This is a genomic window from Phocaeicola coprocola DSM 17136, assembly GCF_000154845.1.
Lineage (GTDB): Bacteria > Bacteroidota > Bacteroidia > Bacteroidales > Bacteroidaceae > Phocaeicola > Phocaeicola coprocola.
In genome coordinates this window covers 10,516-54,474 of sequence record NZ_DS981452.1, presented here as the reverse complement: position 1 = coordinate 54,474, position 43,959 = coordinate 10,516, and the positions used below count along the sequence as shown (strand labels likewise).

The 43,959-nt window shown below is 41.6% G+C and carries 37 protein-coding genes and 2 pseudogenes; 17 read left to right on the top strand and 22 right to left on the bottom strand.

What is annotated here, in order from left to right:
- A partial coding sequence (locus BACCOP_RS03600; RefSeq protein ID WP_007566375.1) for a DUF4372 domain-containing protein occupies nucleotides 1-207 on the bottom strand: 207 nt, incomplete at its 3' end.
- 122 nt (nucleotides 208-329) lie between these two features.
- Here BACCOP_RS03600 and BACCOP_RS03595 point away from each other — a divergent pair.
- Nucleotides 330-773 (top strand): annotated as a pseudogene (locus tag BACCOP_RS03595) (transposase); the annotation flags it as partial.
- Nucleotides 774-825: 52 nt separating this feature from the next.
- Here BACCOP_RS03595 and BACCOP_RS03590 read toward each other — a convergent pair.
- On the bottom strand, nucleotides 826-2,142 hold the full coding sequence (locus BACCOP_RS03590; protein ID WP_007566371.1) for a sensor histidine kinase: 1,317 nt from the start codon (nucleotides 2,140-2,142) through the stop codon (nucleotides 826-828).
- Nucleotides 2,143-2,916: 774 nt separating this feature from the next.
- Between BACCOP_RS03590 and BACCOP_RS03585 the strand changes: the two genes are divergently transcribed.
- The 6 genes from BACCOP_RS03585 to BACCOP_RS20775 all read left to right on the top strand — a co-directional run bounded on the left by BACCOP_RS03585 (nucleotide 2,917) and on the right by BACCOP_RS20775 (nucleotide 7,407).
- Complete coding sequence (locus BACCOP_RS03585; protein WP_007566367.1) at nucleotides 2,917-3,453, top strand: DUF3267 domain-containing protein; 537 nt, start codon at nucleotides 2,917-2,919, stop codon at nucleotides 3,451-3,453.
- Between the two features lie 30 nt (nucleotides 3,454-3,483).
- On the top strand, nucleotides 3,484-4,098 hold the full coding sequence (locus BACCOP_RS03580) for a hypothetical protein (RefSeq protein WP_007566365.1): 615 nt from the start codon (nucleotides 3,484-3,486) through the stop codon (nucleotides 4,096-4,098).
- A gap of 11 nt (nucleotides 4,099-4,109) precedes the next feature.
- Nucleotides 4,110-5,051 carry a hypothetical protein gene (locus tag BACCOP_RS03575; protein WP_007566363.1) on the top strand — a complete coding sequence of 314 codons (942 nt, stop codon included), beginning with the start codon at nucleotides 4,110-4,112 and terminating at the stop codon, nucleotides 5,049-5,051.
- Entirely contained in the window at nucleotides 5,042-5,707 is a 666-nt protein-coding gene (locus BACCOP_RS03570) for an ATP-binding cassette domain-containing protein (RefSeq protein ID WP_007566360.1), read from the top strand. The genes BACCOP_RS03575 and BACCOP_RS03570 overlap by 10 nt, the downstream gene beginning before the upstream one ends.
- Nucleotides 5,708-5,718: 11 nt before the next feature.
- Nucleotides 5,719-7,116, top strand: coding sequence for a S41 family peptidase (locus tag BACCOP_RS03565; RefSeq protein WP_007566358.1), 1,398 nt, complete (start codon nucleotides 5,719-5,721; stop codon nucleotides 7,114-7,116).
- 93 nt (nucleotides 7,117-7,209) lie between these two features.
- On the top strand, nucleotides 7,210-7,407 hold the full coding sequence (locus BACCOP_RS20775; RefSeq protein ID WP_040311775.1) for a hypothetical protein: 198 nt from the start codon (nucleotides 7,210-7,212) through the stop codon (nucleotides 7,405-7,407).
- Nucleotides 7,408-7,801: 394 nt separating this feature from the next.
- Here BACCOP_RS20775 and BACCOP_RS03550 read toward each other — a convergent pair whose 3' ends face one another.
- Nucleotides 7,802-9,019 (bottom strand): transposase, encoded by a 1,218-nt coding sequence (locus BACCOP_RS03550; protein ID WP_007566352.1) that lies wholly within the window; start codon nucleotides 9,017-9,019, stop codon nucleotides 7,802-7,804.
- 242 nt (nucleotides 9,020-9,261) lie between these two features.
- Between BACCOP_RS03550 and BACCOP_RS03545 the strand changes: the two genes are divergently transcribed.
- Nucleotides 9,262-9,615, top strand: a complete 354-nt coding sequence (locus tag BACCOP_RS03545) for a hypothetical protein (RefSeq protein ID WP_148315642.1) — start codon at nucleotides 9,262-9,264, stop codon at nucleotides 9,613-9,615.
- Nucleotides 9,616-9,651: 36 nt separating this feature from the next.
- On the opposite strand, the gene BACCOP_RS03540 is transcribed toward BACCOP_RS03545, so the two are convergent.
- From BACCOP_RS03540 to BACCOP_RS03510, 7 genes are all read right to left on the bottom strand, one after another.
- Nucleotides 9,652-10,143: a sensor histidine kinase gene (locus BACCOP_RS03540; protein WP_227994735.1), complete on the bottom strand. Its 492-nt coding sequence runs from the start codon at nucleotides 10,141-10,143 to the stop codon at nucleotides 9,652-9,654.
- A 378-nt stretch (nucleotides 10,144-10,521) separates the two neighbouring features.
- Entirely contained in the window at nucleotides 10,522-11,043 is a 522-nt protein-coding gene (locus BACCOP_RS03535; RefSeq protein ID WP_007566347.1) for a GNAT family N-acetyltransferase, read from the bottom strand.
- Between the two features lie 25 nt (nucleotides 11,044-11,068).
- Nucleotides 11,069-11,650 carry a Maf-like protein gene (locus BACCOP_RS03530; RefSeq protein ID WP_007566344.1) on the bottom strand — a complete coding sequence of 194 codons (582 nt, stop codon included), beginning with the start codon at nucleotides 11,648-11,650 and terminating at the stop codon, nucleotides 11,069-11,071.
- Between the two features lie 17 nt (nucleotides 11,651-11,667).
- Nucleotides 11,668-12,186, bottom strand: coding sequence for a KdsC family phosphatase (locus BACCOP_RS03525; protein WP_007566342.1), 519 nt, complete (start codon nucleotides 12,184-12,186; stop codon nucleotides 11,668-11,670).
- Complete coding sequence (locus BACCOP_RS03520; protein WP_397434132.1) at nucleotides 12,183-12,992, bottom strand: Rossmann-like and DUF2520 domain-containing protein; 810 nt, start codon at nucleotides 12,990-12,992, stop codon at nucleotides 12,183-12,185. Before BACCOP_RS03520 ends, BACCOP_RS03525 begins: the two co-directional genes overlap by 4 nt.
- Nucleotides 12,993-13,013: 21 nt before the next feature.
- Nucleotides 13,014-13,283 (bottom strand): hypothetical protein, encoded by a 270-nt coding sequence (locus tag BACCOP_RS03515; protein WP_083779537.1) that lies wholly within the window; start codon nucleotides 13,281-13,283, stop codon nucleotides 13,014-13,016.
- Nucleotides 13,284-13,348: 65 nt separating this feature from the next.
- Entirely contained in the window at nucleotides 13,349-13,885 is a 537-nt protein-coding gene (locus BACCOP_RS03510) for a nitroreductase family protein (RefSeq protein WP_040311778.1), read from the bottom strand.
- A 77-nt stretch (nucleotides 13,886-13,962) separates the two neighbouring features.
- Between BACCOP_RS03510 and BACCOP_RS03505 the strand changes: the two genes are divergently transcribed.
- The 8 genes from BACCOP_RS03505 (at nucleotide 13,963) to BACCOP_RS03470 (ending at nucleotide 22,121) form a co-directional block, all read left to right on the top strand.
- Complete coding sequence (locus tag BACCOP_RS03505) at nucleotides 13,963-14,937, top strand: GNAT family N-acetyltransferase (protein ID WP_007566332.1); 975 nt, start codon at nucleotides 13,963-13,965, stop codon at nucleotides 14,935-14,937.
- An 18-nt stretch (nucleotides 14,938-14,955) separates the two neighbouring features.
- Entirely contained in the window at nucleotides 14,956-15,960 is a 1,005-nt protein-coding gene (locus BACCOP_RS03500) for an aldo/keto reductase (RefSeq protein WP_007566330.1), read from the top strand.
- A gap of 225 nt (nucleotides 15,961-16,185) precedes the next feature.
- On the top strand, nucleotides 16,186-16,590 hold the full coding sequence (gene mce, locus BACCOP_RS03495) for a methylmalonyl-CoA epimerase (protein WP_007566327.1): 405 nt from the start codon (nucleotides 16,186-16,188) through the stop codon (nucleotides 16,588-16,590).
- A 186-nt stretch (nucleotides 16,591-16,776) separates the two neighbouring features.
- Nucleotides 16,777-18,330, top strand: a complete 1,554-nt coding sequence (locus BACCOP_RS03490) for an acyl-CoA carboxylase subunit beta (RefSeq protein ID WP_007566325.1) — start codon at nucleotides 16,777-16,779, stop codon at nucleotides 18,328-18,330.
- A gap of 43 nt (nucleotides 18,331-18,373) precedes the next feature.
- Nucleotides 18,374-19,303 carry an OadG family transporter subunit gene (locus BACCOP_RS03485; protein ID WP_007566323.1) on the top strand — a complete coding sequence of 310 codons (930 nt, stop codon included), beginning with the start codon at nucleotides 18,374-18,376 and terminating at the stop codon, nucleotides 19,301-19,303.
- Between the two features lie 23 nt (nucleotides 19,304-19,326).
- Nucleotides 19,327-19,755, top strand: a complete 429-nt coding sequence (locus BACCOP_RS03480) for an acetyl-CoA carboxylase biotin carboxyl carrier protein (protein WP_007566322.1) — start codon at nucleotides 19,327-19,329, stop codon at nucleotides 19,753-19,755.
- A gap of 1 nt (nucleotide 19,756) precedes the next feature.
- Complete coding sequence (locus tag BACCOP_RS03475) at nucleotides 19,757-20,917, top strand: sodium ion-translocating decarboxylase subunit beta (RefSeq protein WP_007566320.1); 1,161 nt, start codon at nucleotides 19,757-19,759, stop codon at nucleotides 20,915-20,917.
- A 202-nt stretch (nucleotides 20,918-21,119) separates the two neighbouring features.
- Entirely contained in the window at nucleotides 21,120-22,121 is a 1,002-nt protein-coding gene (locus BACCOP_RS03470; RefSeq protein ID WP_007566318.1) for a cation diffusion facilitator family transporter, read from the top strand.
- 257 nt (nucleotides 22,122-22,378) lie between these two features.
- Here BACCOP_RS03470 and BACCOP_RS03465 read toward each other — a convergent pair whose 3' ends face one another.
- The 3 genes from BACCOP_RS03465 to BACCOP_RS03455 form a co-directional block, all read right to left on the bottom strand.
- Nucleotides 22,379-23,713 carry a RagB/SusD family nutrient uptake outer membrane protein gene (locus tag BACCOP_RS03465; RefSeq protein WP_007566316.1) on the bottom strand — a complete coding sequence of 445 codons (1,335 nt, stop codon included), beginning with the start codon at nucleotides 23,711-23,713 and terminating at the stop codon, nucleotides 22,379-22,381.
- A gap of 13 nt (nucleotides 23,714-23,726) precedes the next feature.
- Nucleotides 23,727-26,996, bottom strand: coding sequence for a SusC/RagA family TonB-linked outer membrane protein (locus BACCOP_RS03460; protein WP_007566314.1), 3,270 nt, complete (start codon nucleotides 26,994-26,996; stop codon nucleotides 23,727-23,729).
- A 72-nt stretch (nucleotides 26,997-27,068) separates the two neighbouring features.
- Nucleotides 27,069-29,717: a zinc-dependent metalloprotease gene (locus tag BACCOP_RS03455; protein WP_007566313.1), complete on the bottom strand. Its 2,649-nt coding sequence runs from the start codon at nucleotides 29,715-29,717 to the stop codon at nucleotides 27,069-27,071.
- A 576-nt stretch (nucleotides 29,718-30,293) separates the two neighbouring features.
- Here BACCOP_RS03455 and BACCOP_RS03450 point away from each other — a divergent pair.
- Nucleotides 30,294-31,412 (top strand): DUF4852 domain-containing protein, encoded by a 1,119-nt coding sequence (locus BACCOP_RS03450; RefSeq protein ID WP_040311773.1) that lies wholly within the window; start codon nucleotides 30,294-30,296, stop codon nucleotides 31,410-31,412.
- 63 nt (nucleotides 31,413-31,475) lie between these two features.
- Here the strand turns inward: BACCOP_RS03450 and BACCOP_RS03445 are convergent, their stop codons facing one another.
- From BACCOP_RS03445 to BACCOP_RS03400, 9 genes and pseudogenes are all read right to left on the bottom strand, one after another.
- The gene (locus BACCOP_RS03445; protein ID WP_007566309.1) at nucleotides 31,476-33,803 is read right to left on the bottom strand and encodes a glycoside hydrolase family 3 N-terminal domain-containing protein; all 2,328 of its coding nucleotides are present in this window, start codon (nucleotides 33,801-33,803) and stop codon (nucleotides 31,476-31,478) included.
- A gap of 25 nt (nucleotides 33,804-33,828) precedes the next feature.
- Complete coding sequence (locus tag BACCOP_RS03440; protein WP_007566308.1) at nucleotides 33,829-35,085, bottom strand: hypothetical protein; 1,257 nt, start codon at nucleotides 35,083-35,085, stop codon at nucleotides 33,829-33,831.
- Between the two features lie 26 nt (nucleotides 35,086-35,111).
- Nucleotides 35,112-36,794 (bottom strand): SusD/RagB family nutrient-binding outer membrane lipoprotein, encoded by a 1,683-nt coding sequence (locus BACCOP_RS03435; protein WP_007566306.1) that lies wholly within the window; start codon nucleotides 36,792-36,794, stop codon nucleotides 35,112-35,114.
- Between the two features lie 565 nt (nucleotides 36,795-37,359).
- Nucleotides 37,360-38,313, bottom strand: a complete 954-nt coding sequence (locus tag BACCOP_RS03425) for an IS110 family RNA-guided transposase (protein WP_007566304.1) — start codon at nucleotides 38,311-38,313, stop codon at nucleotides 37,360-37,362.
- A 121-nt stretch (nucleotides 38,314-38,434) separates the two neighbouring features.
- Nucleotides 38,435-39,376 carry a hypothetical protein gene (locus BACCOP_RS03420; RefSeq protein WP_227994668.1) on the bottom strand — a complete coding sequence of 314 codons (942 nt, stop codon included), beginning with the start codon at nucleotides 39,374-39,376 and terminating at the stop codon, nucleotides 38,435-38,437.
- 274 nt (nucleotides 39,377-39,650) lie between these two features.
- Complete coding sequence (locus BACCOP_RS03415) at nucleotides 39,651-40,667, bottom strand: hypothetical protein (protein WP_007566299.1); 1,017 nt, start codon at nucleotides 40,665-40,667, stop codon at nucleotides 39,651-39,653.
- Between the two features lie 42 nt (nucleotides 40,668-40,709).
- Nucleotides 40,710-41,681 (bottom strand): hypothetical protein, encoded by a 972-nt coding sequence (locus BACCOP_RS03410; protein WP_007566297.1) that lies wholly within the window; start codon nucleotides 41,679-41,681, stop codon nucleotides 40,710-40,712.
- A gap of 10 nt (nucleotides 41,682-41,691) precedes the next feature.
- On the bottom strand, nucleotides 41,692-42,528 hold the full coding sequence (locus BACCOP_RS03405; protein WP_148315641.1) for a DUF7738 domain-containing protein: 837 nt from the start codon (nucleotides 42,526-42,528) through the stop codon (nucleotides 41,692-41,694).
- A gap of 277 nt (nucleotides 42,529-42,805) precedes the next feature.
- Nucleotides 42,806-43,959: pseudogene (locus tag BACCOP_RS03400) on the bottom strand (IS1380 family transposase); the annotation flags it as partial.

The following is a 43,959-nucleotide window of genomic DNA, read 5'->3' as shown; positions in this document are numbered from 1 at the left end:
CTTGGCTTGATGTGCTTCCAATGCAACAATCAGGTCGCGTAGGCTCTCACGATTGCTTAGCTGTCCGAACATCATAGCAAGAAGCTGGTTCCAGCAAGTGAAATGTTTGACGTAACGATTTCCATCGTATTTGTCCACGATTCTTCTGAATTTATTGTTGTTCAAAAACTCTACCAATTGAGCGAAAACATATTTGTCTTGATTCATTTGAAGCCATTTGATTTGGTTTCAAAGGTACAATTTCAAATCGTCGCGCTTTACAAATAGAGTATAATAAGCTATATTTCAGTTATTTCAAAGAACTATTTATCCACTTTTACGGGACAGTAATGAGGGTTTATGCTAAAGCTTTCAAAAGGTATGTTTCCTTAGCCGTCTGGTATCCGATGGACGGAAGAACAGACAAGTGGCAGCTTTATTTCTCTACAGACGATTCCATGGATGGACGCGAGGTGCTGGATTATTACAGAACCAGGTTCCAGTTGGAATTTTGCTTTAGAGATGGCAAGCAGCATGCAGGAATCACCAGTTGCCAGTCTACCGACTTCAGGAAATTGGATTTTCACTTCAATGCATCGCTTGCTGCTGTCAACTTGGCCAAAGCGGCATGTAAGAGGCTCGGAATAGCCTATTCCATATCCTCCTGCAAGTCATTCATACACAATGCTTATATGCTTGAACGATTTATTTGCGTGTTTGGGATTAGCCCAGACCCGCAAGTTATTGACAAACTTTTCAAAGAACTCATTTTATTTACTGCCAGAGCCGCTTAGGCTTGGCGAATTTTTAACGAACTATTGTATTACAAATATATTCATGTTTTTATTAAGATTCAATAAGGGGCAGATAGATTGTGAATTCCGTGAACTCACCTTCTATGCTGGAGACAAATATTTTTCCGTGATGTGCTTCAACCACCTGATCAACGAAATTCAGTCCGAGTCCGAAACCGGAAGTACCATTCCGGCGGTTACGTTTAACGGCTGATGCACGTTCATACTTTCGGAAAATAAGATGAATATCTTTATCGGATATACCAAAACCATTGTCATGAACTTTAAGGACGGTATATCTGTCATCCCGTGCAATGCTTATTCTTATCTCCACGCTCTCACCCGAATATTTTATGGAATTGTCTATGAGGTTGCTTAGTACCTCTTCCAGATATTCAGCATCGGCATAGGCAGTTTCGGCTTTTATATCTGTAATGAAATTTACCGTCTTTTGCGATTTCGCCTTGAATTTTTCGGTCAGTTTCTCTATTATAGGAGTAAGCTCAACTTCTGTCTTGTTCATCTCCAGTTTATGGTTCTCCAGTTTGGATATGGTCAGCACTTTATTTGTAAGGGTAAGCAGATGGTCTGCCTCGTTTTCGGCAATGTCGAAATATTTGTTCTTCATTTCCTGCCTGTTGTCAAGCTTACCGCTCCTGAGGAACTTCAGTGCCATGATGATGGACGTGAGCGGTGTTTTCATGTCGTGTATCATGGCGTATGAGAAGTCTTCGCGAATCTGGAAAATCTTCTCGAAGCATGAAATGAATCTTACCTGATAGCTGATGCAGACGATTACGAGCAGCATGATGATGAATGTGCCGGCAAGCATCAGGCCCATACGCTCTAAGAAAGTTTTATTGGGATTGGTGATGATGAGCTGGACAACCTGGGTATAGTCTGAACGGATAGGAAAGTATTTGGGTTTGATTGCCATAAAGGACGGTTCTTTTTGGGTACCGATACCGTTTATCTTTTCTCCAGTTCTTAGATTTATAATGTCAATATAATATTGGTTTCCTAATCTGTTTTGGGTTAATAATTCGGCAGTAATGGAATCAAGATTGTGTAATGACATCGGATATCCCATGTCTGAAAGCTGTTCATAAAAATATGTCATTGGAGGAATGGTGTCGTTTGTTGGACCACTCTTTATTCTTGTACCTTTGGGAGTTTGCCCGAACCTCATATTCCCCTCTTCCTCCAAGGCTTTTTCAATGGTTGCATAACCTTCATTCTTAATGTCGTTTTTTATCAGTTCATACGAATTGTATATCCATATCATCTGCAGAGCCATAGCCCCGATAAGACCTACGACAGACAGTATGGTAATGAATAATATGTTTTTCTTACGTTTTGAAGTCTCCATGTATGATATTATATGACTTTTTAATGTTCTTTCAATGCAAATATAATAATTGGATTATGAACATAAATCGAAACACTGAAGTATTAACGTAAAGATAACATAAGGATAACTTAATGTTTGCCGATGCTTGGTTACCTTTGCAACAGAAACAAAGGAAGAGTTTTATAGCATTGATATAAATGGAAACTTTCCTTCAACACAGAAGTGGAAAGTTCATACAGATTTAAGTCGCTGATCATCATTAAAAAAAGTGTAATATGGATATAAGAAGAATAGTAAAAAGTAGGAACTTTATTAATGCGTTTCTTATAGGTGCATTGATTGGTCAAATAATCTATATATCAGCTTTTATATTGTAAGATAAGGATTGGATTTAGAAGAGAACTTGTTAATATCAAGCGAGTCTTTTTCTTGATATTTTGTATATTGTCTTAATTTATAATGAATTATGTTGTATGTTACTATTTCACTTTGCTTAATAGCAATAGCTTGTATGATAAAAAATAAGAAACTGAAATATACACTGTTTATATTGTCTATTCTTATTTCAATATTAAGTATGGTTTTACGAATAGGAATACATTAAAAAAGTGTAATATGAATATAAGAAGAATAGTAAAAAGCAGGCACTTTATTAATGCGTTTCTTATAGGCGCATTGATTGGTGGAATAATCTATATATCAGCTTTTATATTATAAGATAAGGATTGGGCATGTATCAGACTTGTCTGTTATTGATGAAAATTATCTTCTTATAGATAAAAAGAATGGCGTATGAAAGAAGTTGTAGTAAATATCAATAAGGTAAATTTATATTCTTTGCCATGTATAATAATTGGCACACCGCTTTTCATTATTGTTTACAAATATTTTCATGGTACAGGGTTAAGGGAGATTTTGGATAGTAATCCATATTTGTTAATGGTGTTAGTTCTCGTAATCTTTGGTATGGTTATTTTACATGAACTGATACACGGGGTATTTTTTTCTCTTTATGCAAAAAGAGGGACTAAAAGCATTAAGTTTGGAATCATGTGGAGCAAATTTGCACCATATTGCCATTGTGAGGATGCAATAACTGCTAAACAATATAGAATTGTATTGTTAATGCCTACCTTATTATTAGGGATATTACCAACATTGACTGGGATCGTAATAGGAAATTTTATAATATTTTTTTCTGGAGTTATGTTAATATGGGGAGGAATTGGTGATATAATAGCTTATAGATTAACGAGAAAGGTTCCCGACAGCGCATTGTTAGTAGACCATCCTAAAGAAGTCGGTTTTTATTACAATGATAAAATATAATATTTTCAAAAATACTAAAATATAAACAAGATGAAAGCATCAGATAAACACATTAATAAAAAATCAGTTCAGCGGAAGGCATTGATTTCATACGGAAGAGGGCCTGAAGGGGAGGAAATCTATATTGAAAAGAATGAGTTCAATAGAATAACTCCTATATTATGGGGCTTTATTTTTCCTGTAATAGCATTTGTCCTGTTCTATGCCATATATGATATGGATACCATAAAAACATCTTTGAAAGATAGGGAGTGTTTTATGAATCCTTTTTCAATCATTTTCGTAATGGGATTGGGAAGTATTCTGGCTATATTCGTCAATTGGTTTGTTCAACTTATAATGTTTCTTTTACTTAATTCATGGAATTATAAATACTTATGTATCAGATATAACAAAAAAAGTACATCAATTAGACTGGACTATAAGATACCTATGAAATTGTGGAAATTCAGAGCTGTATATATTACGGCACATATTCTATCAGCATATTTACCTTTGGTTATAGGTTTTATTATGAAGGATATGGCTATTTCTCTTGCTTCTGCTTTTGCAGCAGCTTTTTTCTTTGATGAAACTTATATATTATGGAGGTTGCGTCGTTACAGCAGAAAGGCTTTATGCAGTTATAAATCAGATGAAGAATAACTAAAGAGATTATGACTGAGACTTTATTACTCTATATGAATCTACGCTCAAAACAGATTGTGCGTGTACTTGCAGGTATCGGACCGTTCAGGAGTCTGTTTCTTATCGGTATTGTTATCATCCTGTTTTATGCTTTTACGGAAGTAACAAGTGTATGGGTATTGCCAGTGTGTTATCTGCTTGTACTCTGGCTGTATCATAACAGTAGAAAAGACAAGGAGTTTCTGTCCTTGCAGGTGCATGGAATCAAAAGATTGTTTACGGTAGAATATTTATTGCTCGGTTTACCGTTTATTATTTCGGGGATAATTGCTGCAAATTATATTTCTTTGCCAGTTATCATGCTGACTGCGGTAGTTATGCCGTGGATTTACCCTGTCAGGTTTCATTCTGTAGTTCTGCCTATACCTTTATTATACAGTGGGGGCTTGCTGTATAGAAGGATGTTCCGGAAACAAGTACCACTGTATGCGGTATTGCTCTTTCTGTCTTTCATGGGAGTATTGCATGACAATATCAATCTCTGTAAAGTATGCCTGATACTGTGGGGAGCTATTCAGGGAACTGCATATATGGTGACGCCACCGAAGCATGAACTCTCTGTCTATAATAGTTTCGGAATGTATCAGCTGATGTTAGTTAAATCAGGGCTAAGGAATATTTTTATAACCATGTTCCCGTTCATTGTACTTATGCTTGTGCTGAGACACGATACAGAAGCTATACTTTTTTGTCTTGTATTGTTTTATTCGACATTGTTATACCTGTGGAATATGGGGATGGCAAGATTCTCCTTCGAGACACAAACTGCACTGGGAATATATTGGCTGCTATTTCCGTTGCCGCTGTTTTTAGTTTCGATTATAACCCCTGTCGTATTGATTCCTTATTTGGCATTGAATATCGGTCTTACACTTTCAGTCAAGAAAAAATTTAAACATCTATGGAACTGATATATATAAAGAATTTGAGCAAGGCATACGGTAAGACGAGAGTGCTTGACAACCTCTCCGTTTCTTACGAATCCGGAAAAATTTACGGACTGGTGGGAGAAAACGGAGCCGGGAAAACTACACTCTTCAGTTGCATTATGGGAGTAACTGATTATGAAGGCGAGATAAGAAAGTCCTCCAAGATAAGCGTTGGCTATATGCCGGCTGAAAGCTTCTTCTACTCCCTTATCACAGGAAAGGAGTATCTTGAGTTCTGTATTAAGGCAAAAGGGAAAAAGATGGATGCTAAAGCCATAGATTCCTTGAACAAAATCTTTCAACTGCCAATGGAAAGATTTGCTTTGGACTATTCCACCGGGATGAAGAAAAAACTTGCACTGATGGCCTTACTGCTTCAGGAAAATGACCTGTACATCCTTGACGAACCTTTCAACGGGGTAGACCTTTATGGGTGTATCCAACTTAAAAGAATCATCCGCGAGCTGAAGGACAAAGGGAAGACTGTCATAATCTCATCGCATCTTATCAATACGTTACACGAACTGTGTGATGAGATTGATTTTCTGGATAATCATACCATTAGGAAAAGATATATTCAGGCATCAGTTGATGAGATAGAGCAGGATATATTAAATAGGAGAAACAGTAATATGTAAAAAATGATATTATGATTGACAATACTTTTCATAAAATACCGGTAACCTTCTTTGATGAAAGTTACAATAAATATCAGAATGAGGTAATGAACCTGTCGCGTTTTATCAGGGCATTCCATCCTGTCAGTATCGTTAATCCTGAGAGATTCAACAGATTTGAAAGACAGGCAGAGAAAGTTTGCCATGAAATGAAGGATGTGATGGATGTGCGGTACTTCCAGTTTGCCTTGAATTCTTTGTTGGTCCTGCTTGAAGATGCACATACTTATTTCATGCCTGAAGATGGATTAATTTATCCTTTTGAGATAAGATATTATGAAGGCTGTTTTTATCTGTATGCCATAGATTCAGAATATCCTGATTTCACGGGAAAAGAGATTGTTTCCATGAATGGCATATCCGTTAAAGATGTCAGGTTGGCTATGCGTAAAGCAATGCCCTCGGAGAATGAAGTAAAAGCAGGGCTATGGAGTTTTTATCTGAATCGTAAAGCATTATTGCATCAGATAGGACTAGATACAGCAAAGGGAGTTTGTCTTGGCTTTCATGATGGAAGTAGTCTGCTTTTTGAGTCGGAAATAGAGAATCGCTCCGGATGGTATCAAGTGAAATTTCCTTCCTATCCTGTTACTGTGAAGCGTGATGATTTGTTCTCCTATCAGATAATTGAAGATAAATGCTATCTGCAATTTAATGCGATGTATGATCTACAGTCGTATTTGCAATTATGTCAGATTACGGGTACCAAAGTTGAAGATAATTATCTGAACTTCCTGCCGTCATTTCTCGAATTTATAGATAAGATGGATGCCGATTTAAAGCAGCATCATATACGGAAACTGGTGGTGGATATGCGTTATAATGGTGGAGGAAACAGTATGCTTGGCGACCAGCTTCTTCAATATTTTGGAGTTGATACGGACAGTATATCAAAATATAAGACGTTTGTCAGAAAATCTGATTTTCTTTTCAAGTGCATGCCTGATTTCTATGATTGCAGCAAAGGTAAACCTGGAGAACTTATTCCGATGGAAGATTGTGAAAACTTGTCATTCCTTCCCAAAATTAAGAACCGTTTTGAAGGGAAGGTAATATTCATACAAGGCCAGAACACCTTCAGCAGTGCCAATTACTTGCTTACAACTATAAAGGATAATCATCTTTTCCCCATTATAGGGACTCCGACTTCGCAGAAGCCTACTTGCTTTGGCGATGTATTGCCTGTTGAACTGCCATTTACAGGTACAAAGGGCTATATAAGTCATTCTTACTTTGAAAGACCGGATGTGAGCCGTAATGAGGAGGATTGTTTATCTCCTGATATCCAAATATCTATGTCTGTGTATGAAAGATTGAAGGGTATTGATAAATGTTGGAAATGGGTTGAAATGAATTTGTCTGATGAGTGAAGCATTAACCTAAAGATAACATCGGGATAACATAAACTCTTGTTCTTTACGCATACTTTTGCAGTATAATAATAACTGTAAAAACTAAAGAGTATGAACAAAAAATATAGATACTATTTGATCAGTGGACCCATTTTAGCCTTAGGTCTTATGTTTGGTACAGCAATCGGAGCAAATGTTGGAAACATTAAAATAGGAATAGCCTTTGGAATACTTTTCGAACTCCCTTTATTTTGTTGTTTTTCGTACATTTGCCATTTCTTTCATCATAAAAAGGATAATGAAGCGTAATGTCTTTATTAATTATTCGTATAACTATCTTAAAATATTCAAGGACATAAAAAAGAATGAAATAACTATGAATATACAAAGTTTATTTTCAGAAATTCGTAAAATAATAATCAGAAACGAATTTACAAAGACCTTTATTATTATTGGAATCTTTGCATTTTTATTTTGTGTTTTATTTTATATTGGGAAAGAAGTTGGGGCGTTATTAGCTTTTATAATAAAATAATGTAATATTTTGTAACTTATGAAGAGGAATTCTTATAAATATGGTCGTATATTTTATTATGGATTATTGGTTGGTGCTTCAATTGGAATGCTTATAATGTCGTATTATCTTATATGTAATAATACACCACTATAAAGATTTCAATAGTTCGTTAAAAATTCGCCAAGCCTAAGCTGCTCTGGCAGTAAATAAAATGAGTTCTTTGAAAAGTTTGTCAATAACTTGCGGGTCTGGGCTAATCCCAAACACGCAAATAAATCGTTCAAGCATATAAGCATTGTGTATGAAAGACTTGCAGGAGGATATGGAATAGGTTATTCCGAGCCTCTTACATGCCGCTTTGGCCAAGTTGACAGCAGCAAGCGATGCATTGAAGTGAAAATCCAATTTCCTGAAGTCGGTAGACTGGCAGCTGGTGATTCCTGCATGCTGCTTGCCATCTCTAAAGCAAAATTCCAACTGGAACCTGGTTCTGTAATAATCCAGCACCTCGCGTCCATCCATGGAATCGTCTGTAGAGAAATAAAGTTGCCACTTGTCTGTTCTTCCGTCCATCGGATACCAGACGGCTAAGGAAACATACCTTTTGAAAGCTTTAGCATAAACCCTCAATCCGTATAGCTTTCCTTTGTTCACCTCGTATTCCTTGCACCGGGTCAAATCCAGATTGGCAAAGTCAATCCTGCCGTCAAACCACTTGGGATGACCACGTTTTCCTGTTTTCTTTTCCAATGTCGGATAGTACAGGACAACATCATTCCTAAAGCGGCTGATAACATGGAAACTGTTCTCACACATAGGCGTTACGAAAGTTTCCTTGGAAAAGAATGCGTCTGCAACCACCGTTTTGGATATGCTTTGCAGCTTGTCTTTTCTGCTGATAAGATAGCAGCTGTACCAGTCAACAAGGTTCTTGTCCATATTATCCAAGGTCTTACAATCCGGCGTCTGAATGGAACCTAAAGTCATGCATTCATGGTTGTCGATGTCAATGACACCGATGCCCATGATTTCCAGTCCACGCTTGTATTCTCCTGCACAACCGGACCAGAAGTAACCTATCCAAGGTGTCTTCTTGCCTGATTTGGGAATATAGGAAGGATCGATGGCGATGGCTTTTCTTTTGCCTGTGAGATACTTGCTGATGATAGAGCCGTTGAACGCAAACCAGTCGAAAGTTTCATGCTCAAAAAGGTTGCGATAAGTCTGTTCTGAGAAACAGCCATATCTGCCCAATTGAAGGAAATTTATACGATCCGGGATGGCCATGAATAATTTCATGGTGTCCATGAATGCTTTTTCAAAAGGTTTGTGTATATTCGCTACTGATTTGAGAGCCGACAGGCACTCGGATTGGTATTGCATAAGGAGTGTTTCTTTAGTCATAATCAGAAGAGTTCAGAGACTTCTAATTTACTAAGAAATAACGAATTATGCAATACTTTCCTCCTTTATTATCAGCAGGTTAACTCTCTTTTTTCAGCACATTTCTTCATGCTTAACCATTCGTTTTTGACAACATTTCAATGACCTCTTTAGTGTTTCCGAACCAGCTTTTGCCGGTTCTGTTGTTTAACTTTTAATCTTTCGGTAAAAATTTACCGAAGTATTGAAGATTTACGATGGTTATGAAAATGAAGTTTATATTATCAGGTATTCTGATTGCCGCTATCGGGCTGGTACTGTCGCACACGTATCGCCCGTATGTTTATGAGAACCATATCAATGACTTTCATCTGGCAGATGTTATAGGCAGTGTCGTTTGCGTACCTGCTGCGGTACTATGCGCCTATGGCATTGAAAAAAGATATTCGATAAAGCAATACACAATAGGGGCTGCAATAGTCTATATTGCATACGAGTTTCTCGGACTTCTTCATATACATGGTACCTTCGATGTATATGATATCATAGCCATAATAATAAGCAGCCTTGTGTTTTACCGATTGTCTCTGTTGTTTGGAGTTTCAAGCGGCAGATAGATGGTAAAATTCTCCTTCTGTACTGTTGACGAATATTCATCCCTCATGCGCCTTTATCACTTGGTCAACAAAGTTCAGGCCCAGTCCAAAGCCTGAAGCTCCGTTCTTGCAGCTGCGCTTTGCCGCCGTTGCACGTTCATACTTTTGGAGAATGACTTTCTGGTCGGCTTCGGATATGCCCAGCCCATTGTCGCATACTTTCAGGATGGTGTAGCATTCGCTTTCTTCAGACGTGATGTTAATTTCCACACTCTCCTTAGAGTATTTGATGGCATTGTCAATCAGATTGCTTATTACTTTACCCAGATAATCGTTGTCGGCATAAGCTGTTTTGGTCTGTAAGCTGATGATAAAGTTTACAGGTTTCTGTACATTGGATTTGAATTTCTCTGTCAGTTTCTCTATTATTGGAGTAGGCTCAACTTCCGTTCTGTTCATCTCCAGTTTATAGTTCTCCAGCTTTGAGATGGTGACTATCTTGTTGATGAGAGTAAACAGATGTTCTGTTGCGCGTTTTGCTATACTCATGTATTTATTCTTTATCTCCGGTCTGGTATCAAGTCTTCCGCTTTTAAACATATCTTGTACCATCATAATAGTGCTGAGAGGTTGCACCATGGCGTATGAGAAGTCTTCACAGATAGGGGAGATTTTGTTCAATTTGAAGGTAAATTTAAGTTGGTAGAGTTAAGTAGTCATTATGATTGTTTTTATAAATATAATGCTCTAAAGAATGGTTTGTGGTGCTTTTCCCTGTGATTGAGCAGGCGGTGATATATATCGTCAGGGGTAAGTCAGTGGCCTACAACAAGAATATACTACAGTTGATAGATTTGAGCGAATAATTCTATTTCTTTTCTATATTCATTTCTTTTATTATTATAGCTTACCCTGAAAAAAGTATAGTTATCTCCTTTTCTTCAGATAAATACATCTCGGTAGTCCACCATATTTCAAGGCTTGTTTTATATACGTATATCCTAATTTTTCCATGTTACTGCGTGAAAAAGAATTTTCCGGATGGACCGTACATAACAAATAACGGTATTGGGTTTTGCTCAGGGCTTCTTCTGCCTGACTTATAAGTAAACGTTGTAGTCCGTAACCTCGGAAGTTGGGATGCACTGCTACCGTATCCATGTGTGCTACACTGCACAACTCTGCTTCAGATAATCCGATGTCGTAACCTAGGTTCTCGGAATTTTTTCCGGGAAAGACGACAATGAATAATCCGGCAGTCTGTCCTGATACACTTTCAATGGCTTTCCATATAATGCCTGTGTGAGTAGACAATAGCGACTTTATATAATCTTTGTCTTCTTCTGGAGCAAACCATTCCCGGTGTTCCATGTTTTTCCAGATACTTGTTATAAATGATGTCAGTTCGTCTGCATCTGCTATGGTTGCTTGGGTTATGCTGAACTTCATTGGCTACGGACGTGGAATCGATGGTTTATAATTTCCTTAACTCCTGATACAATCGTTGTACCGGAAGCCCCATTACATTGAAGTAGGAACCTTTCAGGCCGGTTACTCCGATGAAGCCGATCCATTCTTGTACACCATATGAGCCTGCTTTGTCCATCGGTCTGTAATGTTCTACATAGAAACGGATATCTTCTTCACTCAACTGGTCGAAGGTTACTTCTGTAACCGAGGCAAAGGATTTTTGGAATTCGGTAGTCGTAAGGCATACTCCGGTTATGACCTGGTGAGAGCGTCCCGACAGTTTGCGCAGCATTTGGCAAGCTTCTTCTTCATCTTTAGGCTTTCCTAAGACTTCTCCGTCTATGTAGACTATGGTATCGGCAGTGATAATAAGTTCGTCTGCCTGCATGGACGGACGATAGGCGTCTGCCTTTTCGCGGGCAATGTAGATGGGAATTTCTTCACCTTTCAGTGTGTCGGGGTAGGTTTCGTCAATACCGGGCAGAAGCTTTACTTCATAATCTATTCCCAGTCCGGATAACAGTTCCCGGCGACGTGGGGAGTTGGAAGCTAGCTTTATCTTATATTTTTTCAGGTTTTCGAGCATAATTGTTTGTTTTTATATTACCAGCCAAAGGCTTCTTCGTGTGACATCCATTTGCCTTGTGCACGCAAAACTTGTTCTACTACATCACGTCCGCATCCGTAGCCTCCGTTGCGGTGTGAGATATATGTGCAGATGGCTTTTATCTCGGGGGCTGCATCGGCGGGGCAGCAGGGGAGTCCTACAAGACTTAAAACTTCGTAGTCGGGGATATCATCGCCCATATAGAGCACTTCCTCTGGCTTCAGATTGTATTTCTCCATTAATTCGGCATATTCTTTGGTCTTTACGGCTGCTCCCATGTAGATGTCTTTTATGCCAAGACCCTCGTAACGTTTACGTACAGCTTCTGTCTTTCCTCCGGTGATGATTGCAACATGTAGTCCGCATTTTACGGCGAGTTGCAGGGCATAACCGTCTTTAATGTTGACCGAGCGCATCGGTTCTCCGTTAGGATGCAGGGTAATGGTTTCGGCACTTAACACGCCGTCTACGTCGAATATAAGTGCACGTATTTTAGTAAGATCGTAGTTTATCATAAGGTTTCTTTTTTATTGCTAGCGTACTCGTGAATGTTTTTACTGATCAGTTCGTATATCTCTGCCAAGCGTGGTTCGCTTTTCAGCATTTCCAGATGGCGGTTGATGACATTTTCATCGTATCGCTGTGCCGGTCCGGTCTGTGCTTCGACGGGAGGCAGTTCGTGTACTTTCCGGGCTGTTTCGTCGATCAGCGGAAGCATGGCTTCGAAGGGAAGACCGTTTGCTGAAAGCAGATGACTGGCAACGGCATACATGTGATTGGCAAAGTTGCAGGCAAATACTGCTGCGATGTGCAGGTATCGCCGTTGCTCGGATGATGCTTCATATACTTTGCTTCCCAGATGGAGGGCGATTTCGTTCAGAAGCTTCAGGTCGGCAGCTGTATGTGCTTCGGTAAAAAATGTAACTTCACGGAAATCTACCTGACGCAGTTTGCTGAATGTCTGCATGGGGTAGAGTACACCATAACGTTCTGCCAGTCCTTGCCATACGTTCATGGGAACACTGCCCGCTGTATGTACAAACAGGGCTTGGGGAGCACGTTGTACTAACTTGGGAAGTATGTCGTTCAGTGCTGAGTCTTTCACGGAAACGATATATAAATCTCCCTCATGGGTGATTTGGCTTAAATCTGTAGTATAGGGACATTTCAGTTTGGCGGCAAGTTCGGAAGCGGAAGCTTCTGTACGGCTGAATACCTGACGGATATTATATCCGGCTTGTGATAAAGCTACGGAAAGGTGAGTCGCTACGTTGCCGGCCCCTATCATGATAATGTTTTTTATATTCATGGTGAAAATGATTTTTTTCGTTTGCGGGACTTTTTATCGTGATGACAACCAGTAGAGCAGTATTCCTATCAGCAGTAGGGAAGCGGGAAGCAGGTAGCCTGACATTTGTCCCAGCAGCGTAGTTACCAGACCGATGTTTTGGATGAGCCAGATTCCGGCAAGAATGATGCCTACCGACTTGTCTGCCTTGAACCATAAGAAAGCGACGGCTGCATAAAGTAGCATGGTGTCTTTTTGCATAACCCAGGACAGACCGTGGGAAGAAAAACCTATCAGCCGGTCGGCAAGATAGAGTATTCCCATCAATGCAAGAAAAACTGCGGTAGCACGGTATGTATCTTTATGGTTTGATGCTTTTGCTGCCACGTTTACTCTCCTCCGTATTTATTGATATGTACTTTTTCCCATTGCAGGTGTGACTCGTCGAAAGGTTTACGCTCCATACCTTTGTGGCCGATGGCTACGATGGACAAAACCTGTAACTGAAGAGGTATGCCGAGAATGCCGTGCACATACTCGTCCGAAGACATGCCGGTAGCGGTGTATCGTTCGCGTACTTGTATCCAGCAGCTTCCCAGTCCCAGATCTTCGGCTTGTAGCTGAATCATCAGAGAGGCTATAGACGCATCTTCTATCCATACGTCGCTTGCCAGCGGATCCGCCAGTACGACGATGGCAAGAGAGGCTTCTTTCAGGAAAGATGATCCCATTTCCTTGCAACGTGAAAGCTTGTCTAGTGTTTCTTTATCGTCTACTGCTATAAACTGCCAGCAGTTGCTTCGTTTGGAAGACGGCGACATGAGGGCTGCCTTCAGCAGGGTTACCACTTCTTCTTGTGTCAGTTCTTCATCGGTGAACTTACGCATACTGCGCCGTTGTTTTATCAATTCGCTGAAACTCTTCATAAAATCTTCGTTTTTAACACGACAAATATAACCTTTAAACTCGTAATGCTCAAAAAAAATCATAAATTTGCGATACAATGGCTATCAGGTTGACTACATATGAGCATGCAAAGGACATTCCTGAACTTCCGGGAACCAATGTCTTTCATTCTACTGATTTGTTCCGGATATTGGAACAAACCCCGGGGTATCGTCCTGTGCTCTTGGTTGCTTTCGAAGGGGATAAACCGATAGGTAAACTGCTGTGTATTACCCGGCGGAATTTTCGTCTGCTGGGGTTTACTGAAAAAACATACGTTTACGGTGTGGGAGAGTATTTTAATACGGAACGGAAACGGGAAGAGATTTTCAATGAATTATTGACGTATTTTACTACTCTGTATAAGGAGGGATCTTTTCTGTTGGAGTTTCGAAACTTAGAAGAACCGTTGTTCGGCTACCGTTATTTCAGGCAGAACGGGTATTTTCCGGTCCGGTGGCTGCGTGTTCGCAATTCGATACACCACGAACAGCTTGATAAATGGATGAGTGCTTCCCGTAAACGCCAGATTGCCAGGGGACTTAAAAATGGGGCTTCTATTGAAATTGCCTCCAGCCTGGAAGATATAAGGGCTTTCTTCATGATGCTGAAAAAATATTATTCTCCCAAAGTTCATCGTTATTTACCTGATTTTCATCTTTTTGCTTTTTTCTCTGAAGAATCTTTTCCGGCTGGAATGGGTAAAATCTTTATAGTACGTTATAAAGAAAAGATTATTGGTGGTTCGGTTTGTTTGTTTTCTGATGATACTGCTTACCTGATGTTTTCTGCTGGGATGCGCAAGAGTTATCCGTTGCTTTATCCGGGAGTGCTTGCTGTATGGGAGGCAATGACTTATGCCAGAGAGCATGGATATAGTCATTTTGAATTTATAGAAGCAGGACTTCCTTTCAAGAAATTCAGTTATCGGGATTTTATTTTACGTTTCGGAGGTAAACTGTTGAGTACACGTCGTTGGTTTAAGGTACGGTGGAACTGGCTGAATCGCTTGCTTATTCGTATTTATGTGTAATTTATATAGATATATGTTATGATTGATCCTGTTTATAGTGCGGCTCCCGACCGTTATCACGGTGGAATGAAATATCGCAGGGCTGGTAAGAGTGGCATCCTGCTTCCTGAAATTTCTCTTGGACTTTGGCATAACTTCGGAGATGTGGATACGCTGTCAGGCAGTAAAGAGAAAATTCATCATGCTTTTGACAAGGGAATTACTTATATCGATCTTGCTAATAATTATGGACCTTCTTATGGGTCGGCTGAGGAAACGTTCGGGCAAATCATGAAGAAATCTCTTGCTCCTTATCGTGATGAACTTTTTATTTCTACGAAGGCTGGACATGATATGTGGGAGGGGCCTTATGGGATATGGAATTCACGGAAGCATCTTATGGCTAGTATTGACCAGAGTTTGAAACGGATGAATCTGGAGTATGTAGATATTTTTTATAGTCATCGCTATGATCCGGAAACTCCACTTGAAGAAACCTTGCAGGCACTTGTCGATATCGTACGTCAGGGCAAGGCTCTTTATGTAGGCATATCGAAGTATCCTAAAGAGGCGGCGGAAATAGCTTATCGTTATCTTGCCGACAATCATGTGCCTTGTCTGCTTTATCAAGGGCGTTATAATTTGTTCAATCGTGAGCCGGAAGAGGAGGGCATCTTGGATCAGGCTAGTAAACATGGCAGTGGGTTTGTTGCTTTTTCACCTTTGGCGCAGGGATTATTGACTGGGCGTTATCTGGATGGTATTCCTGATGATTCACGTATTGCCCGGGGAGGTCATCTTAAGAAAGAAGCTCTGACGGAGGATGTTCTTCGTAAAATCAGGGACTTGAACGAAATAGCCGCACGGCGTGGGCAGACTTTGGCCGAAATGTCATTGGCATGGTTGCTGAAAGATGAGAAGGTTACTTCTGTCATAATTGGTGCCAGTTCGGTAAAACAGATTGACGATAATTTGAAGTCTTTAGATAATAGGTCGTTCTGTGATGAGGAAATATATCTGATAAATAATGTTCTAAGTCGTTGATATCCAGTTTGGAGAATGGAGCGATTCATGCATCAGCCAATATTTTTATCGTGAAAAAATATTTCTGACAACTACGCTTTGTATAAAATAAAAATAAACTAAAAAAAGCGTTAGTTGATGAAAATAAAATAGGGAAATATTTCTTTATTCTGCACATTTTTGTTTTCTTTGTGCAGTTGATATAAACCAACTTTAGATTTTAATACCATTAAAAGCAACTTAATTATGAAAATTTCTCACATTGAACATTTGGGCATTGCGGTGAAAAGTATCGAAGAAGCCCTTCCTTATTATGAAAATGTACTCGGATTGAAATGTTATAATATAGAAACCGTAGAAGATCAGAAAGTAAAAACTGCTTTCCTGAAATGTGGTGAAACAAAAATTGAACTGCTGGAGCCTACGGGACCTGATAGCACAATTGCCAAATTTATTGAAAACAGAGGCATGGGAGTTCATCATGTGGCTTTTGCAATAGAAGACGGAGTAGCAAATGCGTTGGCTGAAGCTGATGCAAACGGCATTCGCCTGATCGACAAAGCGCCTCGAAAAGGTGCAGAAGGACTGAATATTGCTTTCCTTCATCCGAAATCAACTATGGGGGTATTAACCGAACTTTGCGAAAAATAATTAAGGGCAATGAATGAAATGGTGGAGACATTAGCTGTTTGTTGTCATTCAGAATAGAGAAGTGGCGGAGAATTTTGTAAACGTTCATCGGATGTATACGAAGTTCTTCGTCACTTTGTTGCTTTAAAACAATCGGTTGTTAACCATTTTATCTTGCCATTTACTAATACATAAATTTCTAGTACCATGAGTAACCAACTTGAAAAAGTAAAAGAGCTTATCGAACTGCGTGCCCAGGCGCGTCTTGGCGGTGGTGAGAAAGCTATCGAAAAGCAACATGCTAAAGGGAAATATACTGCACGTGAACGTATTGCTATGCTGCTTGATGAAGGAAGTTTCGAAGAAATGGATATGTTTGTAAAACATCGTTGTACAAACTTCGGAATGGATAAGAAGCATTATCTGGGCGATGGTGTAGTTACTGGATATGGAACAATAGAGGGAAGATTGGTTTATGTCTTTGCACAGGACTTTACCGTATCTGCCGGCTCTCTGTCAGAAACCATGTCACTGAAGATTTGTAAAGTAATGGATATGGCCATGAAGATGGGAGCTCCTTGTATCGGACTGAATGACTCGGGTGGTGCACGTATTCAGGAAGGTATCAATGCATTGGCTGGATATGCTGAAATTTTCCAGCGTAATATTTTGGCTTCTGGTGTGATCCCGCAGATTTCGGGTATCTTTGGTCCGTGTGCCGGAGGTGCTGTATATTCACCTGCACTGACAGACTTTACTTTGATGATGGAAGGTACTTCCTATATGTTCCTTACAGGTCCGAAAGTTGTAAAGACTGTTACCGGAGAGGATGTTTCTCAAGAAGATTTGGGAGGTGCAAGTGTGCACTCTACTCGTTCGGGGGTAACTCATTTTACTGCTTCTACAGAAGAAGAAGGCTTGGCACTGATTCGTAAGTTATTGAGCTATATCCCTCAGAACAATCTGGAAGAGCCGCCTTATGTAGACTGTACAGATCCGATTGATCGTCTGGAGGATTCTTTGAATGAAATTATTCCGGACAGCCCTAATAAGGCTTACGATATGTATGAGGTTATCGGAGCAATTGTCGATAATGGTGAGTTCCTCGAAGTTCAGCGTGACTTTGCAAAGAATATCATTGTCGGTTTTGCACGTTTCAACGGACAGTCTGTTGGTATTGTTGCCAACCAGCCTAAGTTCCTTGCCGGAGTATTGGACTGTAATGCTTCTCGTAAGGGAGCACGTTTCGTCCGTTTCTGTGATGCTTTCAATATTCCTATTGTTTCATTGGTAGATGTTCCGGGATTCCTTCCGGGTACAGGACAGGAATACAATGCTGTTATCTTGCACGGAGCTAAACTGCTTTATGCATATGGTGAAGCTACTGTTCCAAAAGTGACAGTTACATTGCGTAAGTCGTATGGTGGTTCACACATCGTAATGAGTTGTAAGCAGTTGCGTGGAGATATGAACTATGCATGGCCGACTGCTGAAATTGCCGTAATGGGTGGTGCTGGAGCTGTAGAGGTATTGTATGCAAAAGAAGCTAAAGAAGCTGCCGATCCGAAGGCATTTATGGCTGAAAAAGAAGCTGAATATACCAAGTTGTTTGCCAACCCGTATAATGCTGCAAAATATGGTTATATAGACGATGTGATTGAACCGCGTAATACTCGTTTCCGTATCATTCGTGCCTTGCAGCAGTTACAGACTAAGAAGCTGACAAATCCGGCTAAGAAACACGGAAATATTCCATTGTAATTCGTGGGTTATTCTGATTATTAACTTTCAACTTAAGAAATCTATGAGAAAAAACAGAATAGGAATATTTCTTTCCCTGCTGTTGCTGATCGGTTTTACTTCTTGTACAGAACAGAAATCGAACAGTAAGCTGGTCATCAATGAGGTGTTGGTGGACAATCAGACCAACTTTCAGGATGATTATGGCGTGCATAGCGGCTGGATTGAAATATTCAATAAGGCATATAGTACAGCCGATTTGGCCGGATGCCTGCTGAAAGTGAGCAGTCAGCCCGGAGATACTGTTACGTATTTTATTCCGAAAGGAGATGTGCTGACAAGCATTAAGCCACGCCAGCATACACTTTTCTGGGCGGACGGAAATCCTAGACGGGGTACTTTCCATACTAATTTTGTACTGAGTAAAACTAATGCCAACTGGATCGGATTATATGATTCTGGTAAAAAGCTGCTTGATCAGGTTGTTGTTCCGGCTGGTATATTGGCTGCAAATCAATCGTACGCTCGTGTAGGGGATGCATCTGCCGAATGGGAAGTGAAAGGTGCAAGTGCTGATAAATATGTCACTCCAAGTACGAACAACCAGACGATAGAAAGCAATCCGAAGATGGATAAGTTCGAACAGCATGACCCGGTAGGTATCGGTATGGCTATATCGGCTATGAGTGTTGTTTTCCTGGGACTAATATTGCTTTACATCTGCTTTAAGCTGAATGGTAAGGCGGCTATTAAGTTGCGTAAGCGCAATGCAATGATCGCACACAACATTACCGATAAGCAAGAAGCTAAGGAAAAGAAATTGGGCGAAGCACCGGGAGAAGTGATTGCTGCTATCTCTATGGCGCTGCATGAAGCACAGGGAGCCGATCATGATGTAGAAGAAACCATTCTGACTATCAGTCGTGTGAAACGTAGTTATTCTCCGTGGAGTTCGAAGATTTATACATTGCGTGAAACTCCACATAAGAAATAATCATCTTAAAATGATAAGAAACCATGAAAGAATACAGATATAAAATTAACGGAAACTTGTATAAAGTAACCGTGGGTGACATAGAAGACAATAATGTGCGTGTAGAAGTAAACGGCACGCCTTATACCGTAGAACTCGAAAAGCAGAACAAACCGAAAATTAAGCCGGTAGTACGTACTGCATCTACTACTCCTGCTGCTCCTCCTGCTGCTGTGACTCGTCCGGCAAGTGTAGGAAGCAAATCTGGTATCAAGTCACCGCTGCCGGGAGTTATTCTCGAAATCAAAGTAAAAGAAGGTGATACCGTGAAACGTGGACAGACCTTACTTGTATTGGAAGCCATGAAGATGGAGAACGATATCAAGGCAGACCGCGACGGTAAAGTTACTGCTATTAAAGTAAGTAAAGGAGAATCAATTCTTGAAGGTACAGACCTTATAATCATCGAATAATATGGGAGAATTTAGTAGTTTCTTACAGAATAACCTGGCAGACTTCTGGACATATACCGGTTTTTATAATGCCACAGCAGGACATCTCATCATGATCCTGATAGGTATTGTGTTCATTTATCTTGCCGTTGCTAAGGAATTCGAACCGATGTTGCTGATTCCTATCGGATTCGGTATACTTATCGGTAACATTCCGTTTAATATGGAAGCCGGACTGAAAGTAGGTATTTACGAGGAAGGCTCAGTACTTAACATTTTGTATCAGGGAGTGACTTCCGGATGGTATCCGCCGCTTATCTTTTTGGGCATTGGAGCCATGACGGACTTCTCGGCGTTGATCTCTAATCCGAAGTTGATGCTGATCGGTGCTGCGGCACAGTTTGGTATCTTTGGAGCATATATGATTGCGCTGGAAATAGGTTTCGATCCGATGCAGGCTGCTGCTATCGGTATCATTGGTGGAGCTGACGGACCGACCGCTATCTTCTTGTCATCGAAACTTGCACCTAATCTGATGGGAGCAATTGCCGTGTCTGCTTATTCGTATATGGCACTTGTCCCTGTTATACAACCTCCTGTAATGCGATTGCTTACAACAAAGAAGGAACGTCTTATCCGTATGAAAGCACCTCGTGCCGTATCACATACAGAAAAGGTTATGTTCCCGATTATAGGTTTGTTGCTTACTTGCTTCCTGGTTCCTTCCGGTCTGCCATTGCTGGGTATGTTGTTCTTCGGTAATCTGTTGAAGGAAAGTGGTGTAACCCGCCGTCTTGCCGAAACAGCTCGTGGTCCGCTGATTGATACAATTACTATTTTGTTGGGACTGACCGTAGGAGCATCTACTCAGGCATCTGAGTTCTTGACTTGGGATTCCATCAAGATCTTTATCTTGGGAGCGCTGTCATTCTTTATTGCTACAGCATCGGGAGTTATCTTTGTCAAGATCTTCAATTTGGTATTGAAGAAAGAAAATAAAATCAATCCGCTTATCGGTAATGCCGGAGTGTCGGCAGTACCCGACTCTGCACGTATTTCTCAGGTAGTAGGATTGGAATATGATCCGACTAACTATCTGCTGATGCATGCAATGGGACCGAATGTTGCAGGAGTGATCGGTTCGGCTGTAGCTGCCGGTATCTTACTGGGCTTCTTGGTTTAAACGGAGTTTGTTGATAATCTTTTGAATTCGTTAACCCTCTGTCGGGCTGTATAGATCAGTCAGGCAGAGGGTTAACTGTTTTCGTAGATGCTGATTTTTGGCATACTGAAATTTAGACTGACTTTAAGCTATCATGCTTTTGCTAGATTGAAAATAAGTTGTACTTTCGTCCACTCATTTTTTGACTTCAATTTTGGGGATTATGGAACTTACAGAGAATAAACTAAAGCAGAGAGTACAGCGTAATATACTGACTGTATCAGTATTGATTCTGGTAGGAAAGTTTATAGCATATTACCTCACAAATTCAGTTGGTGTTCTGACCGATGCCATGGAGAGTATTGTCAACGTTGTTGCTGGGGCAATAAGCTTGTTTAGTCTGTGTCTTTCGAAAAAGCCTAAAGACCAGAATCATCCTTTCGGACATGGAAAGATTGAACTTATATCGGCTTCTATCGAAGGTATATTGATTTCGATAGCAGGAGGAATGATTATTTATGAAGGTATTAAGCGTTTGCTGGTACCTACCGATATTCAGAAGATTGATGTAGGTATCTATATCATAGCTGTATCCGGGCTTCTTAATTACCTGATGGGATGGTATAGCATAGCTGTAGGAAAGAAATACGATTCGATTGCTCTCGTTGCTGGCGGAAAGCATTTACAGTCGGATACCTATTCTACTATTGGTCTAGTTGCCGGACTGGTATTGTTGTATTTCACCGGCATAGCTTGGATAGATAGTGCGATGGCCTTGATTTTCGGTTCGGTAATTATCATAACAGGAATTTCTATTCTGAGAAAAACTACCGATAATTTGCTTGATAAGGCAGACATTAATCTGCTTGCCGATCTTGCCGATACCTTGAATCGAAACAGAAAACCCGAGTGGATTGACATTCATAATGTAAAGGTTTTGAAGTCGGGCAATTCTTTGTATATGGACTGCGACTTGACTATTCCATGGTATTATAATATCGAACAAGGTCATAAAATAGGGGCACGTTTGCAGGAAGCTATGAAAGCTAAATATGCAGACCATGCTGTATTGAATATTCATCTTGATCCATGTAATATATTCGAAACACCTAAGTGTAATAAGTGTATGTGCACTGACTGCCCGTATCGCAAAGAGAAGTTTGTAGCCGTGGAAGAGATTAATGTTACGACTTTTATTCGTAATGAAGTTGAATTCAGCGAATAGTTGTAGATGATAGAAAAAGAGTTTTAAAATCTTAATCCAATAAAGATGAGGCTGCCTCAAACTAGAACAGCGAAAGTAAAAATCTTATAGATTAAAACTGATAAATAAAAATCTCCTGCTTTAGCCTTTGTTTATTATAATGATAGGACTAAAAGCAGGAGTTTTTTTATGTTGTAATTTTATATAGATGATAAGTAAGCCTATCTCTTTATTTTGAGACAGCTCCCCTTCTTCTTATAGCTGATAATTTTTTGCGATTAGTTGCTCAGGTTAGGATTAGCTGCTATTGCTTCTTTCGGAATCTGAAGCGTATAACGTGAATCATCCTGCTCCAATACATACTGTTGACCGTTTAATGTTTTTTCGATGCGCGGGCGAGTTGTACGGCGCAAATCGAACCAGCGGTGACCTTCGAAAGCAAGTTCTCTGGCACGTTCATTCAGTATTTCTTTTATCAGCTCTTCCTTACCTAGGCCTTCTACCGATGCTTTCTTTTTAGCATACGCTTCGGCCGTATAACGCTTCTCCATCAGTTGTAGCAGACGTTTGCGAGCTTCAGATAAGTTGTCCGACTGTGCTGCTGCCTCAGCACTGTTCAGGTATAACTCTCCTGTACGTATTGTACAACGGAATTCTGAACTTCCTCCTTTTTTCGATTTGCGGTTTCCGTCCTTGTCTGCCTGGGCAAAGTAAGCATCCTTGCGAAGGTCGCCTTCCTGATACATTACCAGAAACGAAGGAAGGACAGATACGGCATTCTGATAATTGTTGTTAATGGTATATTCCAAAGCATTAATAGCTTCTACCGACTGATATTGGTTAGGCAGCTTAAATCCGTCTGCCTTAAAATCTTCCAATACATTTTTAGTCTTAAGAGCCTCTTCCGCCTGTGCGTAAGCATTCTGCCAGTCGCCCATATAGAGGTAAACGCGTGAGCGGATAGCCGGAACGCATACTTTGGTAAAACGGTAGGAGAGAGCAATGTCATCCCATTTTTCCACATTCAGCAGCGCTTCGGCACTTTTCAAGTCGTCCAAAATCGAAGTATATACCTCGCTAACTGTATTGCGGAACAGCTGTTTTTCCAGATCTGTATCCAGTTTCAAAGGGATGGATTTTGTAGCCGGAGCTCCCGGTTTGGTATAAGGCTGTCCATGCAGATTTACCAATATGAAATGCATATATGCACGCATCAGATAAGTTTCTCCGGTAAGCTGTGCTATTTCGTTCTGACTTCCTTCGTTTATTTCATCGTGATGCTCGATAATGAAGTTAGCAAAAAACAAAACTTCATAATAATTGGCCCAGTCGAATGATACGGTCGTGGTAGAAGTTGTCGTACCCTCCCAACGTTCGATAGCTCCATATTTATCCTGGTCGTTTTTGTTGCTGACAAACATTTCGTCAGCACCCATACCCGCAAGTCCCCGGTCCGCGGGAACCGTTGTACAGGCGTTCAGCCATAAGGCACGATATTCAGCCAGCGTATGCGGAATAACACTTCCGGTAGGCTGGATATCCAGATATTTATCGCAGCCGGTCAGCAAGAAAGTCAGACAGGCAAAAAATAAACAGATATATTGTTTCTTCATTGTCGGTTACAAGTTAAAAGTTAAGATTCAGACTGAATGTAAATGACTTCGGAATAGGCTGTGCATACGGATTACCCATTGTTTCCGGATCCAGATAATTGCGATAGCTCGATCCGAAGACAAACAGATTACGTCCTTCCAGTGCTACTGTTGCCTGACTGATACCCAGTTTCTGTATCAGGCTGAATGGTAATTCATACCCCAGACGAATGCTTTGTATACGCATGTAGTTCTGTTTTTTTACCCACAGGCTGGAATACGCATACGGATTCACAGCTCCATCGAGGAAGAAATAGGCATCCATATCTGTATTAGAGTCTACCAGCGCCGGCATTGTACCATTCGGATTTTCCGGAGTCCAGCGGTTCAGAATATCACGGTTGGTGTTCTGTCCGCGGTCGAACGAGGTCAGTGAGTAGCTAGGCTGTACACGTACATATCCTCCCGCATTGAAAATACAGTTGATACCCAGTTCCCATGCCTTGTAGGTAAAAGTATTGTTGAATCCTCCGGTGTAAGGCGAATCGGTTGTTCCTATATACTCATACTTGTTTCGAAGTTCAGCATGACTCAGGTTGTATGTACCGAAACCGAATTCCTGCACCTTAAAAAATTCCTTCATCGATTCTACTTTTCCGGTTTCTTTGTTGTAGAATGTCATCTGTCCGTTTTCATCTATACCCGCATAAGGGAATGCAAAGATAGCTCCAGCCGGATAACCTTCACGGCTAGGATAAATGGCATCTTCTCGTATGGCTTCTTTCAACACCTTATTCAGGTTGTAGGCAAAGTTGAAAGTCGTAGTCCACATAAACGACTTGGTATGGATATTGCGTGTAGACAATCCTATTTCGATACCTTTATTTGTCATGCTGGCCCAGTTGATGTTTGTCGAAGAAAAGCCCGTTTCCAGCGGAAGCATCTGCATGCCTATCAAGTCCACTCCTTTGCGGTAATAATAGTCCACACTCAGGTTGATAGCCTGATTCAATACAGCAAAGTCCAGTCCGACATTAACCGAATGAGTCTTTTCCCAGCGCAGCTTGTCGTTTGGTGCAGAGGTTACCACAATCATGTCTTCCGTATTTCCTGGTAAGATAGGGGTAGCATTCGATTGGTATTTCCCCAGCAGATACGGAGAAGTATTCTTGTCGATGTTTCCTTGCAGACCATACGATGCACGGATCACCAGATTGTCCAGCCATTTCGCATTTTCGGTGAACGGTTCTTCCGATATACGCCACAGTGCACTGACTGAGTAAAGTGGCAGGTAACGATATTTCTTGTCAACTCCAAACAAGTCGGAACCATCGAAGCGGATACTTCCTCCCAGAGTATATCGGTTCAGCAGTGAGTACGACATTGTGGAGAAGGCCGAAACGTATGCATTTTCTACATTCGTTTTGGTATGCAGAGGAAACGCCTGCGAGTCGCTGGGGAATACTACCGGCTGGTTGGTCATTGTACGGCGGTCATATCCGTAACCGGCCGAATAAAGGGTAGTAGCCCATGTACGGCGAAGTTCAGAACCTACCATGATTTCAAATTCATGAATATCAGCATATGTATCGCGATAAGTTCCCATTGTTTTCCACGTTACCTGAGAGTCTGAATTTTCGTAAGCCTTATGAAACCCTCCTTTCTGAGGAAGGAAAGACGTACCGTTATAGCGATGGTTTTTGTGTTCCAGTCGCATGGCAAAAGACTCCTGATCGGCAATCTGTTCGCGCGAGGTCTTGTCGAGCTGCAACCCTACCTGTGACGTAATCTTGAATCGGTCGTCAAAGCGAAGCTCCACATCGAAGATGGAAGAAAGCGAATTGATGGTTGTTTCATTCGATGTATTCTGTCGTTCTTCAAACGTATTGAACAGCAGATCCGAATTTCCATTCTGTATATCGCTGTCGTACACATAGTTTCCATCCTTATCGTATGGAGTCAGGTACGGATTGGCAATGCGGGCATAGAACATCGGATTTGTAAATCCGTCGGTAGACAGGTATGAACCATTCTTACGTCGGTTTACAAAAACAGATGTGCCGAATTTCAACATCCGGTTCACTTTATAATTAGCTTTCATTACCAGATTCAGACGGTCGGAAGATACATTCGGAATATTTCCCTGTTCTTTCGAGTACCCTAACGAAGTATAGTACGTAGCCTTTTCGTTACCGCCCGACAGACTCAGGTTATATTCCTGACTGAACGCGTCCTGCAACAGTATATCATTCCAGTCTGTATTAATCAGGCGTAAAGCATTGATTTCATTCTGAGCCTCCTTTGAGAGTGCATCCCAGCCATCTTTCTTGAAAGCATCAATGGCATTGTAGCGGTTCAGGATGCGGTATATTTCTCCCTTTTCGGCGTTCATGGCATAATCACTTTTCATCAGTTGCAGTTCCAGATCGACCTTCTCAGACGCATTCAGCAAGTTCAGACGGTCGATATTCTGTTGAGGCGACCACGTGAGGCGCGTACTGAAGTTGATTTTTGTCTTTCCGGCCTTACCGTTTTTGGTGGTAATCACAATCACACCATTGGCCGCACGTGCACCATAAATAGCTGTTGCGGCAGCATCTTTCAGTACTGTGATATCAGCAATATCGGCAGGATTCAGTCCGGCGATGGAAGACTGCTGTACATCGTCGATATTCTTCAGCGACTCCAGACTCGGGATATCAGTACCTTCCAGTGGAATACCGTCGAGCACCCACAACGGGTCCTGTGTACCGTTTAGCGATGAAGTACCGCGGATACGAATCTTTACCGGAGATCCGGGAGCTCCAGAAGTCGAAACAGCCGAAAGACCTGCAATTTGTCCCGAAAGAGCCTGGTCGATACTTTTTACCGTACCGATACGTCCTTCCGAAATGTCAATCTTAGCAACGGCAGCTGTCAGCTTGCGACGCTCCACTGTCTGGTAACCGGTCACAACCACATCGTTCAGCATCGTCGACGAAGGCTGTAAGGCAACGTTATAATGAGTCTGTCCCGATTTCAGTTCAATCTGCTGTGTAGTGTAACCAATATAGCTTAATTGTAATTTCTTTACTCCGGAAGGAACGGTAATAGAGAAGTTTCCGTCGATATCGGTGACAACTCCCAAAGACATCAGGCTGCTTCCGGCTTTCTTCAAGTCGTCGGCAGAAACATACACAGACACACCTATCAGTGGCTGTTTGTCATCATCAGCAATTACGTTACCGGTAATCACCTTGTCGGCCGCCCATGCCGCACAAACGTGCACAAGGAGCAGCAAAGTCAATAATAAGGATTTCTTCATTGAAAAAAGATTGTTATTGATTTGGTAAAAAATAGTTTAGCATTTGTTTTTGTGCATCGGCACAGGGACGGTTTAATCCTTTAGTCCCAGTGCCGTATTGATACGCAGAATCATATCGTCATAATGATAGCGTGCTGCCGTATCCGATGTGTTGCGTCTTGACTCAAGCAACTTCTTGATGCGCAACAATTCACCTCGTTTGACAGAGATTGCATCCGATATACGGTTTACTTGTCCGCCGTAGAAACTCAGTTCACGTCTGGCTCCCATGCGTTCTGCCTGTTCAATAGCAAATTCATTGTGACTGCACCACGGTGTGTGATGGAACAGATACGGATTGCCACTGGTAGCAGTCAGCTGCTTGTTGATTTTTACACCTTCACTTTCGGCGGCAGCAGTAATCAGTGCGTCGAGGAATCCTTTCTGCAAGTTACGCTCCATCACATCGGGAGTACCTCCCTTGATGGTGGTCGCGAAAATGGAGTTGTGCATCTTGTCCATCATTTCCACTACGGTGAAAGCCTTTTTGCCATTCTTCAGTTCGTTTTCCAGCATACGCATCAGTCGGTCGTTCGAGAGCAGATCCCAGAAAATATATCCCTGCGTATTTTTCAGAATCTGGCTTGGCGCATATTCTATTACTCCCGTCGGGTTTTTACGCAACAGGAAGGTATAGTCGGAAATTTCCGTATCGAACAGCCAGCGCGGGTAGCAAAGAACTTCGTTCAGCAGAAAATCGAGTGATGCTTCCTGCTTTTCCTTCTCTACATAGGTATATGTCTTGACTCCATCGCCTACAGTCGTATTTTCTATGTAAATACCTCCGATGTTTGCCATTACATGATACAGATAGTTGTTCCACTGGGTAATCACCGCGTAATACAGGCGCGAAGCCTCCTCGTACGTCTGTCCTTTCTCTCCCGTAGTCGTCCACTTGATGATTTCAGGCACGATACGTTTCAAGTTGGCTATACCCAGTTCCGAAGAACGGACAGGATCGTCACCCAAATCTTCGTTCTGTGCTCTCGGATCGACAGCCGAACGCGGATCTTGTGCCTCGCTGTATTTATACAGACGTCCGTTATGCTTGTTCAGGAAATCGTATAACACATCTTTTTCAGCTTCCGGAGTAGGCAGACCATACCAGCGGTAACCATATTCGATGGCAAAAATATCATACGGACCGATGTGTGGCGATACAGCTGTAACTCCGTCGCCTGGCTGTGCCACATAGTTATAGCGGGCATAGTCCATAATAGACGATGCCGTAGAGTTCATCTTATCTGTAAAGCTTTTCGAACGGAGCGAATCAGTAGGGAAAGTCCACGATCCCATCATGTTGTGGCGCAACCCCAGCGAATGTCCTACCTCGTGACAGGCCACAAAACGGATCGCATCTCCCATCATTTCGTCCGGCAGTTTGGTTCCTCGTGCTTTCGGATCAATAGCTCCGGTCTGGACGGTAATCCATTCCTGCACCATCGAGATAACATTATGCCACCACATGATGTCCGCTTCCAGAATCTCTCCCGAGCGAGGGTCGAGAATAGACGGACCCATCGCATTGGCTTTCGATGAGGCTGCATACGTCACTACCGAATAGTTGATGTCATCAGCATTCACTGCTATGCTATCAGGCAGTTCCTTGGCAATAATTGCATTTTTAAATCCGGCACGCTCGAAAGCTACCTGCCAGTCTTCTATACCTTGCTTGATGTATTTTCGCCAGCGGTAAGGGGTAGAGTTTTCGATGTAGAACACAATCGGCTTTTCCGGTTCTACCAGTTCTCCGCGCAGATATGCCTCACGGTTTTCCGGCTTGGGTTCCAGTCGCCAGCGCGTAATGTATTTTTTCTCTTCTGTTTTCTGTTGGGAATCGCTGAAATAGAGCAAGTCCTTTGTGAAATATCCCACTTTCGGATCATCCAGACGGCCCATCATCGGCTTCTCGGGCAGTAATACCAGTGAGGAGCTGACCTCTACGGTGACATTTACTGCCGACATACCTTCGCGTACTTTCGTGGTAAGTTCGGAAGTGGCTACGATGTTGTTAGGAAACGCCTTGATCGACATGATGCGTGACAAGTCCTTTACAGCAGATGTCCCCAGATTGATATTGTCGAAGACATTGTTGATGCTCGTTTCCGATCCGTCATAGATGTCGTTTATCTGGATGATTACTGAGGTTGAATCGGCATTGCATGCTTCCAGCTTGAAATCGGCAATGAGCGGAGAGATAAAGTTATCGCGCACCGAGCGGGTGATAGCATCGTTTTCGGGCGATTCCGGTAACGGACGGCTCTGGCGCACCCTGATTTTTTTCTCTTCCTTGTTCCATTCAAAACGTATCATCTGTGTTTCGTAGTTTGTACCACGGTTTACACCTGCGTCATTCAGTTCGAAGGGCACTCTTTGCAGCTTATTCACAACCAGCATGTCGCGCTGAAGCAATGACACGGGGATTTCGAAATAATATTTGCCATCCTGGGCATATACATTAAACATGCCACGAGAAACCAGGTTGCTCTCGGAGGCAATCTTTTCAAAATCGGTTTTACTGACTTCTTCAGTTGTTTCTTTTTTCTTGTTCTTCTTCCACGGGAAAACTTTAGCTTCTGTAGATGTATTGTAATAGCTTGCATTACCAGCCGACGCATAGACTGGAATGCATATCAAAGCTCCTGCTAAAGCACGTAATAGTAGGGGTTTGTTCTGTATCATACAATGTTTTCGTTTGAGGTTGTAATAAATTACAAAACTTCAAAGTTAGTATAATTGTTTAGATATTTTTTATAATTGTCGCATATTTATTAATAATTAAGTATTATTTGTATTTTAATGTTCTCTTTTGCGGCTTTTACATAGCTGTATTTTATGTCGCGTGATTTAGGTTAAGCATTGTCCGGATAGAGGTACTGAAGTGGGATGATTATAACTTGCGCTTATTTGAGGAAAAAATTGCTGTAGTTTTACCAAATTCTTCTTGATGTTTTTTTTAAAATCGTACAAATTCCGAAATGTTTTGTACAAAAAATAAGAGGTTTTTGCTGGTTTATTAATTGATTGATTTACTTTGTTTTATATAATTATAGAAGCTTCTTGTAATAAGCGCATGTATTCATGGGGAATTTATGGATTTTTTTGTCAAATTGTAATGCGCGTGATTAAATTCATTTTACAATAGACTCTGTAAAGTATATCTGTTTATCTGAATGACCGGTTTTATGTTTTTTCTGTATCATAGGAATTTATTGGGATTTTGTTTATATTTGCAAATCTTGAATTTAAACATTACTTATGAAAACTAAACATTTATGCTGTGCTATGGCTTTAATCGGAAGTCTGGCGATGACAGAAATTTATGCACAACAAACGATTGTGGCTTGCAACGGGAAGACTTATAAACAGGGAGATACGCTTGTTGTCGGCAAGCCTGCTTCTTCGGGTTATTTATATATGCGGTCAGTTGACGGACAAGGAAGTTTGAGCCCTGTATACGAACGGGATATTGTCGGTTCAAAAATGATTATTACTTCTGTCCCTGAATATGATAAAAAGCTGTATGAATCTATGGGTATCTACGAACAGCCAGAAACGCCTCAGATTGTTATGGCTGAGGGAGAAGGAAAACATTTTTGTATTAGTCTGAATGGAGCCTTGACAAGTGGAAACATAATGTCCGATTATATGCCTTCGGCTGTTGAAGGAGCTGTAGATTTGACTCCGTCGATTTTATATGTGTATGCTTTGAAACTTTATCAGACAGCCGTAGACGAAAAGGTTATAGATAGATATGCGTCATTGTGTGTTCCTGAGGAATTTGAACAAGCATCTGCAGATCCGTTCGCTTTAGAAGAAATACGTAAGACCTATCAGGCAAAGCTTCTTCAGGAATTAGAAAAAGCTGATTTTTCGAAGGTATTCCGTTTGAAATGTTTGTCAGAACTTCAGCAATATGATATGAATAAAGGGTGTTTTCCTTTGTCTGGATTTTCTTGTGCTGACGTAAAAACTAAGCAACAGAAGGATTTAAGTAAACTTGGCTATTGTTTATGGGAAGAATGTGCTTTCCATTTTACTAATACTTCTTATTTTACTTCCCTTCCTGTAGATAAAGCACGTGCCAAAGGTTTTTACGATATGAGAAAATATGCTCGTGTTCCTGCTTACGACAAGCCTGTAGCTACCTTATATGTGTATGTTAAGTTTAAGAAGGAGCCTGTAAAACTTCCAGAACAGAAAATAATGGTTTATTCAAAGGGACAGAATTTTGATTTTAGCTGGTCAACTTTAAATAAGGCTTATGGCAAGAAGGCATTGAATATGGATATTGTTCGAATAGATGGATATAATGATTTACTTCCTTATGTGAATGGAGAAGTGACATATAATTACTTAGGCAGTGTCGCTTTATAAAAGAATGGAGCTGTATTGCGAGTTACATACGATACAGCTCCATTTTTCATAGAACAATAATTATTATTTATTAGGCGAATCCCATTTGTATGTCTGATTGCAAGTAATGTTCAGTGTCTGATTGCCGCTTTGTATACGGAAATCACCCTGTTCAAGGATCCATTTACCGTCAGCTCCAACAAAAGCAAGATCACTGGCTTTGATAGTTAAAGTAACGGTTTGTGTTTCGCCTGGTTGTAATTCCACTTTTTTGAAAGCACGCAGTCTGCGGCTTTCGGGAACGAGAGAAGCAACCAGATCGCTGCTGAACAGCATTACAGCTTCCTTTCCTACGAGCTTTCCGGTATTGGTTACATCTACAGAGAACTGAAGTTCGTCGGTTGCTGTAAATGAAGGATGATTCACGCGCAAGTTGCTATATTCAAATGTGGTGTAGCTCAATCCGTAACCGAATGGCCATTGTACAGAGATAACTGCATCATAGTCGTAAGCTCCTTCCATCTTATCCATTTCTTCGCTTACCCGATAGTCGTATGTAGTAAGTGCTGCCTGATGGCGTGGATAAGTGTACGGCATCTTGGCACTCGGATTAGCGTCACCTGCCAGAATATTTGCCAGTGCATCTGCTCCGTAGTTACCCGGCAACAGAATATTGATAATTCCGCTGGCAAGAGGTTCCAGATCGTTTATCAGACGAGGTCTGCCTTCGTTCAGTATCAGAATAATAGGCTTTCCAGTGGTAGCAAGTGCCTTTACAAGTTCACGCTGGCTGGGTGAGATAGCCAGGTCGGAAAGATTACCCGGAGTTTCGCAGTAAGAGTTCTCACCGATGCAGGCGATGATGATATCTACATTCTTTGCGGCAGCTACAGCTTTTTCTATTTCCGGTTCATTCTCTTCTGTATAAGCACCTTCCGGTTTGTAAGTTACACCTTGTTCCAGTGTTACATATTCGCTTCCGAACTTGTTGCATAGGGCTTCGTAGATGGTATTATACTTACCGGCAAATCTGTCGGCAAGGTGTCCTTGCCATGAGTAACTCCATCCACCGTTCAGACAGCGCATAGAGTTTGCATTCGGACCGGTAACCAGCAGTTTCTTGCCTTTAGCCAACGGGAGAATATTATTTTGGTTTTTCAACAGAATTTCTGATTCTTCGGCTGCACGAAGGGCCAGTTCTGCATGTTCTTTACTGCCAAACAATGGATATTCTTGGGTTGGAGTGTTAGGGTACTCGAAGAGTCCAAGACGATACTTCAGACGGAGGACACGACGTACGGCATCGTCTATGCGACTCATCGGCACTTTATTTTCTTCAACCAGTTCTTTCAGCAATGTACAGAAGTTCAGGTCGTATGGTTCCATGGCCATGTCTATACCAGCATTGATAGCTATCTGGATGGCTTCTTTTTTATTGGCAGCAATGCGTTCGCGGGTATACAGGTTGTTGATGTCGGCCCAGTCGGTAATCAGCATTCCGTCCCATCCGAGATCCTCTTTCAGCCATTTGGTAAGCAGTTCATAATTAGAGTGTACGGGAACTCCATTGATGGAACCGCTGTTTACCATGATAGTCAGAGCGCCTGCTTCTACACATTCTTTGAAGGGAGCGAAGCATTTTTCACGTAATTCCGATACGGGTATGTATGCAGGGGTACGGTCTTTTCCTGTACGCGGCAAGCTGTATCCCATGTAGTGTTTGACCGATGTGGCAATGCGGTCGGCAGGTATATGATTGGGATCATCACCCTGAAATCCGCGGACTGCTGTGCTTCCCATGATGGAATTTACCAGACAGTCTTCACCATAATTTTCCCATACGCGCGACCAGCGTGGATCGCGTGCCATGTCTACAGTAGGAGAGTAAGTCCACGGGCAGTTGCTGGCACGTGTTTCGTATGCAGTTACACGTGCGGCTTCGTATGCCAGGTCGGGATTGAACGAAGCACCCAGATTGATGTTCTGAGGGAAAAGGGTGCCATCCAATGTATAGGTTGTCCCATGGTTTTGGTCCAACCCATAGATACATGGGATTCCTATTTCTTTCATCGACATAGACTGGATTGTTCCGATAATTTCCTGCCATTTGTCTTTATCTTGTGCCACCGGCCCCGGAGCGTTCAGGAATGAACCTACTTTATATTCTGCAATGGCCTTGCGCAGTTTAGCTTCGTCAAGCTGGAATTCTCCATCGACAAAACCTCCCAATACATCAATGGCAAGTTCGGTCATTTGTCCGATTTTCTCTTCCAGAGTCATTTTCGAAAGAGTGGCTTCCACCTGTTGCTCTAATTTTGCGTCTTTGGCAATTGCTGTTGCTGGAGCTGCCTGTATGGAACAGGCAGCTATTGTGAAAGCAAATAAACTTGATGTTATTTTCTTGTGTATCATATAATGTGTGTTTTTTGAGAATGATTTATTGTACGCTTATTCTGTCTACATAATATCCGTGGCCAATGCAGAGGAAACCGTCTTCTGTCTGAATCTTGTCCAGTACTTCCTGAGTTAATTGAATTTGTTTTACTCCGTCTTCCTGGAATTCGATGACGGCAGTACCGGGCAGATCGTTCCACCAGCCTGTTGTGGTGCGCAACTGGTGATATTCGTCGGCAGAGTTTACTGAATAGTATATGCTTAATACGGCTCCTGCTTTTATGCTGGCGAATACATCCTTTCCGATCAGGTTGAAAGTCTTGTTCGGATTGTCATCGGGTAAATCCCATGATACATAGTGATGACCTTCCCATAAAACTCTTTCTGAAGATACAACTACTGTCTGTTCTGTGATGTTCCCCGCAGTGGTATAGAACATGACTTCTTTTCCTGATGTGGTTCTTCCGGTAAGTGTGTATTCACCATCTTCCAGTGAAGGACAGGTAAAGGCTATCTCGGTTTCCGACTGACGGATAAAGCTGGAAACAGTCTGTCCGCCGAAAGTGAACGATTCTATCTGATTGAGATTGATACCTGTCATTACCCATTCGCTGTTTGCTGTAGTACGTTCTGAGCCGGCTGTGATGAGTGCGTCACTGGTAACGGTTACTTTGTTTCCTCCGTATTCATTGCCACCGTTATCTACAAGAATAATCCGATAGGTTCCGTCTGCCAGTCCTTCCGGAACGGTATATTCGATGTAGCTGTTTTCTCCGTTTTCTGTGTAAGCGATATCGGTTGCTGTTTTTCTGCCGATAACGATGCTATTTACTTTATCAAGGTTGTTGCCGTAAAGTTGTGCTTTTGCTCCAGTAGTAATGATGCGTTCGAAGCCGATTTCGGTAGCCCAGGGATCATCTGCCAAAGGATTGACCTGAATGAGTCCTTCACGGTAAGTCGATTTGCCGATGCTGGTTGTAGCGGTCACTTTCAAATGATAAGTTCCTGCTTTCAGAGCGAGGTCAATTTCTTTTCCTGTCTGTATTTCTTCTCCGTCAATAAACCATGTAACGGTTGTATAATCGGCAGGAGTCACAGTCAGTGTCATCGAGAAGTTGGCATCACGGCTGATATTTGAAACTACCGGCAGTTCACCGTTTACTTGGTCGGGAAATAAAGGGTCAAGGATTCGGGGATCGTCATTTTCTGTTGCTGTAGAAAATGGAGTTTCTTCCGTGCAGGCGATGAGTCCGAAGCTCATAGCAAGCATGATTAATAGTATGTGGTATATCTTTTTCATATCTGAATCTAATTAAAAAATGATTGTTATTTTGTTGCATCTTTGTCCCACCATACCGGAGTGTACCAGTTGTCTGTTCCTCCCATGCGGTTTAGAGCTTCTTCGTAACTTACTTTATTGTAAGATGATTCCAGAACCGGGTAGCAAAGGCGCACCGGAATTTCAGTACCGCCGGTCAGATATTGTCCGAAACCGTATTCAGCAGGTGATTTCAATTTCGGATAACCAGAACGGCGTATGTTTGCCCAACATTCAGCCGGATTGGTGAAGTGGAGAATCCAGGCCTGTGTATTGATGGCTTCTTTTTTCTGTTCGTCAGTATGTCCGATTCCGTTTTGATTTATATATTCTTCGAATGTTTCATCCGAAACCTGGTCGCATCCATAGCTTTCTGTCAGGAAATCGATAGCTGCACGTACTCCTGTTCTGTACAGTTCGTCTATAGACTTACTTCCTGTATTCCATCCTTTGAGAGAAGCTTCGGCCAATAGAAATTCAACTTCTGCGTATGTCATGACTACGCCGGGGTTTGTACTTTTCAGAAAGTTGTTAGCCAGTTTAGGTTCTGTTTCACGAGCTACTGTTGTGCTTATGGAAGGATTGGTTTCTGCAAGCTCCTTCAAAATATCGCTGTCATATCCACTAGGCCACGGATCATAGCTGAATGCTCCCGGTTCGCATGGCTGGAAAGCGATACCTTTTTCCAGCATTTCGTTTGTCAGATCGATGCGGTTATCGGGGCTGGTAGAACTCATCAGGCCATCGTAATAGCAGCGTCCGATCATAAACGTACGAGGATCACCTGTGTTATACAACTGATTGAAGAGAGTAGAACATAGATAGCTTGGGTTATTGGCCGGATCGTTACCGAACAACAGTTGTGACAAGGCATTTCCACGGTAGTCTGTATAGGCTTCTTGTCCGAAACTGAATGATTTTTCCATGTATTGGATAAGTGCATTGTCATCATTGCTTTGGAAGATGCCGCCTTCGTCTTGCAGGGCTGCCTCAAACTCTTCCTGAGCTTTTTGAGGAGCGACATTGGAGATACGCATGGCAAATCTCATTCTCAATGAATTGGCAAGTTTTTTCCATTTGCTTACGTCGCCGTTGAAAATAACATCACCTGTAATTTTGTCTTTGCTGACATCCATGTTGTTGCCGGCAGTTTTGAGTTCTGTGAAGAAATCGTTGTAGATTTCTTCCTGTGTATCGTAACGTGGGTTGAATTTCTCTTCCAGAAAGCCTTTGCCTGCTTCACTGCAAGGTACATCTCCATGAATATCTGTAATGACCGACATAAGGTATACTCTGTAGATACGTACTGCCGAATTGATATTTACTTTTTCAGCATTATCGGCTGTACGATATTGAGCATCTGTCAGATTTTTGATAGCTGTGGTATAGAATGTTGTCCAGACACGTCCCATTTCATTATTGTCGACAGTATGTCTGCCTCCATAGTTTGTTGTATTCCAACATCCCATAAGTTGTTGGTTGAATGCATACAGGTAGTTTCTGTAAATTTCTACCATTCCTAGATCACCGTAAGTCTGTAGCTGGGCTGTGGTAAGCTGTGCATTCGGATCGATAGTTGAGGCTTTCGACGGATCTGTATTCATATTCTCCATATACTCATCGCTACATGCTGTAAAGAATATGATGAATGCCGCCAATATCAGGGTAAAATATGATTTATAGTTTTTCATACGTAAATATTAAGCGTCCTACACACAAAGTAGGACAGGTTTATACTAAAATTGATATAAATCCGAGGTTTTGGATAAAAGAAAGATTAGCACTTATGAGAACACAAGTGCGGCTATTGTACAATAATAAATAGCAACAGCTAAGAATTTAAAAGTTTCATACACGTGTACATAAGTCACAATCTTTGGCGCTTAGCTGTTGAGACCAATTTCATTGTCGGGCTATGGTAATTCCAGTAAAAGTCGGCCTTTGGTCTATATTATTAGTTCAGTGTTACAGCTTGTGGAACTTTAGTAAGTGAGACATTGTATCCAAGCTTTTTAAGTTCAGAAGACAAATATACCTTGCGTTTCTGCTCTATCTTGGATTGCATATATTGTGCTCCAAGTTCATGGTAACGGGACCCTGTACTCAGTATCAGATAAACGGATATCAACTGAGAATGTCCCACTGCAATCAAGGCACGTTTCTTTCCTCTGCGGGCAGCTATACGATGGTATCTCTCACTAAAAAACGTATTCTTTGTACGGGTCGCAGCCCATGCGGCTTCTGTGATTACCGCCTTTACCTGTTTGTTTCCGTGAGTGATTCGTGCGCTTTTTTTTTACCCGCACTCTCGTTGTTGCCCGGAGAAAGACCGGCCCAGGACGAAAGATGCTTTTCAGAAGGGAAGTGGGACATGTCAAGACCTATCTCAGAAACCAGATCCTCTACAACCTTGGTGCTAAAACCGGGAATCTCCCTGAGAAGTTCAAGGACATTCTCGTACTTGGACAACAGTCTCTTTATACGTTCGGACAAATCATCAACCAAAGTCTGAGTCTGGTCTATATCCTTTCGGATCATCTGAAGAAGATAAATGTGATGCTCTTCAACAAAACCGGTACACGCCTCAAGCAATTCTTCAGGACTGGCTGACAGTTTACCGTGATAAACTGAATTTATATCATCAAGAGTAAGGACTTTGCCTTCACAAAGCATATCAATAAGAGAAGTAGCTGTCGTACCGCTTGTATTACTTACTACACTTGAAAGCTTGATGTTGCAGTCTTCAAGAATACGCATCATACGGTTCTTCTCTGAAGCTATCTGCTGAATAAGCTTGTTCCGGTAACGCGTCAGGTCACGAAGCTGACGCTGCTCCTTGGGAGGAATATAGCTCGGTTTGAGAAGACCTGCCAGAAGAAGCTTGCAGATCCATTCGCTGTCCATCTTGTCTGTCTTGTGACCCGGAACATTCTTAATGTGACGGGCATTGACTATCCAGACATTGGGAATGGAATCTTCAAGAACCTTATAAACCGGCTTCCAGTAAACACCGGTACTCTCCATTCCCACATGCGTTACACCATTGGACAATAGCCATTCTTTCAATTCATTCAAAGAACTCGTGAAGGTTTTGAATGAGCGGGTCTCGCGTTGGATGCCTGCTCCGTCAATTGTCGCCACCACAACCTTCAGGTGGACGTCGATACCGCAAGCGCGCTGTATCAACTGAGGGAATGTCACTTCTGCCATAACTGATACATTTTAGGGTTACACTATACAAAGGTAACTTCAGCTTGACTATTTACATTCTCTTGGGCGTGATTTTTTATCTCATGGGTATTTCATTGTTTCATTTCTGTTGATTTTTAGTTTACTTGATATATTTTACTTCATCCGTTTCACTGTCGCATAAAAAACAGTCGGTCAATACCGTATTGTCCGGGATTACGATGTATTCTACATTTTCCGGAGCGAAGAGTTTGAACACAAACTGTTTTTTCCAAAGACCGATTAATACTAAATCGTTTGGATTTTCATATTCTATTTCATTCTTCTGACAATACCATGATACTCTTGTGTAACAATGTATTATTCCGTGCTTCATTTTTGTCAGTCTTTGCTTAAATTCATCCGTACCGTATATATATCCCATATAAGCGTCTGTTACAAGGGATATACTGGGATATATCGGTTTTGGGAAACCTGCCGCCTTTCTACGCAGGAAGTCCTTCTCGCGGTAGGGGTCGAACACTTCGCCTTGCGGCAGCGGGCGGTTCTTGTCCATATAGAGTACATAGAATGGCCACCAATCGGAATCATATTCTGCAAGAACAGGTATGGCTGCTTTAGTTCGCGGATGTAAAAAACAAAACCTAAATGCAAGGTTCATAGTACCTTTTGAATATCCCGGAATGACCTTCGAGAAAGGAACAGTACAACGAGGAAAGAACAAATGGCGTGGAAATGTTACAGTACCGTTCATCCTGTCCAGTACAAACCTACGTTTATGTGCAAATACTTGGCTGACCAGCAGAATAAATGGAGCTAAAATAAATGTTGCACTTGAAACAGGCAAATAAATTTCACTGTACGGGTTGTCTATTTCTTTGCAGAACAAGAATATCCCAGTACATAAAATAGCTGCTCCGATACCTATCAGAAATCCGCGTATTTGAGAAGGTGTAGTGAAAATAAGAAATTGGTCATCAGCCCTTTCAACCTTGTAGAAATCGGCAATTTCAGTTGTCAATACGGCAGGGAAAGGATATATGATATGTTTTACTTTTTCTCTTTTCCCACTCCATATTCTCACTGCTATTAATAAGAATATAGTTATAACTCCTAATAGTGCAAAAAAAATTGTTCCGGATATCAACACTATTAATAGTTTTCCCCATAAATATTCAAAAAACAGGAATTTCCGGGCAGGGTAATGCTCCATAAGATACTCTATTCCGGAAAAACATATTCCAGAAATTGGACATGAGCATAATAACACAACGATTCCGGCTATTATTCTGATTGTAGAGGGTCTGTTAATGTCTGTTTTTGGTTCCATATCTCATTCTGTTTTGTAGTTAAGACAATTATTCTAATTGTGTCTCTGCATTCATTTCCTGCTCTTTGCTTTCTCTTATCCCATCTATCTCTTTATAGGTGTCGTCCACAATTTGATGGGATTCTGTATTGAGTTTCTTTGCATATCCCTGAACAAGAGAATTTATTTCATGATAAATACATGCGGCTACAATCAGTATCGCAAAGACAGCCAATATTTTCTTTATCGGTTTGTAGCGGAGCAGATAGCCCAAGAAGGCAAACAGGATATAAGCGATATATATACACCCGGTATTGAGAGTCCTTCCAAAATATTCTTGTTTATGACGTTGCAGCTCGTTTGATGTTTCCCATGCACCGAATGCGTGCTGGTACAATTCTGTATGTGCTATGTACATCAGACTGTCTTCGCTGGCAGCAGGATGAACGGCGTATTGATACACAACTCCTATTCTTTTCAACCGATAGCAGTCATAGGCTTTCGATGCCAGAGTGTCCGGTAGTATGGAGAGCAGTAGTCCGCACGTGTCAATATCAGCCTGAAAAGATGTTTCAAGAGAATCTATCTGGGCTGTCAGCTTTGTCTTGGACATAGACATAGGCTTTTTGTTCAATATCTGCTCCATGCTTATACCGTACTTGTCTGCCAAAGAGTTGGGATAGGTCTGCTTCATTTCAACTATTTTTCCGACGGATACGACCATCATCTGCGGACGCACAAACCAGTCATAATAATAGGTCATTGCCGACAAAGGCAGGACAAGAACCAGCCCGATTGCCAATGTACGGAAAAAGCCAGTCCACTTTTCTCTGTCCATAGCCCAGAAGACCAGGAAGGTTGCAACACTCAGACTGTATGGAATCAGAGATGTAAATGCAGTCAGTCCCAACTGTACACAAAAGCCAAGTGCTTCTATTGTGTCCAGATCATAAAATGTGCCATTGTCCACTTCCTTGATGACAAGTCCCGTAAAGCCGCATACCACAGCAATGGTAAAAATTGCAATAAAATATATGCAAAACTTCTTAAAATATTTCATATTCATAATACTTGATATTTAGTGATTCTTATTTTCAAAATTATTTCGCTAATACAGCTCCACTAATTCATCACTGCCTTTTAGCATATAAAGGAGGATGAACTGATATGCTGTAACAGTACGCTCTTCAGGTGATAGTCTTTTCTCCTCCTCAGTGTCATAGAAACTAGCTTGCAAAACATCGTCGAGTTCAAGTTTTCTTCTTAGATAAACTAACTTTCCATTTCCACAAACGACCATCTCATAGTTTTGTATTGGTTCTGCAATCCAATCTATAGGATTGCATAAAAAACGGAATAAATCGTCTGAATCAATATATGTTTTCTCCAAAGCCTCTTTTCCCAAATAATTCATTTCAGTCAAAACCCATGTACTGGCAAGGCGCATTTTACGATATTCATAACAATTTCCATCAATCATCATTTGACGCACCCTATTGTAATGGGCAAGAACCTTCTCTTCCAAATTGGGTATTGTCCGCAAATCTGTTGCTTCTGCAAGTATTCTTTTATGGTTAAAGGGGAGTGTAGCATTGAAACTTATGGAATCAGTGTAGAACGGGATTTTTTTCAACCCAATATCTGTCGGAGTGTCTAATTCCACCAATGTTTCAGGAATACCAACCAGTTTTTCTTTATAATGCACCACCTTAATATTTACACCGGCATCTTTAGTAATTTCTGTTTCTCCCGTTCGAGGATAAACCTGTATACTTACGGTATGTTTACCGCTTCCTAATAGCAAATCATTGATAGGATATAGCATAGACTGACCTTCATTTTTGACAAAATGATGCCCCACCGGAATGTCATTTACCCTGACAAGCAGTCTGCATCCTGTCTTGTTTACCTGCAGATAGTAGGCAGGTTTCTCCGGGTATGTCTTCACCATTCCTAAATACTCCTGTATCAGTTCTTCCATTTTCTTTATTTCCTGTTTCATCTCTTTTTCTGTTTTTACTTGTGCATAGCCGTTGAAACCTAACATTGCAACGAGCAGGGCAAGAATCATTGATTTCATATTATGTGTATTATTGGTTTTCTACATTTATGTACTTTTCATATTCAGGACCTTCGTACGGTGGGTCACCGAAACCTCGTGAGTTAATGGCAATATCAAAGTTTTCAATATCATTACCGTCTTCAGACTTCCTGATTCTATAGGTATAATATTTTTCTCTGCGGTGTATAGGCGCTTTGGTGTAGTCCCAGTCATGCAGATGACAATAGTAAAGCAGAGGGAACGGATCGTTATCAAATTTCAGATTTGTTTTTTTCAGAAAATCATCCATGTGCATACCTCTGCCCAAAACCGCTCCACCGACAATCATTTTACCCGTAAAATACTGACGTGGGCAGCGGTTCTTTAGCCATTTTAGGTCTTCATCGGTTATAAACCCGCTTAACTCTATATTCCAGTTAATCATTATTCTACTTACAGGGGCACTGTCTTTTCCGCTTTCATCGTCTGATACCATAATGATTCCCATAGAATCCCATATAAATATTCCGGGTTCCGCAAGACGCTCATAATTTCCGAATATCTCACACAGTTCTCCTATTGACATTCCCGGCATGAACGGCTTGCCGTTGTAGGTCATTGTCGTATCTGTAAATACAAACAGGTGCTTCCTATTCACCCCCTCTTTTTCGTAGTCTATAGGCGGTTCTTCCGGCAGATGTTCTTCCAAAAACCTGTCTGTTTTTTTCATCAGTGTATCTACTTTGCCCAAAATGTTATCTATGCTTCCCATCGCCTTTTCGTGGTTGTAGCTACACCCTGTACACGAGCTGAGTGCGGACAGGCAAAACAGTCCGAAGCATAGAGCAACGACTGCCGAAGCGGGTATGAATGGATGTTTGTTCATATTGGTTGGATTTATAGTTTTGTCTTCACATATATTTCTCCAAAAGTCTGTTGTTAATTACACCTTGGCAACTTATTCACCGCCGGAGGCTGTTCTATTTATTCTTCCTTAAATCCGCAACTCCATTCCCGAAGTGCTACCTACATAAAGAGAAATGGACTTTTGATTCGTAAGATAACCATTAAGTCCTCGCGTCCGTTTCAATGCGCATACCATCCCCTTACCCCATAAAGCGACTTGAGGCAATACGCAATCAGTGGCCATCAAGTGATGTAAATCATCCGGAAGAAGTTTTGAAGGCTTCTGCATATGCATGGTTGTCGGTGTAGATATTCAGCACACATTGCCTTGCGGTCTTAATCCACTTGGCAGGTACTGAAATGAATTTGAAGACAAACGTCTTGATACGGCTGGTTTCCTTGAGCCCGAACTTCTTCACTTCAATCCTTTGCATGATGGCCTTGTAGAAATTGCGTATCAGTGCCGTCAGGAGCAGGAACACGGTATTTTCCGCCATGAAGGATTTAGGCAGTCTGTCCCATCCAAACCCATTGTTCATGTCATCAAAGACGCGTTCCTTGCCACCGCGCATGTTATAGAACTCCACGATGTCCCTCATGGATGATTCGTAATCGTTGGTCAGGATGCAGCGGTATGTATATTCCCCCTCCCACAGGTCCGGTCCACTGCCCATGCGTCTCTGTCTCTGGATTACCAGGCGATACGGTTTGCCCTTCCACTTCTCAACGAGAATGGAGTTCAACTCAAACACGATGCCGTTTATCTCTTCCTTCTTCCACCCTCTGAGCGCGAAGATGTCATCATAGAGCGAGCAGCAGCGGTTGGCGCGTATGTAGAATGTCCTGCAATGCTTCCTGACCTCATCCACAATGTCTTCAGAGCATGAGCCGCAGTCGGCCCTGAAGCGTTTGACTGTCAGCTTCTTCTCTTCAAGTCTCTCCAAAATCCTCTTTAGCGTGTCCTTCTGGTGAAAGCGTACATTGGTGTTGCCGTCGCTGTTCTCTATGCCGACAATCATGTCGCCGATAACGGCCACACCGGACCTGTAACCAAGAAATTTCTTGTACGTGGGCTTTGCATCGTACTTCTCCGCCTCAATGAACTGGTGGTCAAAGTCAACGTCATACTCCCCGCCCTCTTTCAACTGCCCTGTGGACAACAGGCAATTCAGGAGCAATGTGTTGAGTGTGTCTGCCGTATTGAAATCATAGGACTTTCCGGCATCAGACGTGTATGAGATGTTTCCCGGGTCAGTTCGTTTATGCCCTAAGGAATGTGTCGCGCTACAGGTGCGGAGTGTGGGGTGAGGGAAGATGACTCATTAAGTGGGGCGGGTGACATCCTCACCGAAAGAACCGCCGAGAAGTACACCGCATAGGAGGAGACGGATGAATTCGCCTTGAATTGGAT

Coding starts and splice junctions, on each gene's coding strand:
- BACCOP_RS03590 (WP_007566371.1), bottom strand. CDS start 2,142: ATGGAGACTTCAAAACGTAAGAAAAACATATTATTCATTACCATACTG.
- BACCOP_RS03585 (WP_007566367.1), top strand. CDS start 2,917: ATGAAAGAAGTTGTAGTAAATATCAATAAGGTAAATTTATATTCTTTG.
- BACCOP_RS03580 (WP_007566365.1), top strand. CDS start 3,484: ATGAAAGCATCAGATAAACACATTAATAAAAAATCAGTTCAGCGGAAG.
- BACCOP_RS03575 (WP_007566363.1), top strand. CDS start 4,110: ATGACTGAGACTTTATTACTCTATATGAATCTACGCTCAAAACAGATT.
- BACCOP_RS03570 (WP_007566360.1), top strand. CDS start 5,042: ATGGAACTGATATATATAAAGAATTTGAGCAAGGCATACGGTAAGACG.
- BACCOP_RS03565 (WP_007566358.1), top strand. CDS start 5,719: ATGATTGACAATACTTTTCATAAAATACCGGTAACCTTCTTTGATGAA.
- BACCOP_RS20775 (WP_040311775.1), top strand. CDS start 7,210: ATGAACAAAAAATATAGATACTATTTGATCAGTGGACCCATTTTAGCC.
- BACCOP_RS03550 (WP_007566352.1), bottom strand. CDS start 9,019: ATGACTAAAGAAACACTCCTTATGCAATACCAATCCGAGTGCCTGTCG.
- BACCOP_RS03545 (WP_148315642.1), top strand. CDS start 9,262: ATGAAAATGAAGTTTATATTATCAGGTATTCTGATTGCCGCTATCGGG.
- BACCOP_RS03540 (WP_227994735.1), bottom strand. CDS start 10,143: ATGAGTATAGCAAAACGCGCAACAGAACATCTGTTTACTCTCATCAAC.
- BACCOP_RS03535 (WP_007566347.1), bottom strand. CDS start 11,043: ATGAAGTTCAGCATAACCCAAGCAACCATAGCAGATGCAGACGAACTG.
- BACCOP_RS03530 (WP_007566344.1), bottom strand. CDS start 11,650: ATGCTCGAAAACCTGAAAAAATATAAGATAAAGCTAGCTTCCAACTCC.
- BACCOP_RS03525 (WP_007566342.1), bottom strand. CDS start 12,186: ATGATAAACTACGATCTTACTAAAATACGTGCACTTATATTCGACGTA.
- BACCOP_RS03515 (WP_083779537.1), bottom strand. CDS start 13,283: ATGGGAATACTCTATCTTGCCGACCGGCTGATAGGTTTTTCTTCCCAC.
- BACCOP_RS03510 (WP_040311778.1), bottom strand. CDS start 13,885: ATGAAGAGTTTCAGCGAATTGATAAAACAACGGCGCAGTATGCGTAAG.
- BACCOP_RS03505 (WP_007566332.1), top strand. CDS start 13,963: ATGGCTATCAGGTTGACTACATATGAGCATGCAAAGGACATTCCTGAA.
- BACCOP_RS03500 (WP_007566330.1), top strand. CDS start 14,956: ATGATTGATCCTGTTTATAGTGCGGCTCCCGACCGTTATCACGGTGGA.
- mce (WP_007566327.1), top strand. CDS start 16,186: ATGAAAATTTCTCACATTGAACATTTGGGCATTGCGGTGAAAAGTATC.
- BACCOP_RS03490 (WP_007566325.1), top strand. CDS start 16,777: ATGAGTAACCAACTTGAAAAAGTAAAAGAGCTTATCGAACTGCGTGCC.
- BACCOP_RS03485 (WP_007566323.1), top strand. CDS start 18,374: ATGAGAAAAAACAGAATAGGAATATTTCTTTCCCTGCTGTTGCTGATC.
- BACCOP_RS03480 (WP_007566322.1), top strand. CDS start 19,327: ATGAAAGAATACAGATATAAAATTAACGGAAACTTGTATAAAGTAACC.
- BACCOP_RS03475 (WP_007566320.1), top strand. CDS start 19,757: ATGGGAGAATTTAGTAGTTTCTTACAGAATAACCTGGCAGACTTCTGG.
- BACCOP_RS03470 (WP_007566318.1), top strand. CDS start 21,120: ATGGAACTTACAGAGAATAAACTAAAGCAGAGAGTACAGCGTAATATA.
- BACCOP_RS03465 (WP_007566316.1), bottom strand. CDS start 23,713: ATGAAGAAACAATATATCTGTTTATTTTTTGCCTGTCTGACTTTCTTG.
- BACCOP_RS03460 (WP_007566314.1), bottom strand. CDS start 26,996: ATGAAGAAATCCTTATTATTGACTTTGCTGCTCCTTGTGCACGTTTGT.
- BACCOP_RS03455 (WP_007566313.1), bottom strand. CDS start 29,717: ATGATACAGAACAAACCCCTACTATTACGTGCTTTAGCAGGAGCTTTG.
- BACCOP_RS03450 (WP_040311773.1), top strand. CDS start 30,294: ATGAAAACTAAACATTTATGCTGTGCTATGGCTTTAATCGGAAGTCTG.
- BACCOP_RS03445 (WP_007566309.1), bottom strand. CDS start 33,803: ATGATACACAAGAAAATAACATCAAGTTTATTTGCTTTCACAATAGCT.
- BACCOP_RS03440 (WP_007566308.1), bottom strand. CDS start 35,085: ATGAAAAAGATATACCACATACTATTAATCATGCTTGCTATGAGCTTC.
- BACCOP_RS03435 (WP_007566306.1), bottom strand. CDS start 36,794: ATGAAAAACTATAAATCATATTTTACCCTGATATTGGCGGCATTCATC.
- BACCOP_RS03425 (WP_007566304.1), bottom strand. CDS start 38,313: ATGGCAGAAGTGACATTCCCTCAGTTGATACAGCGCGCTTGCGGTATC.
- BACCOP_RS03415 (WP_007566299.1), bottom strand. CDS start 40,667: ATGAATATGAAATATTTTAAGAAGTTTTGCATATATTTTATTGCAATT.
- BACCOP_RS03410 (WP_007566297.1), bottom strand. CDS start 41,681: ATGAAATCAATGATTCTTGCCCTGCTCGTTGCAATGTTAGGTTTCAAC.
- BACCOP_RS03405 (WP_148315641.1), bottom strand. CDS start 42,528: ATGAACAAACATCCATTCATACCCGCTTCGGCAGTCGTTGCTCTATGC.